Source organism: bacterium (assembly GCA_035380285.1).
Classification (GTDB): Bacteria; Auribacterota; Erginobacteria; order Erginobacterales; family DAOSXE01; genus DAOSXE01.
The window spans coordinates 1-57,671 of sequence record DAOSXE010000016.1 but is presented as its reverse complement, the minus strand read 5'-3'; the positions used below and the strand labels follow the sequence as shown (position 1 = coordinate 57,671).

Below are 57,671 nucleotides of genomic sequence, written 5' to 3'. Positions count from 1 at the left end.
CGTTTCAGGATCGGATATGAAACGGAATCGCCCATTTCGGCCAGGCCGCGGGCGGCCGCGGCGCGTATCGCCGCCGTGGCGGAGGCGGCGGCGGGTTGGAGAACGGCCAAGGCTTCCCCGGGGGCCAATATTCTGGCCAGCGCCCGGGCCGCCTCTTTGCCGGGGGATGTACTCACCGCCCCGCCGGTGGCCGAACGCATGGTCAACAGGGCGTCGTCGTCGAGCATGCTTTTCAGATAGGGAACGGCGGCCAGAGCTTCGCCGCCGGCGTCCCCGAGCGCGAGCGCCGCCCGGCCCCGCTCCAGGGGGACGATGGAGTAAAGTGAGCGCATCCGGGAATATATTGTTTCGGGAAGGTTCTCGCGGTCCAGGGGGGGAGGCAGGCTGGGCTGGGCTCGGAGGAACGGAGCCAGGGCCAGCACGATCAACCCCAGGGAGATTGTCCGGACGGCCGCTTGCAAAGAAATGTTCCTCCGATAGATGTCACCCGATAAACCCGTTGCGGTAACAGCGGGGTAGCCCGACGGTATTTTTTCGCATAGGCGCCGCGATTGCCATGTTTTTCCCGCGTCTACCCGGGGTCCGAATTTGATTCTTTCCGGGAGAGGGGCTATACTGGGAAAAAATCAACCCGGGAGACGGCGATGCGATTAAGCTTTCTTGGTGCTGCCGGAAACGTCACCGGATCCAGGTTTCTCCTGGAAACCGGCTCGAAAAAGATACTGGTGGATTGCGGCCTCCACCAGGAGAGGGACCTTTTGGACCGGGATTGGCTCCCCTTCCCCGTCCCCCCCGCCCGGATCGATGCCGTGGTTCTGACTCACGCCCATCTCGACCACTGCGGCTACCTCCCGCGCCTGGTCCGGGAAGGGTTCAAGGGGAAAATATTCTGCACCGAACCCACCGAGGAAATAGCCCGGGTGGTGCTGATGGATTCGGCCCGGATCCAGGAAGAAGACGTCGCCTTCAAGCAGCGTCGGCACGAGCGGGAAGGCAAGACCGCGCCCCATCCCTACGAACCTCTCTATACCACCGAGGATGCGGAAGCGGTTTCCCCGTTGTTCTCTCCCTCCGTTTACGGTCTCGACGTCGATGTCCTGGAGGGGGTCGTCTGCCGTTTTCACGACGCCGGGCATATCCTCGGGGCGGCCGTGGTCGAACTCAGGATCAGAGAGGAAGGGGATGAGAAGACGGTCGTCTTTTCCGGCGACATCGGCCGCTTCGGAAAGGTCCTGCTCAGGGACCCGACCCTCATCCCCCGTGCCGACGCCGTAGTGGTGGAATCGACCTACGGCGACCGCAACCACGAAACGCCGAACGACGCGGTGGATAAATTCGTGGAGATCGTGGTATCCACCAGGGCCAAGGGAGGGAACATCGTCATCCCCTCCTTCGCCATCGAGCGGGCCCAGGAGATTCTTTACGCCATGGACGTTCTCCTGGGCAACGACCGTATCCCCCATTTGATCACCTTCCTCGACAGCCCCATGGCGATCAAGGTGACCGAGATCTACGACCGGTATCCCCATTATCTCAACCCCGCGGCGCTGCGCCGGGCCCCCGGCGCTCTCTTCGACTTTCCCCTGCTCACCCTCACCCGGACCGCCGCCGAGTCGAAGGCGATCAACCACATCAAGGGGAGCGCCATCATCATAGCCGGCTCGGGGATGTGCACCGGGGGGAGGATCAAGCATCATCTCCAGCACAACATATCCCGGGCGGAATCGACGATTCTCTTCGTCGGCTACCAGGCGGTGGGAACCCTGGGCCGCTACATTCTCGGCCGTCCGGAGTCGGTCCGGATCTTCGGCGCGTCCCACCCGGTCCAGGCCCGGATCGAGCAGATCAGCGGCTTTTCCGCCCATGCGGGTCGGGACGATCTGTTACGCTGGATGGACGGTTTCGGGAATACTCCCCGCCGGGTCTTCGTCGTCCACGGCGAACGGGAATCGTCCCAGGCTTTCGCTTCCGCGCTACGGGAGAGGATGAAAGCCGAGGTCGCCGCTCCCGAGTACGGGGAGACGTTCGAGTTCTGAGCCGGCCCGGCGCCGTCCGTGTCGGGGAGGCGTTCCGCGATCAAGGCCCTGCTCCTCAATCCCGGTATCTTCGATTTCGCCGCCTACGACCTCTGGGCCCGGCCCCTGGGCCTGCTCCGAGTCGGAGCCCAGCTCCGCCGCTGGGGCTGGGAGACGGTCCTGGTCGATTTTCTCGACCGTTTTCACCCGGAGCTGGGCGCTTTCTCCGCCTCCCGCTACGCCCGCTTCGACGCCTACGGCTGCGGGAAGTATCCCCGCGAGGAGATCCCCCCTCCCCCGGTCCTGGCCGGATTCGGCCGGCGGTATTTCCGGTATGGGTTTCCTCCGGCGCTGGCCCGGGAAACGCTGGCCGCGGCCGGCCGCCCGCGTCTTATCCTGATCGGATCGGGGATGACGTACTGGTATCCGGCGGTTCGGGAAGCGGTGGACCTGGCCCGGGACGTCTTTCCCGGCGTACCGGTGGTCCTGGGAGGGATTTACGCCCGCCTTCTCCCCGCTCACGCCGCCGCCGTCTGCCGACCCGACCTGGTCCAGGCCGGGCGCGGCCCCGCTTCCCTGGCCCGGTCCCTGGGTCGCCTGGGTTTTCCCGTCGCGCCCGTTCCCGGGACTCCCCCGCCTCCGGATTACGGTCTCCTCCGCGATCGAACCGCAATACCGCTCCAGCTCTCCCGCGGTTGCCCCTTCCGCTGTTCCTACTGCGCGGGCCCGCTCCTGGAGCCGGATATAGCGGGAGAGGACCCGGTCCGGGCGGCCGATACGGTCGCCCGGGAACGCGATCAGGGAACCACCGACTTCGCTTTCTACGACAACGCCCTCCTCCACTGCGCCGGGACCGCCCTGCGCCCGTTTCTCCGGGAAGTGCTCCGCCGGGGAGGGGGTTGCCGGTTCCATACCCCCAACGGTCTGCACGCCCGTCTCCTCGATCCGGAAACGGCGGAACTGATGCGCGCCGCCGGTTTCGCCACCGTTCGCATCGGCTTGGAGACCGTCGATCCCGGGCGCCAGATGGCGACCGGGGGCAAGGTCGCCAACGCGGATCTGGAACGGGCGGCGCGCCTGCTGCAGGCGGCCGGTTTCGAGCCGGGCCGGATCGGGGTCTATACCCTGCTCGGTTATCCGGGCCAGACCCCGGCCGAGGTGGAAGCGGATATCGGATTTGTCCATTCCCTGGGGCTGAGAACCATCCTCGCCGCCTTCTCGCCCATCCCCGGGACCCGTACCTTCGGCGAACTGCAAGCGGCCGGAGCCGCCCCCGAGGAACCGCTTCTGCAGAACAACACCGTCTTTCCTTCCCTGGGGGGCGTATTCACCGCCGCCGAGGTCCGTCGGCTACGGGAGCTGGCGGCGTCGGCCAACCGCCGGCTGCCCGGCGCCGCCGGGCGGGACCTGCGGCCCTCGCCCGCGGAAAAACGCTCCGAGCGGGCGCCGACGGAGCCGGGCCGGGAAGAACCGCGGACGGAATGGTCCCCCGGCCTTTCCGATTATGGATGATTCCACGCCGGGTTCGCTGTAAGCTTCGGGCGGCACGGGAACAGCAAGGAGGGGCGATGAAGAAATGGACGCCGGTTTTACTGGGCGCCGCGCTGGCGGTTTCGGCCGCAGGCGCGGACGAGCCCTCGGGGAGCCCCGACTCCCTGGAGGGAATTTACCGGGTTCAGGGGGAGAATTACGAGGGGACCGTAGCCATCCGCAGAAAGGGGGAAAGCTACGGGCTGACCTGGACCATCGGGAAAGCCGTGCACCGGGGCGTCGGCATGAAAACGGGCGCTTTTCTGGCTTCGAGCTGGCCCGGAGGCGTGGTGGTGTACGAAATACTGCCGGGTGGGACCCTCTCCGGGCGCTACCCGGGGGCCGACGGCGCGCTCCAGGCGGAAACGCTGACGTTCCAGCGTCCCCTTCCCGTCCTGCCGCCGTCCGGGCCGTGGAACCCCGGGGATTCGGTGCTGGCGGATTGGAGCCAGGACGAGTACTGGTATCCGGCCACGGTCGGGAAGGCGGAAGCCGACAGGTATTACGTGGTCTATGACGACGGCGACGAGGAATGGACCACGGCCGAACGGCTGACCTTCGACGATATCGAGGAGGGCGATACGGTTTTCGGGAACTGGCGCGGCCAGGGGGTCTATTACCCCGGGAAAATCAGTCTTCGCCGGGGCGGGGAGGTCCATATCGTCTACGACGACGGCGACGAGGAAGATACGACCGTATCCGCCGTCAGGGTGGTCCGGCCCCGGCCGGAGTAGCCCCCGGAAGAGGGAAGACCGTGCGCGGCATCGGTTGCCTGAGTTCGGTTCTGCTGGCCGCCGCCCTCTCCGTACGGGCGGGGGAAGAACCGGTGCCGGCGGGAGGGGAGGAAGTCGAGATCGCTTGCCCCAACCCGGCCGGAGGCGAACCCGTGCTCCTGCGGGCGACGGTGCCTGCGGGCTGGAAGCGGAATCCCGGTTTCGGAACCGCGGTCTTTGAGCCGGCGGACGCGGACGACTTCAGCGATCCCCCCCGGATCGAAATCCAGGTCTTATGCGAGGGAGAGTGCGGTCCGGAAACCGTGTCCGCCAACATCGACGGATACATCGAGAGACTCGAAACCGGATGGAAAAAGCTTTCTACGGGCCGGGCCGCGCTCGACCGCCAAGAGGGCACGGTTGAGGTCGTCGCCGACGAACGGGCTCCGGGGGGCCGGCTCCTGGAAGTGAAACTGACCTATCCGGACGGCGTTTCCCGGGCAATGTACCCGCCCCGTTATTGGATATACCGGTTTCGGCACGACACCGGGGATCCTTATTTCATCGTCGCCGTCGGCAAGGTCCCGATCGACGCGGCCGGACGATTTTTAGCCGAGGTCCGCGCTTCCTGCCTGAGCGTGGGCGCACGACAAGGGAGGTGACGTTGATGAGCCGCACTCCGTATCCCCTTTCCCGGGTGTACGGGCTTCTGGAATCGGGGCCGGTGGTCCTGGTGGCCACCGCGGCCGGGGATAGGACCGACGTCATGCCCCTCTCCTGGCACACCATGATCGAATTCGAACCCCCGTTGGTCGGCTTCGTCCTCAGCGACCGCAACCATTCCCACTCCCTTCTGGAAGCCAGCGGGGAGTGCTCTATCAACATTCCCGAGGCGCCCCTGGCCGCCGCGGTGGTGGGCTGCGGAAACTGCTCGGGAGCGAAGGTCGACAAGTTCGCGCGGTTCGGCCTCACCCCCGTCCCCGCCGACAAGGTGAGCGCTCCCCTCATCGAAGAATGCTTCGCCGGCCTGGAGTGCCGGGTGGTCGACCGGCGCCTGGCCGCGGATTACTGCTTCTATATTCTCGAAGTGGTCGGGGCCCGGGTCGACCGCTCCGTGAAAGAACCCCGGACCCTCCACCACCGCGGCCGCGGCCGGTTCATGGTCGCCGGCGAGCCGATCGAAATCGAATCGAGGAAGAAATAAGACATGCCCGGGAATCGGACCCTTCTGAAAATCTATCTACCCACATTGATCGTGTGGGCCGGCTTGGCGGTCGCGTTGTGCTACGTCCTGGTCTTCTGGTGGGCGAGGACAGCGAAAACGCCTTACATCATGTATTGCCTCTTGGGAAGGCCTCTCGGGCTGGAAGGGATGTTCCTGAGAGCGAGCCCCTTCGCTGTGACGCTCATCATCTACGCCTTTTTCTGCAGCCTCTGGTGCCGGCTCCGGCAGGGGGTGCGCATTGCGATGTGGGCGGTGTTGACCGTCGGCGGTTTGACCGCCGCCCGAGAGTCCTTGCTGGTTTTCAGGATGGCCGATTTCATCAAGCGGGCTTCCCAGCCCCCGCAGTACCTCGAGCACATCGTCGCTCCCGACGGGAAGCGCCAGTTTGTCCTCTACACCGACCGGGTCGGAATCGACGACGAGACCTGGTACGTGTTGAAAATCGACTCGGACGTCGATCCCACCACCCTTCGCATTCCCCGGGGGTTCGTCAACGCCGGCACTCCCGAGGAAAAAGAGTGGGCGCAGCGCACCCTTTTCTGGAATTGGACGGAAGCCGGCCACCACCGTCGGGACCCGCACCTGAAACTGGTGAAAGACCGCTACCTGATTTTTGTCCGAGGGGGATTGAACCACGCTCTCTACGATCTCGAAACCGACCGGGTGTTGATCGAGGACGGCAGCCCCTGGCATAGCCTCGTTCATTCTCCCGAGTACCGATCCCTCAACCCCGAGCCCGGGCGCAAGGCTATGGCCGCCTTAATGGACGACTGGGTGCGTAAGAACCTCCACGGGCCCATCGAGGAGATCGTCAAGGGTGAATAAGCGATCGCCGACGGCGAGCGCGAAAGAAATCGCCGCCGAGCTCCGCGCTCTCGCCGACCCCGAGCAGGCGGCGCGGTCCCGGCGGTTTTTCAAGACCGGGCCGGGGGAGTACGGCGAGGGTGACGTCTTCCTCGGCATCCGGGTCCCCGTCATCCGCCGCTGCGCCCGGGCCCGCGCCGGCGCGCCTCTGGGAGAAATCCTGAAGCTGCTGTCTTCGCCCTTTCACGAAATCCGGCATCTGGCTCTGGTGATGCTGGTCGCGGCCTACCGCGCGGCCGAGTCGGCGGTTTCCCGGGGAGAAATCTATCGGGCCTATCTGAAATCGACCGACTTCGTCAACAACTGGGATTTGGTCGACTGCTCCGCCGAACATATCGTCGGGGCCCATTTGTGGGACCGGGACCGGGCCCCTCTGGCGAAGCTGGCGGCCTCGACCGGCCTCTGGGAACGCCGGATAGCGGTCATGGCCACCTTCCATTTCATCAAGCGCCGGGATTATTCCGAAACGCTCGCCCTGGCCCGGAACCTGCTGGACGACGGGGAGGATCTGATTCACAAAGCCGTGGGCTGGATGCTGCGGGAGATCGGGAACCGGGATCCGCGGGCGGAACTCGGGTTCCTGGAAGCGCACCATCGGGAAATGCCGCGGACGATGTTGCGCACCGCGATCGAGAAGTTCCCCGAGCCGCAGCGCCGGGCTTGGCTCCGGAAGCGGCACGACCGCGGTGGAAGACGATGAACCGACGGGGCCGGAACCCGCGTCGCGCCCCCTCGCTGGCGCGGGCGGCCCTCTCCGGCCGGGTCTACCGTATCCGCGAACTGATCCGCGCCCGTCGCGCTTTCTCCCGCAGACTGCGTATTCTTTTCTCCGAGAAGAAGGATTGGGAGAAACCGCTTCGGGCCGGGTTCCGGTTCACGGGGCACGAGGTTTTTTTCGGGGAACTTTCCCGCGCGGCGGTATCGAACTGCGATCTGGTCGTACCCCTCACTATCGCCGACCTGGCGGTCCTGAATTCCATGCGCGACGCGGTGGCCGCCAACCCCCTGCCCATCCCGGCCCAGGACGCGGTCCGGCTCTGCGAGGATAAAAGCCGGCTGAACCGCTTTCTCGCGGCGGCCGGTTTCGCCGGGTCCGTGCCGGCGCTGGAGGCGGTTTCCTCCTTTCCCTATATTCTGAAAAAAAACGTCGACGGATGGGGGGAGAACACCCACGTCGTCCGCAACGCCGGGGACGAAGAGAGATTTTCGGATCTTCTCGCCCGGACCGACTATTTCCGCCAGGAACTGGTGCCCGGGAATCGCGAATACGCCACCCATATCGTCTTCAGGAATGGGAGCGTGGTCTGCGCTCTGGACGTCGAATATGGATTCGAGACCCCGCTGCCGGTCAAAGGCAAGGACCGGCCCGTTTATACCCGGGTCCGCCGGTGCCCCCACCTGGCTCTCTTCGGAGAGGTGCTGGCCGCCATCGGCTTCCAGGGCCTGTGTTGCTTCAACTACAAGGAACGCGCGGGGCGCCCCATGCTCCTGGAGATCAACCCCCGTTTCGGCGCCAGTCTTGCCCCTTTCTTTTTTTCGTTCGTACCCCGTCTGTTTGAGCGCCGGCGCCGCGGCCCGGGCGGCATGGTATAATCGCGTCGCCGGAGAACGGTTTTTCGGGGAGATTCGACGTACCCGTTTGAGGGGAATTCTTCCGCCCGGAAGGATTCGCGTCCCGGGGCGGTGACGGGCGGATGAACGCCCGCCGGGCCGCGTTCGTCAAATATATGGGTGGTTGCTTGCTGCCGGATATGCCGAAAATAAGGAGAACATGGCGGATTGAACCGAAACGCGGGTAACGTCGTCCTGTCCGCGGCGGCCCTGACCGCCTTGGCTCTGCTTTTCGGGGGCGGAGGCTGCGGAAAAGGAGGTTCTTCCCCGGGCGGCGCCGGCGCCGGCCCCTCCCCCGCCGCGCAGATGGAGGAAGATCAACCTTCCGATTATGCCGCCCACGGGATCATCCCCCATCCGGCCCGTTTCTGGGAGAAGAGCGAATGAGCGCCGGTTCCGTGCAATGTCTGCTCTGTCCCCGCGCCTGCCGCCTGGCTCCGGGCCAGCGGGGGGATTGCCGGGTGAGGGAGAACATCGGCGGGGAATTGATGAGCCTGGTCTATGGCAACCCCTGCGCGGTGCACCTCGACCCCGTGGAGAAGAAACCCCTCTTTCATTTTCTGCCCGGGACCTCGATTTTTTCGATCGCCACCGCGGGGTGCAACCTCCACTGCAAGGTTTGTCAGAACTGGGAAATTTCCCAGCGGGGACCCGAGGAAACCCGGAACACCGACCTTCCTCCGGAGCGGGTGGCCTCGGCCGCGAAAGAGAACGGCTGCCGGTCCATCGCCTATACCTACAACGACCCCGTCGTTTTTTACGAATACGCCTACGATTCGTCTGCGGCCGCCCGCCGTCTCGGACTCAAGAACGTTCTCGTCACCGCCGGCTATATCAACGAAGAGCCTCTGCGGCGGATCTGTCCCCTGATCGATGCCGCCAACGTAGACCTCAAGGGAGACGATGCTTTTTACCGGGCTTACTGCTCGGGCACCGCGGCGCCGGTCCAGCGGGCGCTGGAGGTGATGGCGAAACTGGGAGTCTGGCTGGAAATAACCAACCTCATCGTTCCGACTCTGAACGATTCCGACGACCGGATCACCTGGCTGGTCAGGTGGATCGCCGCCAACCTGGGCCCCGACGTCCCCCTGCACTTTTCCCGGTTTCATCCCATGTACAAGCTGAGCAATCTACCGCCCACTCCGGCGGAGACGCTGATCCGGGCCCGCCGGATCGCCCTGGCCGAGGGGCTCCGCTACGTTTACATCGGAAACGTTTCCGGCATCGAGGGACAAGCGACGGTCTGCCCCTCCTGCGGAACCGAAGCCGTGGTGCGAAACGGTTTCCGGGTCCTCAAGAATACCGTCAGAAACGGAACCTGCTCCGCCTGCGGCGCTCCCCTCCCCGGAGTTTGGGAGTGAAAACGCGGATCTGACCGCCGAAACAGGAGAAAGTCGATTCATGGAAAAAATCAGCCGTAGACAATTTCTGAAACGGGGGGCGTTGCTGGGAATCGGCTTCTTTGCTCTCCCCCTGTTCCCCCGGCGGAAATCCGCATCCGCGGCCCGGCCGGTCAAGGCGCGCTTTGCCCGCCGCTTGGCCGGCTGACCGGGGTAGGCGTCGGCAGCGCTCCGTCTCCCGCCCCGGAGGAATCCGCGGTATCGGCCCGGCCGGGGAGAACGGTCTCATCGCGGAAAGAGAGCGGAGGATAGGAAATCTTGGCCAGGGTCCGGGCCGCGTCTTTCCAGACCTGTTCCCAACGCGTATCCCGCGCAGCCCGCCACCGTTGGGCGCTTTCGGCATCGGTGGCGGCCTCGGCGGCGTTGAACGTTCCGGAAACCAGTTCGCCCCCGGCGTCGGCGACGGCATGAAAGGCTTCGCTCGCGGTGCCCACCGTGGCTTCCGTCAGCCCCGCGGCGATTTTTTCGCCGTCCGCGGTGGCGGCCCCGACCACGGTCGTCCCCAAGCCTTTCCCCAGGGAATAGATCATGTTGAAAGCCCCGGCCCCGACCGTCCCCACGGTGTTGATGGTGGTCGCCCCGATCTGATATCCCGCCTTCCCTACTCCCAGGAACACGTTGCCCACCGCTCCTCCGGTTCGGGTGAGAATCCCGAAAAGCACGCTGGAGGTGTCCACGCTCGGGTGCCGGGGGCTCCCCTCGATCCGCAAAGTCAACGGCGGCGCCCCCGATCCGTCGGCCTCGACCGTGACCAGGCAGTCGAGCCGGTGCGGGGTCAGGCCCAGGTCGACCCCGGCGTCGACCACGTCTCCGCCTAGAGCCTTGCGGGTTCCGGCGGGCACCCGGTCTCCCAAGGTGTCCAATTCCAGGGATACGATGCGGAGAACGCCGGAGATCAGGGGTATCTCCCCGTCGATGGGGCCGGCCTTGAGCATGATTCCCAGCAGAGCCTTGGGAAGCTGGCCCTGGCGGATCCCGGCCCTGAGTTCGAGCTCCGCCGGCGGCAGGGCCGGTGCCCCCGGGGAAGGTCTGAGACGGACCGCCGACGCGACGATCTCGATGTCCGAGCCTTCCAAAGCAAGGAAAGGGGCGTCGTTTCGGGTCTTCTCTCCCGGTCGAGCGCTGAGGTAGTCGCGGTAGGCGAACTTCCCCCCGCTTACCGTCAGTCTTCGTATCTCCATCGGGGGCGGCCCGGCCGGGGCGGGCCCTCCTTCCCCTCCGTCTCCTCCCCCGTCGCCGGTTTCGGAGGCGAAAGCCGCGGAAATATTGAAAATCCCCGACCGGCTCATGATCAGCAGCGCCGACGGCTGTCCCACGGCCAACCGTTCGATCTCGATCCCGTCGGCGAAGGAAAACGGCCCGAATTCGGCCTCCAGTCGCTGAAAGGTGAACAGGGGCCCGGTCCCGAAATCGGCCGGCTGGGAAAGCGTCCCTCCGCTCAGCGCCAGGGAGCCGCGGTCGACGAAGACCGGGACCTCGAAGGCGGTATCGATCCGGGCGCCGCTGACATGGAGATCGACGGTTTTAACCGCCCCCGCCGGCATCGGGGCCGCCGCGCGGGCCGAGCCCTGGGCCGGCGGGAGTATGCGGTGAGTGAAGCTTCCGCCGCGGAGGTCCAGTGCGCCCACCGACATGCGGAAACGACCGGCGTCCCCGCCGTCGTCAGCATCCGAGTCGGAGGCGGGGTCGTCTTCGGAGGGGAAAGCCTCGGAGAAATTGAGGCGCCCGGCGGCGTCGGTCACCATCGCCGCCGTCGGGCCGATGAGGGTGCACGTCGTCACCGCCGGGCGGCCGCGCAGGAGAGAGCCCGGGCTGAACCCGAGCTCCAGGCGCTCGAAGGCGAACATCGGTCCTTCTCCGAAACCCCGAGGTTGGGCCATGCGGGCCCGGGCGGCTTCCAGGCGCCCGCCGCTGAAGGAAATTCTCAGCCGTTCCACGCGGGTGTCCAGTCCCAAAAACCGGGTCGCGGTCCAGGAGACGATTTCGGCTCCGTAAAAAAACAGCAGCAGCCTGGCCCCGAGGGCGGCCGCCGCCAGGCCCAGGACCGTCTTGAGAACCCAGTGCCGCCGTTTGTTCGGTTTCTTCCGGTCGGAGCAGCTCATCGCTGGTGTCGCCGCCGCGGGTTCCCTCGGCGGCTTCTTCCGTTAGAGTGAGTACCCCAAAGCCGCGGAAATACCGATATCGTTGTTTTTCTTGTCCTCGGGAGGGGAACTGTCGTAGCGGTCGCTCAGGATCAGTCCCAGATAAAGGTTGCCCGCAACCGTGAATTTAAGGGCCAGTTCGGCGTCGAGAAGATAGTGGGAGAACTCGCTCACCTTGGGCTGATAACTGACGGTTTCGTTGACGGCAAGCAGGGAAGACAAGTCATAGTTTCCGTTCTGGGCCAGCCGCAGATGTACGCCGTGCTGGTCGGGAGATCCGTCGTAGCGGCTGTCGATATAACCCGCCCCCGCCTCCACCCCCGCATAGCCGTGTTCGCTCTGCAGGAGATCGTAGCCGAGCCCGACCCCGTTCTCCAGCCGGCGGGTGAGGTCCTTCATCCGGTCGAACCCGGCTTGGGAACGGGCGTAGGCGTAGCTGAAATCGAAGATGAAGACGTCGGCCTGAAGCCATGCCTGCCCGTTGTCGGTGGTATCGCGGCGGCTCTCCCCCTCTTTTTTTTCGTTCCCGTACGCGTAGCGGGCCCCCAGGGTGAAGCGGCTGATGTCCTCGACCAGGTAGCCGGCGTCCAGGGCGCCGTTGAAATCGCTCTGGTTGGAGTTGCCGTCGGCCAGACCGTATCCCAGGGCCAGCGAGAGGGACCAGGGGTTGACCGGGGCCGGGTTCGCCGATTTCAAACGGCTGAAAGGAGAGTCGGCGGCAAGCAGCTCCGTGGTTTCGAATTCCCCCCCGTCCACATACAGGACGGGAACGGGTTCGGCGAAAAGCACCTTGGAGACTCCGCCGGTATCCAGGGACACCTTTCCTCCCCACGGCGTGGTTATGGTCAGGGTTTCCCCCTGGATCCGGCAGTCGCTGCCGGTGAGGCGGTCGCCGTTTTCGAGCACGACCTCGTCGGCCCCGGCCACCGCGGCCGCAGCCGCAGCCACGGCCGCGCCCAGAATCGCGTAGAGCGTTTTCATGATCCGTCCTTTTCCGTTGTCCGCACGTGCCGCGTCCGGAGCGGGGGGATTCCCCGGTCGAATCCCCGTTTCTTCAAAATCGAGGGCACCCGGAGCGAGTCGATGACGGCAATGCCCTTTTCCCGCAGGAAAGCCAGCGTTTCCCGCTCGGTTTCGACGGAAACGGCGGCCGTGGCGTCTCCGATCACGTAAACGGCGTCCACGAATTCGCGCGCGTCCGCGGCGGAGAAGCGGACGCAATAATCGAGAGCGAGCCCGGCGATGAAGAGGTCCGAGACGCCGTGTTCCTTCAGAAAGGCTCCCAGGCCGGTGGGGTTGCGGTGGTTGTTGTCGTAGAAGGCGGAGTAGGAGTCCACCGTCGGGTCCGTCCCCTTGGAGAACAGCTTGCGGAAGCGGCGCCAATCCAGGGAGTCGAGCAGTTCCGCTCCCGGGCTGCCCTGGACGCAGTGAACCGGCCACATCACCTGGGGGTGTCCCCCCAGTTCCCCGAGTTGGTAGGGTTGAGCTCCGGGGTGTTGGGTGTGGAAGCTGCCGTGGTCGCGGGGGTGCCAATCGCGGGTACCGACCACCAGGGGGAAGAGAGGCATAAGCCGGTTGATGACGGGCACGACCGCCCGGCCGCCCCGGACCGCCAGGGCCCCCCCCTCGACGAAATCGTTCTGGATGTCGACGACCAGGAGAGCCGGTATTTTTGCGCCGGTCTCGCTTTTCCGCTCCCGTGAGATCATGTTCCGATAATAGCAGAATACATGCTCCGGTTCCATTCCGGCTCTTCTGCCCCGGCGATCGGGAAAAATGATGAAAACCCTCCCCGCCCGCAAGTATACTGCGCCTAGAGGAGGACGGGAAAATCCAAGAATGAAACCGCTTGCCGCCGGACTGTTCGCGCTGCTGGCCTTCTCGGCCCGTGCCGCCGCGCCGCCCTCCCCCCTGCCCCCGCCGCCCGCCCGCCTGATCGTCCCCATGAACGGCGCCGTGGTCGCGCCCGACCCGTTGTCCCGTCCTTTCTCCTGGAGCGCGGTTCCCGGGGCCGCGCGGTACCGTCTGGAAATTTCCGCCGACCGCGACTTTGCGGTGGTCGTCGACGACCGCTTGGCGGCGGGGACGGATGGGGTGGGCAGCGAACTGCCGCCCGGAACCTTTTTCTGGAGGGTGAGCTCCCTCACCGCCGAAGGGCTCGAAGGGCCTCCGTGCGGGCCGCGTTTGCTGGTGGTTTCTCCGGAGATCGGCCCATGATCCGTTCGCTGTTCCTGGCGGCGGCCTTGCTTTCGGGAAGCGGCGGGGATCTCCCCTCCCGGGGTATCCTGGTACGGGTGGGCGACACCCCGGACACCCTCGCCGCCGAAGCCCTGGTCCGTCCGGAAGCCTGGAACGAGGTCGAGGAAGAAAACTCGCTCCTCAATCCCGGCACCGTTCTCTGGGTCCCCCTGCCTCTTCTCCGTCCCCGGGGGCAACCGGTCGTGCTCCGCTGCCTGGGTGCGCCGCGGGTGCGTCCCCGGGGTCAGCGGAACTGGGTCCCGGTCCGGGAAGGGTTGCTGTTGGAAGCCGGGGATGTCGTGGAGACGCCGCTCGGATCGTCCCTGGAATTGAAATACCCCGCCGGCAACCGGATCTCGGTGCGACAGCTCAGCCGGTGCGTGTGCCTTTCCCCGGAGGAAAAGGCCGCCGCCGCGATCGGGGTCGCCCGGGGCCGGGTGGTCTGTTCCGCGGGCGCGGGGGAGAACCGGACGGGAGACGCCATGGTTGTCATCGCTCCCGGTTTGGAGGTATTATCTCATAATGCCGAGTTCAGAGTGAAAGCCGGTCCCTCCGGCAGGTCGCAGGTGGAGGTCTTAAGGGGCGAGGTCGAAGCGAGCTGCTCCGGGACCGGACAAACCGTCGGGGCGGGGCAAGGGTTATTTTCCTCAACCGCGACGCCCTCCGCCGGGCGAGGAGGATTCGAATGAACCGCGTATTGGTATTTCTGCTCATCGCGGCGGGGTGGGTTTGCCCGCCCGGCGCCGTCCGCGGCGCCGAAACCGTCACGGAAGCCGACTGGGTCACGCAATTGGCCCGGTTTACGGGGCTCCAGTCCCGCCTGTATTCGCCGGGGACCATTCAGAATTACATCGAGATCATATCCCAACCGGGTTATCTGCGTTTCGAAGCCGAAAAGGCCGATTTTTCCACCGGCGTGAAGAAGGAGGTCACGCTCCGCTACGGCGTCCCCAGCGGGGATGCTTATCTCCAGGCCGGCGCCGGCGGAGGGTTGATCACCTTCCGTTTTGTCCTGCCCGCCCGCCGGACCTATCTTCTGCAGGTCCGTTCCCTGGGGGGGGAACAGGAATGGATGATCGACGAGAGCCGGGTCCGGGTGCCGTCTTCGGAAGGAGAACTCGAGTGGCGCGAAGTGGGCGATTTCGAGCTCTCTCCGGGCCCGCACGACATCACCGTCACCGTGCCCCCGGAGGGGGCGCTCGACGCTTTCGAGCTGATCACCGACGCCGTCCCCAGCCTCGCGCCCCGTTCCGGGTTCCAGCCGGAGCAGGCGCTGCGGTACGGGAAAAAGGCCGAAAGCGTTATCCGGGCCCTCGATCTGCTCGACCAACTCCCCGTCGCTCCCGGGTTTTTCCTGCTCCGGGAGTGCGAACGCTTTCAGAAGGCCGCCGGGTCCTGGACGGTTCAGAGCGGGGACGAACACGGTTCCTATTCCGGGACCGGCTGGGTTGCGGCCGGCGCCGGCGGGGCCGCGCTCGAATACGAGGTGGACCTGCCCGGTCCCGGGCTTTACGGGTTCGAGGCCCGGGTTTTCGGGGGGCTGCGCCAGATCGTCGGTTTCGATTACGGGCGCGATAAAAGTTATTTTCCCGCGCTTTCCACCGACGATTTTTCCTGGACCCCGGTGGGAGCTTTTTTCATGGAGGGAGATCGTCATCACGTTCAGTTCGAGCTTCCTCCCGGCGCCGGCATGGACGGGTTCCGCATCATCCGTCACGCCGCCGCCGCCGAGGATTATCTGGATCTGCTCTTCCGCCTGGGTTTTCAGGAAAGAGGAGTCGGCCGGGAAGACGAGACCCTGGCCAACATAGGGGATTTCCCCGGCATCACCGTCGAAGCCGAGCAGTTGCTGGAGAAATCCCCGGCTTACCGGGAAGGAGACGAGGGCGCTCCCGGGAAGAAGACCAATGGGATAAGGATGACCGCTTCCGGCCCCGCCGCCGAGTGGGGGGGGCGCGCGGTTAAGATTGAAGACGACGATATCTATACGCTCTACCTGCTGGGGAGAGGGGCCGCGCCGATAGGATGCATGGTCAAGGGCCCCGATGGAACGATCCTCGACCAGCGGCCGGTATATCCTCCCCGCGCCGATGCCTACGACTGGACCAGGGCGGTGGACCTTCCCCTGCGGGAAGGAGAGGTGGAAATATGGCTTTCCTTCCCCCCCGGCTCCGGAGTGGACGCCGTCAAGCTCGTGCCCCGGGCTTGGCCGGAAAAGACGCTGGCCGAGCTGGTGGAAGACGAAGTCGACCGCGACGACGCCGACGGCAACCTGGAGCGGATGCGGGCGATGCAGCCCTGGTTCGAATCGTACGGTCCGGGCCCCGATGTCACCCTGGAGCCTCAGGTGGAGGAACAGGAGGACGAGGAATACGAATACGGTCCCGCCAGTCCCGCTCTCCCCGGAGGCTGATCAGCCCCGCCGCCGGACCGAAGCGACGGCCAGACAGCCGGACAAGACCACCAGGGCGCCGCTCAGGCAGGTCAGGGGCAGGCCGAGCAGCGGGATCATGACCACGCTCACCAGGGCGGCGCCGCCTGCGGCGCCGGCCAGATCCGCGCCATAAGCGGTTCCTCCTGCCGCTCCCGGTGCCGTCCCGGTCCAGGTCAAGACCCTGACCGCGGTCGGGAAGGGAAGCCCCCCCACCGCCCCCGCGCCCGCGGCCAGGAGGTAAAACTGCCAGCGGGTCAAGCCGGGGAATCCGACCAGCAGGGCCGCCGACGCCAAGGTGAACAGCCCGGCGGGCGCTAGGACGAGAAGAAAACGCCGGAAAGGATCGCCGGTCGGTCGGTCCAGGCGCAAACCCAGCCACCCTCCCCCGCCCAGGCCGAACATGCCCCCCGCCACCAGAAAACCCAGGTCCCGGTAAAGGGTTCCGTATCGGACCTGAAAACCGATCATCAGCACGATCTGGAGCAGGATGCCGATGAAGCCGACGGTGCAGGCTCCCCACGCTACGAGGGCCCGGGCGGCGGGCCGGCTCCGTCCCAGCCCGGCGGCGCCGGCGGCTCCGATTCCCGCGGCCGGGAGCAGAAACCACCACCAGGCGATGGCCGAAGCGGCGGAGAGGATCCGGCTCCACCAGGTGGCGGCCCCGCCTTTGAAGTAGCCGCTCCAGAGGACGGCGTTGTAGTAATAGCAGATCGGGCGCAGGTCGCGGTTGACCGCCGCGCCGGCGGCGGTGTTGAGCGCGTTCCCGAAGGCCGCGGTCCGAAACGGCGACAGCCGGTCCTCCAGCGTTCCTTCCGCTACGGCGAGGGGATGCAGCCCTTCCGCCCGCGCGCGGGCGGCCAGCAGCTTGTAGTCGAGGGGCGCGCGTTTTCCCCGCGCGCAGATAAAGTTGCAGGGATCCCCGGGAACGAGTTCCACCCCGGCGAAGGCTTTCTCCGCCGTCCGCTGCAGGGCGGCCAGGAAACGGGCCTGTTCGGGGCCGATGTAGTTTTCCGAGGAGGTGACGGAAAACGCGCAGATCCCCCCGGGAGCCAAACGGCGAACGATGGCTCGGTAGAATTCCAGGGTATAGAAGCGGTTGACGGAGGCGTTGACCGGATCGGGAAGCGCCAGGAGGACGAGATCGAAGGCGCCCCCGGCTCTCCCCAGGTAAACCCGGAGATCTTCATGGACGATCCTCACCCGCGGATCGTCGAATATCGCCCCGGTCCCGGGGAAGCCGGCCATAACCCGCGCCGCCTCGGGATCGGGTTCGACCCAGACCGCTTCTTGCACCCGGGGGGACCGCAGAATTTCCCGCAGTTCTCCCGGGCCGCCCCCGGCCAGCAGAACCCGTCGAGGCTTTTCCACGGCCAACAGCGCCGGATAAACCGCCGCTTCCGCCCCGTGGCGGTCGGGCCAGGCGGCGGCCAGGATCCCGTTGAGGAACAGGGATATCTGCCCCTCTTTCTCGACTTCGACCAGTTCCCCGTAGTTGGATCCGCTGATGGAGACCAGGCCGTAGCCGTCCCAACGGGCCGCGACCAGCGCGCGGTCGATTTCGGCGCCGGCCGAGATTCCGACTGCCGCCGGGATAACGGCCGCCGCCGCCGTGGCCGCCCGGAAACGCTTCGATCCGGAGACGACCGCCGCGGCCAGACAGTAGCCCCCCGCCCCCCCAAAAGCGAGTTGAAGAGGGGTAAGGGCCTTTCCCAGAAGCAGTGCGGCCAGAACCGCGCCCGCCGCCGCGCCCAGGGCCTCGCCCAGGTAGAATAATCCCGCGTCCCGGCCGGCGCCCGATGCCCGGCAGGCCAGAGCGAAGACGGCGCCGTTGAAGACGCAGAAGGGGCCGAGCAGCAACAGGTAGAGCGGAAGCAAACCGGAGAATCCGATGACTTCCCCGGGAACCAGCCCCAGGAGCAGGGGCGCGCTTCTGACCGCGATCATGGTCCCGGGAGCGAGCGCCGCGCCCAGAAGAAGAAACCGCGCCAGCCCGGCCGGGGTCGGGCGGAATCGGGAGGCCAGCAGGCTGCCGGCGGCTCCCCAGGCCAGCCAGGAACCCAGGGCCAGTCCCAGGGCCAGTTCGTTGCCGGAGGCCAAAGCCGTCAGGTCCCGCAGGAGCATGACCTGAACCGCGGTGGGGATGAAACCCGCCGCGGCGATTCCGAAGACGATTCCGCGTCGAGGTTTGTCCGCCATATTCACCCCCACCGCCGCCGCCGGCCTCGGCCGGCGGCGCGTTCGGACTTAGAAACCGTACAGCGAGAGGTACCAACGGACCAGGCGCCAACCGTAGAGAAGGCCGAGCCAGCATCCGATGGAAAGAAAGGGACCGAAGGGAAGCCGGTCCTGTCGGCCCCGGCGCCCGAGGGCGATCAGGACCAGGCCGGCGACGGCGGCGGCCACGGCCCCCAGGAAGATGGAGAAAAGCGCCATCTCCCAGCCCAGCCAGATCCCGGCCGCCGCCATCAGCTTGACATCCCCCATCCCCATGGCTTCTTTCCTGAGCAACGCCTTGCCCAGGGTCCCCAGCAGCCAGAGGACTCCACCCCCGGCCGCCGCCCCCAACAGGGACCGGAGGATGACGTCGGGCAAGGGCTCGCTCCCCAGCCAGGCCAGGAAAAGGACGAAGCCCAAGCCGACCAGGCCCAGGGGCAGGGTGATGCGGTCGGGAATGATCTGGTGCCCGATGTCGATGACGCTGAGGGCCAAAAGCGAAGCGGCGAACCACCAGTAGAACGGGAGCACGAGCGGGAGGTACCTCAGGGGAACGCCGTGAAAGAGCAGATAGAGATAGCTCCAGGCGAAGAGCCCCGCGGTCGCCACCTCGACCAGGGGATATCGGAGCGGAATCGGCTCCCCGCAGGATCGGCACCTCCCCTTGAGAATCAGGTAGCTGAGCATGGGAATGTTGTCGAACCAGGCGATCTTCGCCGAGCAGGCCGGGCAGTGGGAGCGGGGAGCGACCACGGATTCGCCGGCCGGAATCCGGTGGATGCAGACGTTGAGGAAGCTCCCCGCCGCCAACCCCGCCAGGAGCACGATCAGGGCGATTACGATCGCCATGCTTAAGCGCTCCGGCGCGGGCCCCGCCGCTTCGGGGCCGCTTTCTTCCGGGAGGCGGCCAGCTTGTTGACGGCGTTGAGGTAGGCGCGGACGCTGGCTTCGATCACGTCGGTGCTCGAGGCCCGTCCGGATACGGTCTCCCGCCCGCTGCGCACGATCATCGATACCTCGCCCACGGCGTCTTTCCCCTGGCTCAGGGCCCGCAGCTCGTAGTCGCTCATCTCCCCCTTGATCCCGGTGATCCGGTCGATGGCCCGGCAGGCCGCGTCGACCGGCCCGTCGCCGCAGGCCGCGTCCTGAAACGTCTCCGCGCCCTTCTTCAGGCGCACGGTGGCGGTGGGCACCGTCCGGTTGCCGCTGGTGACGTTCAGATATTCCAGGGCGAAAATGCGCGGGCCGGTGGTGAGAATATCGTCGATCAACGCCTCCAGGTCCTCGTCGTAGACGTTTTTCTTCTTATCGGCCAACGCCTTGAAGGAAGTGAAGGCGTTCTCCAGCTCGTCTTCGCTCATGCGGTAGCCCAGGGCTTTCATCCGATCGCGAAAGGCGTGCCGCCCCGAATGTTTGCCCAGCACCAGGGTGCTGGTCGGCACCCCGACGTCTTCGGGGGACATGATCTCGTAGGTGGAACGTTCCTTCAACACGCCGTCCTGATGAATCCCCGACTCGTGAGCGAACGCGTTTTCGCCGACGACGGCCTTGTTGCGCTGGACCGCCAGGCCGGTGAGATGGCTCACCAGCCGGCTGGTCTTGTATATCTGCCGGGAACGGATGCCGGTGGTCAGCCCCCAGATGTCCCGCCGTACCTTGAGGGCCATGACCAATTCCTCCAGGGAAGCGTTTCCCGCGCGCTCGCCCAGGCCGTTGATGGTGCATTCGACCTGCCGGGCGCCGTTTTCCAGGGCGGCCAGGGAATTGGCCACGCCCAGCCCCAGGTCGTTGTGGCAGTGGACGCTGATCACGGCCCGTTCGATGCCGGCCACTTTTCCGTAGAGATACGCGATCAGGTCCCCGAACTCCGAGGGGGTGGAATACCCCACGGTGTCGGGGATATTGACGGTGCCGGCCCCGGCGCCGATGACGGCTTCGACGACCTGAGCCAGAAATTCCGGTTCCGTTCGGGAAGCGTCTTCCGGGGAAAACTCGACGTCGGAGCAATAGGCGCGGGCCATCTTGACCGCCGCCGCCCCCTGGCGGATGATCTCGTCTTTGGCTTTACGCAGCTTGAACTCGCGGTGGATTTTGGACGTGGCCAGGAAAACATGGATCCTGGGGTTTTCCGCCTTCTCCAGCGCCTGGGCGGCGCGGTCGATGTCTTTTTTCAGGGACCGGGCCAGAGCGGCCACGGTCGTGCCCTTGATCTCCCCGGCCACCGATTTCACGGCTTCGAAATCGCCTTCCGAGGCGATCGGGAACCCGGCCTCGATCACGTCCACCCCCAGCTTGACCAGTTGCCGGGCGATCCTGAGCTTCTCCCGGATGGTCAGGCTCGCTCCCGGCGACTGTTCGCCGTCGCGCAGGGTGGTATCGAAAATAATGACCCGGTTGTTCTGGCTTCGAGCTGTCATGTCGCTTCTCCTTATCGCGGACGCCGATCCCCGTATAAGACATTATCGTCCGCGGAAGGCGGGCGGCGCCAGGCTTTTCCCCCCCGGGTTCAGTAGGTAAGTTCGAGCCAGCAGAGAAAATCGGCCAGGGTCGGCCAGGACATCTCGTAGTCGGCCGCGTCCACCCTGACCAGCTCGATGGCGTCGCTGAAATCCCTGATGGCGCTTTCGGGGTTGCAGTCGGCGAAGGAAGATCGGTCCCAGCGGATGCATTCTCCTTTTCCGCATTTGGGCGATTTCACGATCACTTTTCCCATGGCGTGCCGGCCGCAGAGCAGGATCAGGTGGTCCTCGTGCCCCCGCACGTGAAAATGGACGTGACCGCCCATGTCCAGCCCGTTGCGGAATATCTTCCGGAACACCGTCCGCGAAAGGTACCGGGGGCTGGTGTTGACGCCCCCGGTCTTGGTGTAGAACCCGGGTTTGCGCAGGCCCATCCGTCCTTTTCCCTTGCGGAAGAGGATTTTGAGGGTGCGCCGCAGCTCCGGGTATCCGAAGGGTTTGCGGATGAAGCCCGTCACCCCCGTCTCCAGCGCCTCGCGGGCTTCGGCGCGGGACAGGTCGTAAGCCGACATGAGAATGGCGGGCAACTGGCCGTGCCGGTCGGTCAAGCGACGGAAGAGTTCCAGGCCGGTGCCGTCGGGGAGATGGCAGTCGATCAGGGCGGCATCGGGGAGGGACTCCGCCGCCAGGCCCAGGGCCTCGGCGGCGGTCGAAGCCGATCGGGCCCGGTAACCCAACAGGCCCAGATAGCGACGCAGGACCTGCCGCAACAGGTCCTCGTCTTCGACGACCAGGATGTTTTTCTGGTCGGAGCGGGGCAAACGCTCCGCGATGATGGGTTCTATTTCAGCCAACTCATCATGCTCCTGAGCTTGGCTCCCACCTCTTCGATCAGATGAGCCGCCTGACGCCGGGCCATGGCCTTGAAGGCCGGACAGCCGGCCTGATTCTCCAGAATCCATTCCCGGGCGAAGTCGCCGTTGCGGATTTCACCCAGGATCCGCTCCATCTCCTTGCGGGTCTCGGCGGTTATGATCCGCGGTCCCCGGGTCAGGTCCCCGTACTCGGCGGTGTTGCTGATGGAGTAGCGCATGCCCGCGATGCCGGCCTTGTTCATGAGATCGGTGATGAGCTTCAGTTCGTGCAGGCATTCGAAGTAGGCGATTTCGGGCTGGTATCCGGCGTCGACCAGGGTTTCGAAGCCGGCCCGGACCAGCTCCGTCAATCCCCCGCACAACACCACCTGCTCTCCGAACAGGTCCGTTTCGGTTTCTTCGGCGAAGGTCGTTTCCAGTATCCCCGCCCTCCCCCCGCCGATCCCGCAGGCGTGTGCCAGAGCCAACTCCCGGGCCTTCCCGCTGGCGTCCTGGTAGACGGCGATCAGGCAGGGGACCCCGCTGCCGCTTTCGAAGGTCTCCCGGACCAGGTGGCCCGGGCCTTTGGGGGCGACCATGTAGACGTCGACGTCGCGGGGCGGCACGATCTGGCTGAAGTGGATATTGAAGCCGTGGGAGAAGGATATCGCCTTCCCTTTTTTCAGCGCGGGCGCGATGCTCTCCCGGTACACCCGGGATTGGACCTCGTCGGGGAGAAGGATATGGATGAGATCGGCTTCCTCGGCGGCCCGGGCCGCGGGGATGGGTTGAAATCCGTGTTCGACGGCCAGGTCGTGGTTGGGAGTGCCGGGAAGTTCCGAGACGATGACCTCCACTCCGCTGTCGCGCAGGTTCAGGGCTTGGGCGTGGCCTTGGCTTCCGTAGCCGATCACGGCCACTTTTTTCCCGGTCAGGACCTCCATCCGGGCGTCGCTGTCGTACAGGACCTGGGTCATCTTCGCTTCCTCCGATTTTCGGTTCCAAAAACTATTAAGTATCTCCGATCGGCCCCCCCGGGGCAAGCGTTATCGGGCGATGGCGATCTGCCCGGTCCGGACCAGCTCGCGGACGCCGTAGGCGGACATGAGGTTGAGAAAAGCCCCGACCTTACCCTCGCTTCCGGTCAGCTCGAAAACGACCGAGTCCCGCGATATATCGGGGATCCGGGCTTTGAAAACTCCGCCGATCTCCAAAATTTCGGCGCGCGTGGCGGCCGTGGTCTTGACCCTGACCAGAACCAGCTCCCTCCCGACGCAATCCTCGCTCGTCATGTCCTTGATTTTGATGACGTCGACCAGTTTGTTGAGCTGCTTTTCGACCTGTTCCATGATCTGGGGATTTCCCAGGTCGTCGACGACGATGGTCATTTGGGAAACGGAGGCGTCCCCGGTTTCCCCGACGGCGAGACTGGCGATATTGAACCCCCTCCCGCTGAAGAGGCCCGCAACCCGGGCCAGGACGCCGAACTTGTTCTCGACCATGACCGAGATGATATGCCTGGTGGATTTACTTTCTTTCATGTCGTTATGCTCCTGGGCCGCGCCCGGTTCAGGCCATTCCGTTGATCATCTGCCGAAGGCTGGCTCCGGCCGGAACCATGGGGAAAACGTTTTCTTCGGGTTCGATCCGAAAATCGATCATGACCGGGCCCGGAGTTTTGATCGCCTTCTTCAGGGCTCCGACGACGTCTTTTTTCTCCGTGACCCGCATCCCGACGGCCCCGAAGGCTTCCGCCAGCTTGACGAAATCGGGGTTGCCGTCGAGGACGGTACCGCAGTAACGCTTTTCGTAGAACAGCTCCTGCCACTGCCGGACCATCCCCAGATACCCGTTATTGAGGATGATGATCTTGATGGGGAGGCAGTTGTGGACGGCGGTGGCCAGTTCCTGGATGTTCATCTGGATGCTCCCGTCCCCGGCGATGTCGAAGACCAGCTTATCCGGATTCCCCAGCTGGGCTCCGATGGCCGCGGGGAAACCGTAACCCATGGTCCCCAGGCCTCCGGAGGAGAGGAACGTCCGGGGATGAAGGTAGCCGTAGAACTGTGCCGCCCACATCTGGTTCTGGCCGACCTCGGTGGAGATGATGGCTTCGCCCCCGGTCAGCTTATCGATCTGCTCGATGATGTACTGAGGGCGGAGACGCCCGTCCTGCTGGTAGCTGAGCGGAAATTCCTTTTTCCAGGCCGCGATCTGCTGCTGCCAGGGCCCTATCGAGGGACGGCGGACGATCTTGTTCAGCTCCTTTAAAACCGATTTGGCGTCCCCGACGACGGGGATATCGACCTTGATGTTCTTGCTGACCGACGTCGGATCGATATCGATATGAGCGACTTCGGCTTCGGTCGCGAACTCGTCGAGTTTCCCGGTGATCCGGTCGTCGAATCTGGCTCCGATGGCGATCAGAAGATCGGCCTCGAGAATGGCGTAGTTGGCGTACTTGGTCCCGTGCATGCCCAGCATCCCCAGGGAGAGCGGGTCGTCGGCCGGGAAAACCCCCATCGCCATCAGGGTGGTGGTGACGGGGATCCCGGTTTTTTTGACCAGGGTCCGCAACTCTTCCGATGCCCCGGAAGCGATGACTCCGCCCCCGGCGTAGATGATCGGCCGGGAGGCGCGGGCGATGGCTTCGGCCAGCTTCTTGATCTGCCGAGGATGCCCTTCGTAGACCGGCTTGTAGCCGCGGACCTCGATGGTCTTGGGATAGCGGTTCTTGGTCTCGGCCTTCTGGATGTCTTTGGGCAGATCGACCAAGATCGGCCCCGGGCGCCCGGAGGAGGCCAGGAAAAACGCTTCCTTGATGATCCCCGGAAGATCGTGGACGTTGGTGACCAGGTAATTGTGCTTGGTGATCGGCCTGGTGATCCCGACGATGTCGGCTTCCTGAAAAGCGTCGTTGCCGATCATGTTCGAAGAGACCTGGCCGGTGAAGGCGACCATCGGGATCGAGTCCATGTAGGCGGTCGCGATGCCGGTGACCAGGTTGGTGGCGCCCGGGCCGGAGGTGGCTATGCAGACACCGGGTTTACCGGTGGAGCGGGCATAGCCGTCGGCGGCGTGCGCCGCTCCCTGCTCGTGGCGGGTGAGGATGAACTTGATCTTCTTGCTTTTCCACAGTTCGTCGAAGATGTCGATAACGGCTCCTCCGGGGTAACCGAAGATAACCTCGACGCCTTCTTTTTCCAGGCAGTCAACCAGGAGTTTCGCCCCTTTCATTATTCGAGCTCCTTCGCTTGCGCTTTCAAACCGTACATGATTGCGATCCGAGTCAATCCCGGGGAACGCCCGTGACGGGCGGTGCGGCGGCGGGAAAAGGTCAGGATCGTCCCAAAACCGCCCCGCGATCGGCCGAACTCACAAGGCCTGCGTAACGGGCAAGAAACCCGGCCAGTTTTTTGGCCGGCGCCCGCCACAGAGATCTCCTTTTGGCGAGTTCTTTCCGGGTCAGATGGACGGTAAGGGCTCGGTTGGGAATATCCAGAGTGATCAGGTCGCCGTTGCGGACCAGGGCGATCGGCCCTCCGGCCGCCGCTTCGGGAGAGACATGGCCGACGCAGGGGCCCTTGGTCCCCCCCGAGAAGCGCCCGTCGGTGATCAGCCCGACCGAAGTTCCCATCCCCATGCCGACGATGGCGGAGGTGAGGGAAAGCATCTCCCGCATTCCCGGGCCGCCCCGGGGACCTTCGTAGCGGATGACGACGACCGACCCGGGCTTGATCGCCCCTTTCATCAAGGCTTTCATCCCGGCTTCCTCGGAATCGAAAACGACCGCTTTTCCGGTGATGGTCATGGCTTCGGGCGCGACCGCGCTCTGCTTGATGACCGCTCCGTCGGGGGCGAGGTTGCCCCGGAGGACGGCGATACCCCCCTCTTTCCGGTGTTCCCGCCCGGCCGGCCGGATGATCTCGGGATCGACGACCCGGGCGCGGGAAGCGATGGCGGCGGTGGCCAGGCCGGAGACGGTGGGGTTGTTCCGGATCCGGCGGCCCAGGGTTTTCATGACCGCGGCGATGCCGCCCGCGCGGTCGAGATCTTCCATCATCCATTCGCCGCCCGGACGCATATCGGCGATATGCGGCGTGCGCCGGCTGATCCGGTCGAAGGTTTCCAGGGGCAGCTCGATCCCCAGCTCGTGGGCGATGGCGGTGATGTGCAAAACCGTGTTGGTGGATCCCCCCAGGGCCATGTCGACCGCGATCCCGTTCTCCAGGGCCGTACGGGTCATGATGGAGCGGGGCCGGATATCCTTGGCTATCAGTTCGACGATTTTCTGGCCGCTCAGATACGCGATCCGCTGCTTGGCCGCGCCCACGGCGGGAGCGGTGGCGCACCCGGGGAGGCTCATGCCCATGGCCTCGGTGACGCAAGCCATGGTGTTGGCGGTATACATCCCCTGGCACGAGCCCGCGCCGGGACAGGCCTGGATTTCATAAGCGGCGACTTCTTTTTCGGTCATCTTTCCGGCCTGGGCCCGGCCGATGGCCTCGAAGGTGGCGCGGACCATGGAAAGGCGTTCGTCGCCCAGGTGCCCGGCCAGCATCGGGCCGGCGGTGACGACGATGGCCGGTATGTTCAGCCTCGCGGCGGCCATGATCATCCCCGGAGTGATCTTATCGCAGTTGGTGAGCAGGACCAGCCCGTCGAGGGCGTGGCCCAGGGTAACCATTTCGATCATGTCCGCGATCAGTTCCCGGGAGGGAAGCGAACAGTACATGCCCGGGTGGCCCATGGCGATACCGTCGCAGATGCCCGGAACCGAGAAGAGAAAAGGCCGGCCGCCGGCCGCGTAGACGCCGTTTTCGATCGCTCGTTCCAGGGGCCGCATGGCGACGTGCCCGGGGATGAGGTCGGTAAAGGAGGAAACCAGCCCGACGAAGGGTTTCTTCAAATCCGACGGATCGACCCCGGTCGCGTACATCAGGGCGCGGTGGGGCGCCCGTTCCAGCCCGCGCTTGACCGCGTCCGATCTCAGGCCTGTCTTTTTTCCGGCGGCAGCCATGGTTTTTCCCCTTCCGGTGTAACCGCATACAATTACCGCAGGCCCGGGCGACTGTCCAGACAAAATTCCCCGCCTGCGAGGGCGCGGGCCATGGAAATTCCTGGCGTCGGCTCGCCGGTACCGGTATCATTTTTGCGCCGCCCCGCGGCCGTGAAGAGGCGAACGGGCCGAACCGAAGCCGGAAAGGAGCATCCGTTTATGGCTGAGACGAAAGTGGGCTGCGCCTGCGCCCCGTCCGAAACCGATCCGGCCCTGCTCTCCCGCCTGGACGAGCTGGTCCGCGACTATCGGGAACGGCCCGGGGGCCTGATCCCGGTTCTCCAGATCGCCCAGGGGATGTTCGGTTACCTGCCCGAAGCGGTCTTGAAGCGGATCAGTCTGGGGATGGACAAGCCCTATTCGGAAGTCGCGGGCGTGGTCAGTTTTTATTCGTTCTTCTCCACCCGCCCCCGGGGCAGGTTCCTGATCAGGGTCTGCCTGGGGACCGCCTGTTACGTGCGGGGGGGAAAACGGGTTCTGGCGGCCCTGAGCAAGGAATTGGGGATCGAAGTGGGGGGCACCACCGAGGACCGGCTCTTTTCCCTGGAAGTGGCGCGGTGTTTCGGCGCGTGCGGCCTGGCGCCGGTCATCACGGTCAACGACGACATTCATCAACGGGTGAAGGAAAGCAAGGTCCGCGAGCTGATCGCTTCCTATCGCCGCCAGGCGGAGGGGAAGGAATGAGCGGGCGCATTGCCGACCGCGGGCAACTGGCGGACCTGCGCGAGCGCCTGCGCCCCGCCCTGCTCCCGCGCCTGGGCGGGGCCGAAGACGACGGCGAGGGCGGTCAGGTCCTGGTCTGTACCGGGGGGGGGTGCCTGGCCTCGGGAGCGGAGGACGTCTGCCGGGCCTTCGAAACGACGCTGAAGGAAACCGGTCTCGACGGCCGCTACCGTGTGGTGCGCACCGGGTGCATGGGGCCCTGCGCCGAAGGCCCCGTGGCCCGGGTGATGCCCGGCGGGGTTTTTTACCGCGGCCTGGGTGCCGATGACGCGGCCGAAATCGTGCGCGAGCATCTGCTGAACGGCCGTCCCGTCCGGCGGCTCCTGCCCCGCGACTCCGGGGAAGGTCGGCCCGGCGGAAAATCCCGGGACGACTATTTCGGCAAGCAGAAGAAAATCGTTCTGCGCAACTGCGGGGTCGTCGACCCCACCGAGATCGACGACTACATAGCCTTGGACGGCTACGAAGCCCTGGCCCGGGTGCTGGAAGAGAATGCGCCCGACGCGGTCATCGACACCGTTCTCGAATCGGGGCTGAGGGGCCGCGGCGGGGGAGGTTTCCCCACCGGGATGAAGTGGCGTCTGACCCGGGGGGCGAAGGGGAGCCCCAAGAACGTCGTCTGCAACGCCGACGAGGGCGACCCCGGGGCCTTCATGGACCGGAGCGTCCTCGAAGGCGATCCTCACAGCGTGATCGAAGGCATGGCCGTGGCCGCTCACGCCATCGGGGCTTCCAACGGCTACGTCTACTGCCGGGCCGAGTATCCCCTGGCCATCGAGCGCTTGGGGGGAGCGATCCGGCAGGCCCGGGAACGGGGGCTCTTGGGCAGGGACATCCTCGGGTCGGGCTTCGATTTCGATATCGAAATCCGCCGCGGCTCGGGGGCCTTCGTCTGCGGCGAGGAAACAGCCTTGATGACGTCGATCGAAGGGAACCGGGGGGAGCCTCGGCCCCGTCCGCCGTTTCCGGCCAACCAAGGGCTCTGGGGCCTCCCCACCCTGCTCAACAACGTCGAGACCTTCGCCAATATCCCCCCCATCGTCCTCAAGGGGGCGGCCTGGTACGCTTCCCTGGGGGCGGGAAAGAGCAAGGGCACCAAGGTCTTCGCCCTGGCCGGCGCCGTCAAGACCGCCGGGCTGGTGGAGGTCCCGATCGGGATTCAACTGGGGGAATTGATTTACGACATCGGCGGAGGCGTCCCCGGGGGAAGGCCGTTCAAGGCGGCCCAGATCGGGGGGCCGTCGGGGGGCTGCATCCCCCGGCGGCACCTGGGCGTCTCCCTGGACTACGAATCCCTCACCGAGCTGGGCGCGATCATGGGCTCGGGCGGCTTGATCGTGATGGACGACGAAACCTGCATGGTCGACGTCGCCCGCTACTTCCTGGAATTCGTGCAGGAGGAATCGTGCGGGAAATGCACGCCCTGCCGGGTCGGGACCAAGCGGTTGCTCGAAATCCTGGAACGGATCTGCGCCGGCAACGGGGAGGAGGAAGACATCGAGCGCCTGGTCGAGCTGGGGAACGAGATCAAGAAAACCGCCCTCTGTGGGCTGGGGAAGACCGCCGCCAACCCGGTGCTTTCCACCCTCCGCCACTTTCGGGACGAGTACGTGGACCATATCCGGTATCGCCGCTGTCCGGCGGGCGTCTGCCCTTCCCTGGTCCGGGCGCCTTGCCAGAGCGCCTGCCCCGCTTCGGTGGACGTTCCCGGTTTCGTGGCGCTGACCGGAGAAAAACGCTACGCCGAAGCCCTGCGCCTGCACCGGGAGCGTAACCCCTTCGCCGCCGCCTGCGCCCGGGTTTGTTTCCACACCTGCGAGGACCATTGCCGTCGGGCGACGCTCGACGGGGCCGTCTCCATCCGGTCCGTCAAACGGTTCATGGTCGACCAGGAAGTCACCGTCCAGGTCCCCGAGGTCCGCAGCAGCGACGCCAACGCCGCCCGCCGGGTGGTGGTGGTCGGGGCGGGGCCGGCCGGGCTCAGCTGCGCTTATTTCCTGGCGCGCCTGGGGTACCGCCCCCGCGTTCTGGAAGCCCAGTTCCGCCCCGGGGGCATGATGGTCCAGGCCATCCCCGCCTACCGCCTTCCCCGGGAAATCCTCGCCCGCGAGATCCGGATGCTGGAGCGGATCGGCGTGCGCATCGAAACCGGAGTCGAGCTGGGGCGGCACGTCACCCTGGAGGGGCTCCGGCGGGAGGGAGCCGAGGCCGTCTTCATAGCCCTGGGCGCCCCCGAAGGCAAACGGCTGAACATTCCCGGCGAGGAGAACCGGGGCGTCACCGAGGCCCTGGGCTTTCTGCGCGAGTACAATATCCGGGGATCGGTCCCGGTCGGGCGGAACGTCGTCGTCTGCGGCGGCGGCAACGCCGCCGTCGACGCCGCCCGGACCGCTCTCCGGTTGGGCGCCGAGAGCGTCACCATCGTCTACCGGCGGACCCGCGAGGAAATGCCCGCCTATGCCGAGGAGATCGAAGAAGCCGAACACGAGGGAATCGTGCTGAGGATGCTCACCGCCCCCGTCGAAATCGTCGGCGACGGCGGGAGCGTGACGGGTCTCAAATGCCGGCGCATGCGGCTGGGGGATTTCGATCCCTCGGGGCGCCGCCGACCCGAGGCCGGAGATGCCGAAGATTTCGTCATCCCCTGCGACCAGGTCATCGCCGCCATCGGCCAGAACCCGTCGCCCCCCGAGGTGCTGGGGAGCGTCTCCCCGGACCGGGACGAACGCGGGTACCTGGCCGTGGAGCCGAGTTCGGGGAGGACGTCGGTCCCCTGGCTTTTCGCCGGCGGCGACGCGGTCAGCGGGCCTTCGTCGGTCATCGAAGCGGTGGCTTCGGGCGAACGCGCCGCGGCGGCCATCGACCGCGCCCTGACCGGGGAGGACCACGCTTTCTGGCGGGACGACAGGGAGGTTCCGGTCCCGGTCTATCCCGACCAGGACCCGACCTCCGATCCCCGGGAAAATCTGCCCCTGATCTCGATCGAGAGACGGAGGAATAATTTCGACGAAGTCGAGCTGCCCTGGGACGAACAAACCGCGGTCAGGCAGGCCAAGCGCTGCCTGCGCTGCGATTACAAGGCATGACATGAGGAAAAACCGGTGAACGACGGCATCCCGATCGGGCGCCCGATCCGGGCGGAGTTGCGGATATGCTGAAATTGGAGATCGATTCGATTCCGGTCGAGGTTCCCGAAGGGACCTCGGTCTTGGAAGCGGCCCGGGCCGCAGGGATCAAAATTCCGACCCTCTGTTACCTGGAAAAGGTCCAGGGCATCGGGGCCTGCCGGGTCTGCCTGGTCGAGATCGAGGGGCACCGGGACCTGATGGCTTCCTGCGTAATGCCCGCGGCCGACGGGATGGTCGTCCGCACCAACAACCAGCGGGTGCGCGACGCCCGCCGGACCGTGGTGGAGCTGCTTCTGTCGGAACACGAGGGCGACTGCCGCACCTGCGAACGCAGCGGGAATTGCGAGCTGGAATCGCTGGCCCGGACCCTGGGGATCCGGGAAGTGCGCTACCTCGGCGAACGCCGCCCCCGTTTCATGGATTCCTCGACCGCGGCGCTGGTAAGGGATTCGGGCAAATGCATCTCCTGTCGGCGCTGCGTCACCGTCTGCAACGAAGTGCAGACCGTGGGGGCGCTCTTTCCCCAGGGACGGGGGTTTTCGACCGTCATCGGGCCCGCCTTCCGGTCCGACCTGGACGAAGTCGCCTGCGTCCAGTGCGGACAGTGCGCGGCGGTCTGCCCGGTGGGGGCGATAACCGGCAAGGAGGAGATCGCCCCCGTATGGGAAGCGCTGGACGACCCCGACCGGTTCGTGGTCGTCCAGACCGCCCCGGCCATCCGCGCCGCCCTGGGCGAGTGTTTCGGGTATCCCCCGGGAACCCGCGTCACCGGCAAGATGGTCACCGGCCTGCGGCGGCTGGGGTTCGACGCGGTCTTCGACACCAATTTTTCGGCCGACCTGACCATCATGGAGGAGGGGAGCGAATTTCTGGAGCGCCTGAGCCGGGCCCTGCGCGACGGCGAGGCCGCCCCCCTCCCCCAGTTCACCAGCTGCTGCCCGGGCTGGATCAAGTTCGCGGAATATTCCTTCCCGGAACTGCTCCCCAACCTCTCTTCCTGCAAGAGCCCGCAGCAGATGCTGGGAGCGGTGGCCAAGACCTACTACGCCGGCCGGGCGGGCATCGACCCCGACAAGATCACGGTGGTTTCGGTGATGCCCTGCACCGCCAAGAAATTCGAGTGCCGCCGTCCCGAGATGCGCGGGTCCGGGTTCCAGGACGTGGATTACGTCCTCACCACCCGCGAGTTGGGCAGGATGATGAACCAGGCCGGGATCGACTTCGCCTCCCTCCCCGAAAGCGCCGCCGACTCTCCGCTGGGGCTTTCCTCCGGGGCGGCCGATATCTTCGCCAACACCGGCGGAGTGATGGAGGCGGCTTTGCGGACCGCCTACGCCCTGGTGACCGGCCGGTCGCTTCCCGGGCGCAACCTCCACGTCGACGCCGTCGAGGGGCTGGAGGGGGTCAAGGAAGCGGTCGTCCCCCTTTCCGGCTGCCTGCCGGAGTGGTCTTTTCTGGAGGGGGTCGAGCTCAAGGTCGCGGTCGCCCACGGCCTGGGCAACGCCCGGCGGCTGGCGGAAGCGGTTCTCGCCGGCCGGGGCGGCTATCATTTCGTGGAGGTCATGGCCTGTCCGGGGGGGTGTATCGGCGGCGGCGGCCAACCCCGGATTACCACCGATCGGGTCCGGGCGGCCCGCATGGCCGCGATTTTCCAGGAAGACGAAGGCAAAGAATTAAGGATGTCGCACCAGAACCCCGAAATCGTCGAAATCTACGAGGAGTACCTGGGGCGCCCGCTGGGAGAGATCTCCCACCGGCTGCTGCACACCCGCTACCGGGAGCGCAGCCGGGTATGAAGGATCGAGAGCCGAGCGCCGGCGGGCGGTAAATACACGTACTTTCATTTCGAAACCGGTGCCAACCGCGAGGAGGTGGCGATGAGCATCAGTATCAGCAAGCTCCTGGAAGCGAAGGGGGATCAGGTTTTTTCCGCCTCTCCCGAAACCCTGGCCCTCGACGCCATGAAACTGATGGCCGCCAAGGGGATCGGGACCATCTTGGTCGTGGAGGACGCCGACCTGGTGGGGATCGTTTCCGAACGTGACTTCATCCGCAAGCTGGTTCTGGAGAACCGCGCCGCCGGGGAATACATGATCAAGGACATCATGACGCCCCACCCCATCACCGTCACCCCGGAACAGACCGTGGAAGCCTGCATGCACCTCATGACCGAAAAAAGGATCCGGCACCTCCCCGTGGTTGCGGACAACAAGGTTGTCGGGATCATCTCCATCGGAGACGTGGTCAAGTACCTGCTCTCCGAGAAAGAAACCCTGATCAAGCATTACGAGCGCTACATCTACGAGGGGTGGTGAGGGGCGGGGAGAGCATGGAGCAGAGAGCATAGGGCATAGAGAAAGACAGAGCCCACCGCAGGACCACGCTAGGGTTCAGGGTTCGGGGTTCAGGAGGGATGCCCCCGACCTCGGCCCCTGGAGATGTTGCACCTGATGACTCTGATTAACTCTGATTGAGGAAAGTATGCAGGGTTCAGGAGAGGAGCATGGAGCAGAGGGCATGGGGCATAGAGGAAGAGCCCACAGCAGGACCACTCTAGGGTTCAGGGTTCGGGGTTCGGGGGAAGAATTCAGAATACAGATTTCAGTAGTCAGTAGCCCCCGACCTCGGCCCCTGGGGATTTTTGCACCTGATTGCTCTGGTTGGGGGAAGAATTCAGAATACAGTATTCAGAATTCAGTAGCCCCCGACCTCGGCACCTCTGGGAGTCCACAGATTTCACAGATTAAGGGAAAGGGAGGAACTGAGATTACGCAGATTGAGAAAGATGGGATAAAATATGAATGACAGAATTTTTTCAGATGCAATACAGTATAAAGTAATTGTAGAAAATCTAGAGAAGAATAACGGACAATTAAGATGCGAAATATGCAAAAAAGAAATTACGACTAAAATAAATTGCCATTTTGATCATATCGTTCCTTATTCAAAAGGTGGAAAATCTGTATTATCGAATTGCCAAATTCTCTGTGCAGAATGTAATTTAAAAAAGAATGACAAGGAAGTCCATGATTTTATTTTAGAGGGAAAAGCTAAAAAATTTCTTCAAGGTGAACCAATAAATAATATAGATGATTTAGTTGAAAAAGATGCTGCGTTAAATGAAAAAGAATTAACAAAAGAAGATTTTGATAAAATCATTAAAATATTTATTTCACAAAGAGGTACTCTAAAAAAAGTAGATTTTTTTAGAGACAGAAATCATCTTCCTTCTTTTTCGTATGTTCTTAAATTTTATGGTGGTTTAACTGAATTAAAAGAAAAATTTGGGTTGGAAGTAGGTTTGCCTAAATGGGATAGAGATTCGATTCGATCTGCATTAGAAAAATATATATCAGAACAAGGAAATTTCTTTCAGAAGGATTTGACCAAACAGAATCGTTTACCATCATTACCTTGTGTTTTGGTACATTATCCTGAGTTAAAAAGTTTTTCAGAGGTTAAAGAATTTTTTGGATTGAAAAGAACTAGGATTAATTGGACTAAAGAACTTGCAATAAACGCTGGAGAAATATTTATCCAAAAAAATGGAAAAATAACGCAAAAGGATTTATGCTCAAAGAATGACTTACCGACTTCTAATGTTATATCTCGTTTATTTAAGTCTTTAGCCGAATATCAAAAAATCATTGGAGCTGAAATAACTTCAAGAAATGAATTCGTTACTATTGAAGATATTTCATGTGCCGTAGATAAATACTTCAAAGGTAAAGATAGAATTATAAAAAGCAGGTCTATTTTCTTTAAATCATTTCCGTATAGTGAAAGTACTATATTAAAAAGATTTGAATATTTTGAAAAGTTTTGTACTCGATATGATATTAATATTTTAAATACTAAGAAAGGTAAATTTACAAAACAGGAAGTTGACCAACTAATAATCGATTTCATAAAATCAGGGAAACCAATGCCTACTTCATCAAAAAATTTAACAAAAAATGGATTGCCTTCTTTAGCCGTCCTTCTTAGATTTTATGAATCTTGGAAAGAGCCTTTCATGTATTATTCTAAAATGTATGAAAAAGTAAAATAAGGGGCATAACAACAAGTTCCACCTGACATTGCTTTTGTCATAAAAACTGCATACGCAATTTTTACGCCAAGCCTACACTTCGTTTCGTCACAGCAAAGCAGGTGAACTAAATGTTAGGCACATATGACACAACTTCCAGCAGGAATCGATAAGACACCGAGGGCTACATGTCGCTCCGAACTCTCATCGAAAGACATCTCCAGACCGCCGCTGGCGCTTACATGCCCAACCATTTCTTGCTGACACTCGATGCGGATACTCCCTTCATCACCGGTCCGGACGACAACCCAGTAGCAGACCCGCGCTTGTTCCATATCTTCTTTCACGAATACTGGCACTACCTTCAAAACGTCACCACTGTGTCCGGATTCAAATCGTTCGCGTTCACGCAGCACCTCTTGCCGCCATTCTCGAAGACGCTTCTTCGCAACGCCGACGGAACAAGCGTGGGAGCGGGTGCCCTCACTCCACAGGAGCGCACCAACATCAGAACTCTGCTCGACCTTCACAATGACCTTGATGGTGAGGACGCCCCAACCGACGCCATCGGGAGAGATTGGGACGTCGACTTTCAAGTAGTCGGGATTAGTCTCTTACATACCACGCGCGCATATGCGACTCAAAAAGTTCCTAATCCCATCGTGACTCTTGACGTAGAGTGCACCTGGCCCAACGGGAGCAGAGCTCCGGAGCGGCTACATCTGGGCGCCCGCTCCATTGAGGAGTCAGTCGCGTTTTTGGCCGAGGAGCAAGTGCGCCAGACGATTGCCACCGCATCATTCGATCCTCCGCCCGTCTTCCCCTATCGGGTAGCTGAAAGAACTCTACAATATATCTTTGGCTATCCGCCGCCGGCGTTCATCACAGCGGCACTTGGAACACTTGCCCTGCTCACCACTCATCCCGGACCGGCCCTTATCGAGCTTGCCCGCAGATTTCACGCGGAGGTGCAGGTAGGAAAAGACTATGATTCGGCCCTTGGAACTGTCCAACGAGTACATCAACCGTCCGTCACTCGTATCATCTCCACAATCCTGGACCATGATCTCCCCAGTCTTGAGCAGATACACCAAGGCCGGGGGTTACTGGAGGGAGCGCTTATACACGTGGGATCTACAATCCGTCGCGCACTCGTTCGCAGACTGACTGATCCACTCTTTGACGTCCGCTCTGTCTTTCCAACCGCGAACCACACCTCAGTTAAGGCGCTTCAACGCGACTTTCCGTCTTGTGACGTGTTACAGGAGCGAGTCCCTGTTTCCGGGGTATTCCCGCGAGACATCATCGTCTCTTTCGATCCGTCTGGTCCGGATGCCCTCGGCAACGCGCCTAGCATCTATACCCGGTCATTGCAGGCGCAGCAGGACTTCGTGTGCGCACATCTCGATAACACTGGTTCATTCTCACCTTCTGGACAGTGCCACTCAAGTTGTCCTTACTATGACGCCTGCCGCCTCCCGCTTCGCAATAGCCATCCCAGCGTGTGCGAGCACATGCCCTGGATAGCTCAATCCCAACCGGGTGATTCATGTTGGTACGCCACGGCTGTCGCGGCCACGCTCGGACGAGTTCAGATTCGCAGACATACGCCAGCTGCGCTATGGAGATTCAGCGATCGAATACGCAAGGAAGCCTATCAGCTCTGGGAGGTCGTCCGTTCGGTGATAACTAGGCGGATTGGTTTCAGGCTGAAAAAAAAAGTCAGAGTAAACGTAGACAACACTGGAGGTGCCTAACATGCCAATGCAGCCGATAGCGAAGATGTCTTCCGCCGCGGCTGATTGCCCCGTTCCGAATTCAGCAGCCCCTTCCGACCCCATATTTTCTCTTCTCCATGAACTTCATGTTCTTCAGGGTAAAACTAAGATTACGCAGATAGGGAAAGGGAGAAATCACTAAATATAACCAGGGTATTTTAAGTGGTATATCAACCAACCGTTAATTTTGGAGCAAGCTTACTCACCTTGAAAAAGGAAAAAAACAGCAAAATATTGACGTTTTCCCCTCTCGCCGGTAAACTTTTGCCATCGGGTACAGGCAATTGTAGATTGTGTAGAATTATAAATTATGCCCTCAATTGCTCGGTAATTGCAATGGAAAAACGAACCTCTATATCTTTGCTTATAGATCAGGAAGCGCCGGAAGAGATATTCCATTCTTTTGTAGATGACCTGTCAGAAATGGATGTCGAAGCTAAAATAGTTCGCCGTGAATCGGAAGGCCCCTTCATGGCTCTGGACTGGCTAATACCTACCGGAATCATTCTGTTTATCGCCAAGCCTTACTTCGAAACCATTCTAAAGAAAATGGCAGAAGACCATTATGTGATGCTTAAGAGTGCGACGAGTAAACTATGGCAGAAGATGTTTGGCGCCAACCCGGAAATAGAAAGATTTGTTGTGGTTCATGGAGGTAAAATTAAAGAATCAATTTTCTCTCGTTCTTTTTCGGTGACAGCGCAAAGCGTTGATGGACACAAAATTACTTTACTTTTTTTGAAAGGAGCTAACCAAGAGGAATTTGATGCAGCAATCGAAATGTTTGAGGCTTTGATGCTTAATCATCATTCAAGTCAAGGTAAAGATTTCCTCTCTGGTTTGTTGGAGGCGCGTAAGCAAATCCCAAAACACTGGCAACAGTTGATCTATTTAAATCCAGAATCCCGTCAGCTTGAGTTAATCGACTATATTCAAAGCTCAAAGCAACAAAGACTGATTGGCGAAGAAATACGTTCAAAATAGGCATAACAATACGCTCCAAGGGACGTCGGCGCTATCGCGCCGACGCCCCTGAGCGTAAGCGTTGAGCCGACGCTTTGCGTCGGCTCAACGGCGAGCTGCTTCGCCAGCGTTCGGCCGATTATATTGGCCCATGGAAAGTTGTTTTATGATGACGAGTCTCGGGGCTCAATTCGAGTTCGGAGGCTGTCGCCCATTTGCACGGCGTGGTTACCTGTGATGCGGATCGCTGAAATCCTTTGTGGAGTGTGACATGTACCTATCTCATCTGAATGTGCAGAATTTCCGACTCTTTGGAGAAGGAGATGCAGCACTCGATATCGAACTCAAGAATGGCGTTACAGCCTTGGTGGGTCGCAACGACAGCGGCAAGTCCGCCGTCATCGATGCGATCAGATATGCGCTCCTGACGCGCGACCAGACATACATCCGAGTTCAGCCAGAGGATTTCCACATCGATGGTGCTGGTAGCCAATCGGACGAGATTTCCATCTGCTGTAAGCTCAGCGGGCTCGATGACGTCGAGAAGGCTGCTTTCGTAGAGTACCTGTCTTACGCGGGTGAGGACGTAGCCATATTCGTCACTTGGACAGCCAGGAGACTCAGCGCTACGCCTGGCGATCGTAGGTGGCTCGATGTATCGGTCCACAGTGGGGTAGATGGTGCCGGACCCTCGTTCGAACAATCGGTTCGCGAGATGTTATCAACAGCTTACCTGCGTCCGTTGCGCGATGCCGAACGGGAGCTGTCGCCGGGCCGAGGCTCCCGGCTATCACAGATCCTGGCCAACGTTCCCGAGATTCGCGAAGGCGACCCGCTTGACACCGACATTCTCCCGCCCGACGACGACGCTGTGAAACGTCTGAGCTTGTTGGGCCTTTCCGACTACTTCCGCTACAACGTGCAGAGACACGGTGGCGTCAGTGGAGCCGAAACGGCGATCAATACGCAGTACCTGTCCTCAATGTTTCTTATAGGAGATAGGCTTCGAGGCAAGATCAACATCAGCGAGGGTGGAAGCGAAGAGCTTCGCCTCCGCCAGATTCTTGAACGCCTGGAGCTCGGTCTCTTCGAAGAGATCACTGAAGCAGCCCGAGGCCACTATGGCCTCGGTTCAAACAACCTGCTCTACATGGCGTGCGAGCTGTTGCTCCTGGGCCGCGAACCAACGGGCTTGCCGTTGCTACTTATCGAAGAGCCGGAGGCGCACCTTCACCCCCAACGGCAGCTTCGACTAATGGAGTTCCTGACGAAAGCAGCCATTGGTGACGTAAACGGAGCATCAAGATCTGTCCAAGTCCTTCTGTCGACGCACAGCCCGAATCTGGCATCAAAGATACCCTTGCAGAACCTTGCTCTCCTGGAAGGATGCCGTGCTTTCTCTCTTGCTCCGGGTCAGACACATCTCGAGCAGGGCGACTATCGCTTCCTTGAGCGCTTCTTGGATGTCACCAAGGCAAACCTGTTCTTTGCTCATGGGGTCATGATCGTCGAAGGAATCGCTGAGGCGATCCTCATACCTGTCCTCGCTCGGCTAATCGGAAAAGACCTTACTGAGCATGGCGTCTCGATTGTCGATGTTGGTGGAAAAGGGCTCAGACGATTCAGCCGGATTTTCCAGCGGTCTGATGAGTCTGGCCAGGTGGTGTCGGTCCCTGTTGCCTGCGTAGCGGACATGGATGTGATGCCCAACTGCGCACCGGACATCCTAGGCCTGGTTACCGGTGACGAAGACGAAAAATGGGAAAGCTCCAAGCGCCGATGGAAAGCGCTCCGTGACTTTGGCAGCGAGGAGAAGACACAGGAACAAGAATTGGAGGAATGGCGCGCACGTCTGCGTTCAGGAGACGGGCAATCCGTGAGGACATTCGTCGCAGACCACTGGACGTTGGAATACGACATCGCTTTCTCCGGTCTTGCCGAAGAGGTATTCATTGCTGCTTCCCTCGCCAAGAATGACGATCCCATCAACGCCGATGAAAAGACCCGTGAAGACGTGAAGGCGGATGCTCGAGTGGCGTTTCGGGAGATAGAGGCGGCGGCCAACGGAGATCGTGAAGTGCTTTGCAGCGGAGTTTACAAGTTGTTCTACTCTGGATCGGCCTCAAAGGCCGTCGCTGCGCAGTACCTCGCACAGATGCTTATAGAGGCGGCTGGCGAGGCTGACTTCGATGCAGGCGCATTTGGCGTAAAAATCCCGAGCTATATAGTTGAGTCGATTAATTACGTTTGCCGCGAAGCGCCGGTTCCCGCACCTTCTCCGCCTTCCACGGAGGAGAGCAATGGCTGAATTGCTCCTACCAGAATTGCTGGACAGCGACATCGAGTGGATCTGCGCAACGATGGGATTGCGGAATTTCGATGCACCTCGCGTGGACTTCTTGAAAGCACTCTCGACGCTTGACGTATCAGCTTGTCCGGGCAGCGGCAAAACAACCTTGGTTGTTGCGAAGTTGGCAATGTTGGTGCGGAAGTGGCCGTATCGTACCAGGGGCATCTGCGTACTCTCCCACACTAACGCTGCACGTGAGGAGATCCAGCGGCGGCTGGGGGGCACGATCATCGGGCAGCGCCTGTTTGACTATCCCCACTTCATTGACACGATACATGGATTCGTGAACCGTTTCTTGGCCCTACCTTGGCTAAACTCCAATGGGTATCCGTCTCCAACCGTTGACAATGACGTGACGACAGCGTATCGGCGCAGTGTCATCGGTCGAGAGTACTGGACAATACAGAACTACCTGGAAAAGAAAGGAAGTGGCTTTGATAGTCTGCGCATATGTAATCGTGACTTGAACTTCGACCTCGGTGGCCGATCGTTCCCTGCAAAGGCTGCATCCAACAGCTACAAGCTTGCTACTCTTGCCATAGAGACGGCTGCTGGTGTCGGGTACTTCTGCTATGACGAGATGTTTGTCTGGGCTCGGGCCCTGCTGGAGGATGTCCCCGAAGTAGCCTCCTGGCTCAGGCAGCGCTTCCCACTCGTCATCATCGACGAGATGCAAGACACCTTCGAGCTCCAGTGCTCCATGATCAACGAGGTTTTCCCACGCACGTCGACAGACATAGTGGTCCAACGGGTCGGCGATCCAAACCAGGCTATCTTCGACGATTTCAATGCTCAACAAAGCACAGAAGATCCGTTTCCTGATCATGATCGCTGCCTTAGTATCCCCAACAGTTTTCGTTTTGGGGCGGATATCGCATTCCTGGCCTCACCATTTGCCCTCATGGCTGTTAGCGCGGATGGGCTCCACGGTGTGGGACCTCGTGTTATCACGGGAGCACCCGCGACATGTCCGCACGCTGTCTTCATTTTCCCTGATGACAGCACCAAAGGCGTTCTCGATGCCTATGGGAAACACGTTCTGAATACATTCAATGACGACTCGCTGGCAGAAGGGACGGTCGCTGCAGTTGGCGCGGTTCATAAAGATGCACCAGATATTGGCTGCGACCACAAACACTTTCCAAAGACGGTACCGCATTACTGGGAAGGGTATTCCGCTGAGATATCACGGAAAGAGCTGCATCCCAAGCACCTCATCCAATACATCCGGATTGCACAGGCTACAGCGCGAGCCAGCCAAGACCTTGCCCCAGGTGTCGAGAAGATAGCATCTGGCTTAACGCGACTCGCCAGTCTCATTGGCAACGTGGCTAGCCTCAGACGAAGACCACGGAGCCATCGTGCGGTTGTTGAAGCGCTAGCTACAGAAACTGACGCGATCGCTTCCTATCGAGGATTGATCCGTGCGTTCCTGATCGAGGGGGCTTCGTTATCATCTGAGGCTTGGCAGAAGCACCAAGCACGGTTTCTCGCCGTTGCTAGCGCTCTGTGCGAGGGGGACACCACACCCGACAAGGCTACAAACTTCCTTTCCTGGGAACAGGTAGATCCTTCGCTGTCGCCTGGTGGTTCTTCATCCTCGAAGGATGTTGACCCGAATATGTATCGGGTTGAGGATGGCGAGCGGTATGTCGACATCATGCTTGGCTCGATTCACTCGGTAAAGGGACAGACTCATCTGGCAACGATGCTGCTCAACACCTACTGGAACGGGCACTCGTCGAAGCGAATACTGCCGTGGCTCCTCGGACAGCGATCGAACGGCGACGACATCAATGTCCAGGACAGCAAGCGGCTGCTCCAGACCTACGTGGCGATAACTCGGCCGAGCCACCTTGTCTGTCTGGCCATCCAGCGGTCTGCATTTGGTGACAGTCGGGTATTCTCCGAGAGTCTAGTTACCTTGAAAGTTCGAGGCTGGAATGTGGCAGAATTAGTAAATGGTGTTACTCAATGGCTCGAATAGCGAGAAGCCACTCAACAGCTGAAAGTGATCTGACAGATTTGGGAGAAGGAGGTTCCTTGAATCACACAGCAATAGCTGGGGAGTACATTACAAACTGGCTCAAATGGTCCAGACGAATAAATACGACAATACCGGATAACCATCACATCTGCTCCAGAAAAACACAGAAAGAGGCCGAACAAAATAATGCACCAGACAATCCGCTTCGCGTCTTGCTGGTGATTTAAGCGTTAGGACTCACGCTGAGTTGAGGTTTCAGAGAGGACCATGCAGACCGATTGGCGGGACAGATACCCGTACCTTGAATACATCAGGCACGTCGATGTCCGAACGCTCATCGAAGCTAACCGAGTCTGTGATACCGGCGCTGATTCCAGCGGCGCAGTCCCCGAGAACTGCATCTTATGCGACAGACCTGCGTCGCCAGACAATGCTGTGAGACTCAACCACGGCAAGTGGGTGTGTGGAACTTGCTTCGTGGAACTGCAGCGCACGCGATATCCAGAGAAGTACCAAAGGCTCTACGAGGAGCATCTCATCGCCGCCGAGGCGTGGAAACGGGCTGCAGGCGACCTAGCGAAGGAGCTCGCTGCGACCTATTCTACTGCTGGCCTTCGCGCGAGAGTCGTGACGACACGGGTCTGGTGTTGGATTGTCATCGTGCTGGGTGTCATCACGAGCTTCGGTGCGCCGATCGTGGGTCTGCCCTTGGCCCTGATCTCCGGAATCGTACTGGCAGTATCGACCTCCTCGCTGAATGGGGAGATTGCACGCCGTAAGGGCGAGGCTGTAAAGGCCAAGGAGCAGTGGCTTGCCAAGAATCCTCCTCCATCCGAGTCGGAACTGAGGGACTTCCATGATCCGCAGGCTGAGCTTACAGATCGCGACAGGAGATTGCAGGACATCTTCGACTACTGGCCAGGCTATCCACCCTACTGGCAGTACGTGCGACGGATTGTCCTGGCACGAGACGAACGCTGTCAGATAACCGGCTGTCCAAGCCGAACTGAGATTCACGTACATCATCGAGTCCCTCTGGCGAAAGGCGGTTCCCACAGACCTGAGAATCTGGTTGCCCTCTGTGCTTTCCATCACGGGCTTCAGCCTGATGTCGGTCATGAGAGAGTCTGGGCCGAGATCACCACTAGGTACTTCACAGTCGTGTGCGCCCATCTCCGGGCCGGAGTGCCAGTGCGGGCTCACGTGCGGAGGCTTGGTTTGGTCACCCAGCAGGAGCTACTTGAGATACTGCGCTTCCACGGTGTCTGTTGTCCCGACTGTGGCTCTGAGTTACTTGGCCTCTCCGTGGACTACTACTCGAACAAGGTCTCGGTAACCTGCAGTGAGTGTGGTCTTCAGAAGATGCTTCCTCAGAAGCTGACTGAAGAAACAGGGCCGCAGTTGTGCGAAGAGTGGACCCCGAAGCAGAACATCATGAGTGCAAGCGTGGACTGGGAGCTGATGAACGGCAAGCGCCGCCGTGTGGGAGTTCGCAAAGGGAGCAGGCGCAATCAGACTCGCGCGAGATCGCGTTCGCCTAAGTGCCCGCTATGCGGGAGTCTCCTCACGGTCCGCGATGGACGCTACGGCAAGTTTTGGGGGTGCACGTCGTTCCCCAGGTGCAGATACACAAGGGATCACGAGAGCAACCCGAGGCATCGCAGCCGCGTGAGCCCTAACTAGCATATGCAGCCGACGATACGGCGCTGTCACTCGCGCTGCAGATGTCTTCGGCGGCAGCGCTCGCGCCAGCCCCGGCCGCGGTTGATACGCGGGTGTTCGGGCCACAAGATCGACATTGACACCAGCAGGGCGGGTAGTACCCTAGTAGTATGAAAGTCAAGACATCCATCACACTGTCGGGCGAGGTGCTCGGTCTCATCGATCGTCACCACGCGGAATTTCGGAGCAGATCGGAATTCCTCGAACGTGCTGCGCGCGCGTTCCTCGCCGATCTCGCCAGAACCGAAGCGGAACGCCGCGACCTGGAAATCATCAACCAGCACGCCGATGAGCTCAACGCCGAGGCAGAAGACGTACTGGCCTACCAGGTATCCCCGTGAGGCGCGGCGAACTCTATCGAGTCAAGCGCCCCTCATCCCGCGACCCCCGGAAATTCCGGGTGTTTGCCGTCGTCAGCAGACAAGTGCTGATCGACTCGCGGTTCGCAACGGTCATCTGTGCCCCCGTCTACACAGCATACGAGGGATTAACAACACAGGTACTGATCGGTCCGGACGAAGGGATGAAGCACGACTGCGGCATCCATTGCGACGAGCTTGTCAGTATTCCGAAATCCATGCTCACTGACTTCGTCAGCACGCTTCATCGAGAGAAGATGCTCATGCTGGACGAGGCACTGAAAGCTGCACTCGAGCTGCATGGCGATTGAAATGACCAAGACCCGAACAAAGCGCTGCTTACCTACAACTTGACCGCGGACGGTCGAGTTGAGGGAGAGCGCAAGCGCTCGGCCGCGCCGGAGACGCGGGGCTGCGGTTGTCGCCACCCCGTTGTGCATAGCATAGAAAGAAGATGAAAATACGGCCCTTTTTGATTGGCCTCGCCGCACTGCTGACCGCAAGCAGTCCTGCATGCCGTAGTGCTGGGGACCAGGTCGTGACACATTTTCATGAGGAATGGGCGCGATCGAAACCAGAACAACGCGGAGAACTTCTCGCCTCTCTGTCCAATCATGACCGCGACGTCATCGGAGGGCACATTCGCAGCATGACTAAATCCGAGATCATCGCCTTCCTCGGATCTCCACAGGACAACATGGCGGACAGCATGAGGTATGACGTGGGCCATTTCGGAAATCCAGATGGTTACCCGATCATTTGGCGGATCGGGTTTGATCCCGAAGGAAAGGTGAGCAGGCTTGAATTTGATGACTGACGAAGGGCACAACAAGGTTGCTCCACTGGGCGAAAAAGACATTAAGAGATTATGAAGCAAAATAAAATCCAAACAGCCGCTCAAGCCGGCCGAAAACGCCTTGCGGAAAAATTAATAAAAACTCCTGGTAAGGCAATCCCGCTGACCCACCCTGCCCTTTCTTCGCGCATCCGGAACCTCGAAGAGGTTGGGTTGAGCAGATGATTTTTTATGTTAGCCGTATGAGAGTGATCGTCGTTTCCATTATTGTCCTCCTCAGTGGCTGTAGCGGTCATAGCGACTCTGGTTTTCAGCGGCAACGGTTCGTGGCAGATGCCGAAAGCCGGAAGGTTATCAAACTCTCGGATTATACGGATTTTCCGTGGGAGCATTTTTATGTTTTCGCACCGTACACCCCGGAAGCCCGGGTTCGAAAGGAAGTGGGCCGCTCCGTAGCATTTCGCCACGCGGACTCAGAAGGGTATTGTTTGCTGGTATTTGTCCGCGCGGGCGAAGTGGAACGCTCATTTGAGGAAGGCCGGTACCCGGTAGATTTTTGCGACATTTCGCGAAGTGGCGGTTACACCAGAGACGAGGCTGTTTTCAAGAGTGTCAGGGACGGTAAACGCTACAGTCTGAAACCGGCCGACCAGGGCGTTTCGGCGAATGGCGCTTCGCGCCCTCGCTGAGCTCGGTGGGTTCGGCCAATAATTTCCCGTTGACAAAGCCGCTCGAACGTCATACATTGTATAACATGAAAACGGCCATGATATCGATTCGCCTTGATGACGACCTGCAAGAGTTGCTCGACGAAGCCAGCCGTAGGGCACACAAATCCCGGAGCGAGGTCGCGCGCGAAGCGTTGCGCAGACAACTGCGCTTGAACCAATTGAATTCGCTTCGGCGACGCATCATGCCTTATGCCGAAGCACAAGGCTATTTGACCGATGATGATGTCTTCGCTGACGTGTCGTGAGGATATTTCTCGATACCAACGTCCTGGCAAGTGCGTTAGCAACTCGTGGACTTTGCGCTGATATCCTGCGTCAGGTTATCGCGTCACACACGATCGTCGTATCCGAACCCCTCCTGATCGAGCTTCGGCGCGTATTGACGAAGAAATTTAAGGTCCCAGCCTCCTTGTCGAAAGACATAACGGATTTTTTTAGCCCGGACGTGATCGAATGGGATGCGTCTGAGGTGCTTGACGTTTCCATAAAGGATCGCGATGACGTCGTTATTCTCAGCTCGGCGTATCACGGCGGCGCCGAGTTATTCGTAACAGGCGATAAAGAAATACTTGGCCTATCGCAGATCAAGGGCATGAAGATCGTTTCACCTCGAGAATTCTGGAATACGAAACGTCGAGAGAAGAAGGCCTAACAAGGTTCAGCCGCAGTCCCGTTGTGCCGGAGAAGATTGAAACTCCTGTTGCCATAGTGCACACAACGTGATATATACGCATCATGCCACTGTTTGACTGGGATGATGAGAAGAACGAATGGCTGAAGCAGGAACGTGGCGTCACGTTCGAAGACATCGTCTATCACCTGACGCATGGCGGGTTGCTCGATACGATCGAGCATCCCAACCAGAAGCAGTACCCCGGCCAGAGGATCTTCATCGTCAATGTCGAGGGGTATGTCTGCGTCGTGCCGTTTGTTGAAGATGACGAGGTCATCTTCATGAAGACGATCGTTCCCAGTCGAAAGATGACGAAGCTGTATCTTGGAGGTGCTGCATCATGAAACTGACAAAGGAAGAAAAAGACATTCTTGAGTCCGTCGAACGCGGGGAATGGAAGCAGATACCGGATTTCAAGAAGGAGGCGGTTCGCTACCGCGAGGCCGCTCGTGCCACCTTGCGGAAGGACAAGCGGGTGAACATCCGGATGACCGAACGCGACTTGGTGCACTTCCGAAAGGCGGCGGTGCACGAGGGCCTGCCGTATCAAACCCTTATCTCCAGCGTCCTGCACAAGTACATCAACGGACGCCTCGTGGAAAAGACAAGCTGAGGGCACAACAAGGTTGCTCCACACTATCGATGCTTCGCGCGTCGCCTCAACGGGGCTGCGGCTGTCACCGCCGTTGGTTAAAGAATGGATGACAGGATCTGCTCCAATCGAATCGTGGTGGCGACCCGATCAACTTGAGGTCGCGACTGATACCACCAGAATAGGGAATTTTTGCACCTGATTACTCTGGTTGGGGGAAGAATTCAGAATACAGAATTCAGAATTCAGCAAGAAACTTCCTCACCACGGCCCCTTATTTTCCTACCTTCATGAACTTCATGTCCTTCATGTCCTTCATGGTAAAATTCCATTTCTGAACCCTGAACCCTCTCTTTCCCCCCTCTGTGTCCCCTGTGGTTAATCCCTACCCGAACCCTGAACCCTGAACCCTGAACCCTCTCTCCTCCCTACCCCACCTTAAGGGTTGGCGTTTGGCCGGAATGAAATTATCATGAACGCATACGGGTGAATGAATCGAAACAGGATCTTTTGACACGCGGGAGCGATACCGCTCCAGCGAGGGAACAGCCATGACCGAGAATAAAAAAGAAATCAGGAAAAAGGACCGGGAATTGGAGGAGATGGCGCTGGACGACCTGCGGCGGGAGCTGAAAACCTCCGAGGAGGGGCTGACCGACGCCGAGGCCCAGGCCCGCGTCGCCGTGTACGGCTACAACGAGATGGAGGAAAAACACCAGAGCGTCTGGCTCAAGTTTTTCTCCTTCTTCTGGGGCCCGATCCCCTGGATGATCGAGGTGGCGGCGATCCTTTCGGCCGTGGTCCGGCACTGGGAAGAGCTCTACATCATCGTCTTTCTCCTGGTCTTCAACGCCGTCATCGGGTTCTGGCAGGAACGCAAGGCCGACAACGCCCTCGACGCACTCAAGAACGCACTGGCGCTCAAGGCCCAGGTCCGCCGGGGCGGAGCCTGGAAAGAGGTCCCGGCGCGGGAACTGGTCCCCGGCGATTACGTCCGCATCGTCCAGGGGGATATCATCCCCGCCGACGCCAAGCTGGACGAAGGCAAATACCTGAGCGTCGACGAGTCGGCCCTGACCGGCGAATCGCTCCCGGTGAACAAGCAGAGCGGCGCGCCGGTCTTCTCCGGGTCGGTCGCCCGCCAGGGGGAGATGACCGCGTTCGTCATCGGGACCGGCATGAACACCCGCTTCGGCCGCATCGGCCGCCTGGTGGAGAAAGCCGGCGCCGTCTCCCACCTGCAGAAGGCGGTGCTGCATATCGCGGATTTCCTTATCTACATCAGCCTGGGCCTGGCCGCGCTGCTGGTCATCTTCCAGCTGGCCCGGGGCGACCACCTGATCACGGTTTTCCAGTTCGTCCTCATTCTGGTGGTGGCCTCGATCCCGGTGGCGCTCCCCGCGGTCATCTCCGTGACCATGGCCCTGGGGGCGCTCACCCTGTCCAAGGACAAAGCCATCGTCTCCCGGCTGCAGTCGATCGAGGAGATCGCCGGGGTGGATACCCTCTGCAGCGATAAGACCGGGACCTTGACCCAGAACAAACTTACCCTGGGCGAAATCCAGACCGTGGGGGGAACGGCCGAACAGGCGGTGGTGCTGGCCGCCGCCCTGGCCTCCGAGATCGAAAACCCCGACCCCATCGACCAGGCCGTGATCAAGGGCCTGGCGGATCGGAACGCGCTCGGCGGTTACCGGCAGGCGGACTTCGTCCCCTTCGACCCCGTCCACAAGCGCACCGAGGCCAAAATCGAAAAGGACGGGAAGACCTTCCGCGTCACCAAGGGGGCGCCCCAGGTGATCCTCGGGCTGAGCCGGCCGGACCCGGAGACGGAGAAGGAGGTGCGCCGGATCGTCGACGAATTCGCCGCCAAAGGGTACCGCACCCTCGGCGTCGCCCGCGCCGAAGGAGACGACGGCGCCTGGACCCTCTTGGGGATTCTCCCTCTCTCCGACCCTCCCCGGGAGGATTCCGCCGAGGTGATCAGCCGGGCGGAGGAACAGGGACTGGACGTCAAGATGGTGACGGGGGACAACCTCGCCATCGCCCGGGAGATCGGCGGCAAGCTGGGCCTGGGAACCAGGATCCTGGCGGCGGACAAGACCTTCAGCGAGGACGAGGACGTCGAGAACCTGGGGGCGAAAACCGTCGATGCCATCGAGCAGGCCAACGGCTTCGCCCAGGTCTACCCCGAGCACAAATACGGAATCGTGAAGTCGCTGCAGAAGCGGGGCCATATCGTGGCCATGACCGGCGACGGGGTCAACGACGCTCCGGCGCTGAAGCAGGCCGAAGTGGGCATCGCGGTTTCCGGCGCCACCAACGCCGCCCGGTCGGCCGCCGCCCTGGTCTTGACCCTGCCGGGGCTTTCCGTGATCGTGCGCGCGATCGAGGAGTCGCGGCGCATCTTCGAGCGCATGAACAGCTACACCATCTACCGGATCACGGAGACCATCCGGATCCTGTTCTTCGTCACCCTGACGATGATCGCCTTCAACTTCTATCCCCTGAATGCGGTTCTGATCATTCTCCTGGCGGTGCTGAACGACCTGCCCATCATGTTCATCGCCTACGACAACACCTGGCTCGATCCCAAGCCGGTGCGCTGGAACCTCCGACGCGTCCTCACCCTCTCTTCCACGCTCGGACTGATCGGGGTCGCCGAAACCTTCGGGCTGCTGCTGATCGCCATGAAGATATTCGGACTGTCGGGCCCCGTCCTCCAATCCCTGATCTATCTCAAGCTGGCGGTGGCGGGGCATCTGACGCTTTTCGTGGCCCGAACCCGGCAGCCCTTCTTCTCCAAGCCCTATCCCGCCCCGATCCTTCTGGGGGCGATTCTGGGCACTCAGGCCCTCGCCGCCCTGATCGTCGGGTTCGGGATCTTCGTGGCCAAGATCCCCTGGCTGTACGTGGGCTACGTCTGGGGCTACTGCCTGGTCTGGCTCTTCATCGAGGACTGGGCCAAGCTCCAGGTCTACCACCACCTCAACCTGACGGGGAAACACCACCGGACCTTCCTCGACCGGCTTCAGCGCAAGCTTTCCGGCAGCTCCGTCTGACGCCGCCTCCGGCGGAAGAGGATTCGGGGGAGGAAGCATAGAGCATAGGGCATGGAGCATAGGATAAGACTCCTAGCCAGCCCTCAGACCTCAGGAGGGATGTGCTTCGATAGCGCTATTCGAAAATTTCCACTCAATCAGAGTTAATCAGAGCAATCAGGTGCAGAAAGGGTTCAGGGTTCAGAAATGGAATTCTACCATGAAGGACATGAAGTTCATGAAGGGGAGAGGGTTAGCCACAAGAGGCACAAGAAGCCCAAGAGGATTTTAGAGGATTGAAGACGGACTGAAGATGCTGTCCTCTATGCTCCATGCCCTATGCTTCTCACAGGTGCAGAAATCTTCAGGGGGTTAGGTCGGGGGCTACTGAATACTGAATTCTGACTCCTGAATTCTTCTTCTTTCAGAGTTAATCAGAGTAATCAGGTGCAGAAAGGGTTCAGGGTTCGGGGTTCAGGTCAGAACCCACCACCTCGGCCCCAGAAACAGTCCACGAACCTGCCTGCGGCAGGTAGGTTTCACAGATAGGGAGAAAATGCTCTGCTCTATGCCTTTATACTTTGCTTCTTACCACAGGGCGCAGAGAATTTCAGAGGATTGAAGACGGGATGAAAATTCCTTGGCAGAGACAAGAGAAGCGCTCTCCCTTTTCCCAATCTGCGTAATCTTGATCTTTAGTCTGCGAAATCTGTGGTTTTTACCATGAAGTTCATGAAGGAAGGGAAATACGGGGTCGGAAAGGACTCCTGAATCTCCAGGGGCTGAGGTGGGGGCATCCCTCCTGAACCCCGAACCCCGAACCCTGAACCCTAGAGTGGTCCTGCGGTGGGCTCTTCCTCTATGCCCTCTGCCCTCTGCTCTTTGCTTCTTCCCCGTCGAGATAGACCCGGGAAACCCGTTTCCCCAGCTGGGAGAGGACCTCGTAGGAGATCGTGCCGATCCGTTCCGCGCACTCGGTGGCGGTGATCTCCTCCTCCCCCTGCCGCCCGATGAGTACGGCCTCGTCGCCGACGGCGGCGCCGGGGATGTGCCCGACGTCGACCATGAGCTGGTCCATGGTCACGTTGCCCACGATCGGGGCCCGTTCCCCGCGGATCAGGACCTGGCCCCGGTTGGAATGGGCCCGGCTGAAGCCGTCGGCGTAGCCGATGGGGAGGGTGGCGATCCGGGTTTCCTTGCCGGCCACGTAACTGCGCCCGTAACTGATGGTGCGGCCGGGCTGGACGGTCTTCAGAAACGCCACCTGGGTCTTGAGGGTGAGCGCGGGCTTGAGGTCGATCGACCGGGTCAGGTGGGGAGCGGGCGGGATCCCGTACACCATCAGCCCCGGCCTGACCAGGTCGAGGTCGGCTTCGGGGATACTGAGGAGGGCCCCGCTGTTGGCGATATGGCGAAGCGGGGCCCTGATTCCCGCGGCCTCGACTTTTTCCAGGACCCGGCGGAACCGGGCGTACTGTTCCCGGGTGAAGGCGGTATCTTCTTCGTCGGCGCAGGCGAAATGCGAGCAGATTCCCTCGATGACCACCCCGTCGATGCCGGCGAACTGGCGGATGAATTCGGGGGCGGTTTCGTGCCATACCCCGATCCGGCCCATCCCGGTGTCGACCATGACGTGGGCCCGGGCGATGGTGCCCGTTTCCTTGGCGGCCGCGGCCAGGTCCCGGGCGATCTCCAGGGAACAGACCACGGGGGTGAGGCGGTTGCGGATGATGAACTCGGTGTGGCCGGCCATCCCGGAACTGAGGATGAGAATGGGGACTTCCGGGAAATAGCCGCGCAACTCCAGTGCCTCCTTGACGTGGGAGACTCCCAGCCATTCCGCCCCGGCCTTGATCGCGGTCCGCGCGACCGGGAAAACCCCGTGTCCGTACGCGTCCGCCTTCACGCCCACCAGGATTTTCACCCCGGCCCCGCAGCGTTCCCTGACGGCGCGGATGTTACCTGCGATCGCGCCCAGGTCGATCTCCGCCCAGGTCTTGAACAGGTTGGCCGGGAGCGTCCTCATCCGGTTTTTCTCCGATAGGCCCCGGTTTCGAGGTAGACGGGGAGCGCGGTCCCCGGCGCCGGGAGAATCCCGGCTTCGGCCAGGGCCAGGGCACGCCCGGCCACGGCCAGGGGAGAGGGGCGGCAGGGCCGCGGAGCGAAACCGGGCAGCTCCCGCCGCAACCGTTCCGCGTCCGGGCTGATCGCCAGGGAACCGCGGACGTAGTCCCCGATCTCCCCGGCGGATACGATTTCAGGGCCGCGCACGGTTTCCACCCACGCTGCTTCCCTTCGGAAGCGGGCGGCATAGAGCCTGCCCCGGCGGGCGTCGGAAACGACCGAAATCTCTTCGGCCTCGCCGAACCCGGCGGCGGCGGCGGGGAAACTTCCGACGCCGTAGAGCGGTATGCCCAGCCCCCGGGCCAACCCTCCGGCCAGGGCGAGGCCGACCCGCAGACCGGTAAACGAACCCGGACCCGTTCCCACCCCGATCAGGCCCACGTCTTCCTTTCTCCACCCGGCCCGATTCAGGAGTTCCTCGAGCAGGCGGACAAGAGAAGCCGAATGCCGGTTCCCGGGAAGGCCCTCGCCTTCCCGCGGCGGTTGTCCCCCGCCGACTAGGGCCAGGCGCCCGGTCCCGTGAGAAGTCTCAATCCCGAGGGCTTTCATGAATCTTTATCCGCCGCCGGCATCCGTCCAGATACTCCAGTTCCACGGCGACCGCGCCCGGGGGGATCAGTTCCGGGGCCCGATCGGCCCATTCGATCACCGTCACCCCTTCCCCGAAAAGATATTCGTCCAGCCCCAGCCCCCGGAAATCCGCCCCCTTCCCCAGGCGGTAAAAATCCAGGTGGTACAGGGGCAGACGTCCGGCATATTCGCGGGCGAGAACGAAGGTCGGCGATGGGAGGTAACGTTCCCGGACCCCCAGCCCGCGGGCGATTCCGGAGGCGAGGCAGGTCTTCCCGGCGCCCAGCTCTCCGGTCAGGGCCACGACGCTCCCCGGGCCCAGCCTCCGGGCCAGATCCTCCCCCAGCCGGGCCGTCTCTTCCGGGCCGGCGGTGATTTCGGTTCTCATCGCGGCTCCCCCCGCCGGAAATGATCGTACCCCCGCGGAGTCCGGCTCCGGGGCCTCCCCTGAAACGTGAAACAAAGGCCGTCCTCTTCCGGCAGGATCTCCCCGACGACGGTCACGGGGCACCCCGTCCGGCGGGGGAAAACCTCCAGCAGCTCCGGCACCCGTTCGGGCGGCAGGGAAAAAAGAAGCTCGAACTCCTCCCCGCTGCCGGCTGCCGCCGCGGCCGCTGCCTCGTCGGTCCCGTCGCCCCCCTCCACCGGCAGGGACTCCAACCGGACCGCCGCCCCCGTACCCGACGCCCGGCAGAGTTTTTCCAGGTCGGCGCCCAGCCCGTCGCTGATATCGATCATGGCTCCCACCGGGAATGCGCCGGTAAGGAACCGGGCTTCGAGCAGGCGCGGGGTGAAATCGAGGTGCTTCCCCGCGGCGGCGTTCCCCAAGGTCCCGGTCACGCAGATAGCCTGACCGGGAGCGGCCCCGGAGCGCCGGGCCAGGTGATCGGGTTCCACTTCGCCCAGGACCGTGACTCCCAGGCAGACGCCCTCGCGCGAGGAGTAGGTGTCCCCCCCGACGATCCCCACCCCGTGCGTCCGGGCCAGGGCGCTCATTCCCCGGTACAGCCCGACCGCGAATTCCACGGGCAGGTCCGGGGGAATCCCCAACCCCACCGCGGCCCAGCGCGGGACTCCGCCCATGGCGGCGATATCGGAAAGATTGACGGCCAGGGCCTTGCGGCCGATCCGTTCCGCCCCCTGTTCCCGCAGGAAATGCACGCCCTCGCAGACGCAGTCGGTGGCCAGGAGAAGGTAGCCGGCTTCGCCTCCCTCCCGGGTCAGCACGGCGGCGTCGTCGCCGATGCCCGCGACCGTTCCCTCGCCGGGAGGAACGATCGTGGAGAACAGATCGATCAGGCCGAATTCGCCGATTCCGGCGGCAGTTTCCGGCTGTTTTTCCGATTTTCTTGTCGGGCGATCGTGCATTCGCTAGACTATAATTCAGGCATGTAAGGGTCACAACCGAATTCGGACCGGGAGGGTCAAAACCATGGCCGATCAGTTCACCGAGGTCACGCGCACCGGTTACGGGAGCAACATCGTCGCCTCATTCAAGGGGATGGCGTTCGGGGTGCTGCTCTTTCTCGCCTCTTTCGTCGTCCTCTGGATCAGCGAGGGAAGGACCAACTGGGGAAGCGTCGCCCGGGAGAGCGTCCCCACCGATGCCGGGTCTCCTCCCTCCGCCGGCGAAGGAACGTTTATCTCCATCAGCGGGCCCCTCACTACCGAGGCCCTGACCGGCGACCCCGAATTTCTCCGCCCCGGGCCGTATGTTTCCCTGCAGCGGGTGGTGGAGATGTACGCCTGGAAAGAGGAAAGCCAAAGTCGGACCGAAAAGAAGATCGGCGGCGGCAGCGAGACCACCACCACCTACACCTACTCCAGGGAATGGACCGAGAACCCGGCCGATTCCTCCGATTTCAAGCATCCGGAAGGGCACTTCAACCCCGCGCCCGCGGTCGAATCCCGTTCTTTTCTCGCCCCCTCGGCCAAGATCGGAGCCTACGACATCGTTCCCGGCGAGATCGTTCTCCCCGGCGGGTCTTCCCTCTCCCTCGGTGACGAGCTCCTTGTTCCCCGTCCCGAAACCGCCGCGGTGGCCTGGACCGTCTCGGAAGAGTCGGCGACGCCCCCGGTTTCGCCGTCGCCGGCGGCCGTTCCTTCCCCCTCCCCCGCGCTTTCCGGGCAGGGCCCCCGTTTCGACGGCCGATACGTCTACCTTGGAACCGGCTCCGGGAGCGCGCCCCGGGTGGGAGACCTGCGCGTCAGCTTTCTCGCCCTCCCCTCCGGCACCGGCGTCACCGCCTTCGGGGCGGTCCGGGGCACGGGGATCGGTCCCTGGTACCGGAACGGCGAAGAACGGTTCTTCCGGGCCCTGGCCGGAGATCGGGTCCAGGCCCTCTCCCAACTCACCACCGAGTACCGGGTCACCACCTGGATCCTGCGCGCGGTCGGCTTCCTCTGCATGTGGATCGGGCTCTGCATGGTGGTGGCGCCCATCTCCGCCATCCTCGACGTCCTCCCCTTCCTGGGCGGGCTGACCCGGGGGGTACTCAGCCTGGTCCTGCTGCTGGTCTCCCTGGTCCTTTCCTTCCTGGTGGTCATCGTCGCCAAGATTTTCCACAACCCCGTCGCCTTGGTCGTGCTGCTGCTGGCCGCCGGGGCAGGCGCGGTCATCCTCATCCGCCGTGCCCGACGCCGCGCCGCTCCCGCGCCCGCCCCGGGAGGATGAGGATGCCTTTCGCCTTTCACCCGCTGGAACTGCCGGGCCTGGTTCTGGTGGAACCCCGGACCTTCGGAGACCGGCGCGGATACTTCCGGGAGACCTTCGAGCGCCGGGCCTTCTCCGAGGCAGGACTGCCCGCGGACTTCGTCCAGGACAACTGTTCCTTCTCGCGCCGGGGAGTGCTGCGCGGTCTTCACTATCAGCTCGCGCCCCGGGCCCAGGGGAAGCTGGTAATGGCGCTCTCCGGCGAAATCTTCGACGTCGGCGTCGACATCCGGCCGGGCTCCCCGACGTACGGCCGCTGGCGGGGGGTTGTCCTCTCCGAGGAGAACGGCCGTCTGCTCTATCTGCCCCCGGGTTTCGCCCACGGGTTCTGCGTTCTTTCCGAAACCGCTCTGGTTTTTTATAAGGTCACGGCCGACTACGCCCCCGAGCTCGATCGGGGGATCGCCTGGAACGACCCCGTCCTCGGCATCGAGTGGCCGGTCGAGCGGCCCGTCCTCTCCGAGAAAGACCGATCCCTTCCTCTCCTGGACGAGGCGGAAAACAACTATTCCGGGATTTAAAAGCTTGACGACTAGCCCCGGTTGTCGACTTGACCCGACGGGGATAGTCGGGCAGATTATAACAACGACGAAGTTCGAGATCGACGTATATACGGGAGGTGTCCGGGAATGAAACGTTTCTTGAGTTTTCTGGGTGCGCTGGGGTTCGTGCTGACGGCGGGAACGGCGGGCGCGGCGGAGTGGGTGATGGTGACGGACTTGGCATATTCTTTGGGCCCGGCTCATATTGCTCCCCTCGATGCAACCCATTTCTGGGCGACAGTCGAAGACACTGTGTATCCACCGTTCGGGAGAATCTACTTTTTCGACGGCGCCGATTGGACGCTGCAGACCGCGCTGTTCGGCGCGCAGACCGGAGACTTCAAGGCGCTCTGCGCCGCCGCCGCGGACGATGTCTGGGCGGTGGGTGAAACTTTTGAGGGCGGTCCGGTGCGGCACGGGATGATCTTCCACTACGACGGCTTTTCCTGGGAACTCCAGACCGAGGTCGTCAGCAGCGTCAACTATTCCCAGTTGGAATCCGTCTCGGCCGTCGACACCGAGGAAGTCTGGGTGGGGGGGACCGGCGTCATCCTCCACACCACCGACGGCGGCGCCACCTGGAGCGTCAGCACCGATACCGGCAGCAACCAATTCTGGACGGCTGTGGCTGCGCTGGATTCCACCCGCATCTGGGCCGGCGGCGCCAGCAATCCCTGCGAGATTCTCCTGGGGGACGGAACCGGCTGGACGGTCCAGACCGACATCGCCCTCGGCTCCAGCCGTTACCTGCGCGGCCTCGACGCCATTTCCGAAACCGACGTCTGGGCGGTTACCGACCTGGGCTACATCTTTTACTACGACGGGGCTTCCTGGAGCGTTTCCACCCGCGTCACCGAGGCCGAGACCGTCAACTCGGGGCCGGTCGCGGGCATGAACGGGAACGCTGTCTGGGCGGGGCCCAATGACAACGTCGGCGGCATCTACTTTTTCGACGGTTTATCCTGGTCCCGGCAGACGAGGTTGGGTGGATCGTATAACCCCGAAGACCTCGCTATTGCCGGGCGGACCGTCTGGGCGGGTACTGAGCGTTGCCGCATCTATTCCTACACCGTCCCCTCCGCCACTCCATCGCCGGTTCCCTCCCCCACCCCTTCGCCCTTCTACGTGGTCCAGGACTGGACTCTCTCCACTCAGATCGCCGCAGACGTGATCAGCGTGATTTCGGCCGGGGGCGATGACGACGTCTGGGTCCCCTCGACGTATTCCTATTCGTCCAGCGTCGGCAATATCTATCATTTCGACGGGGCTTCCTGGAGCCTCTCCACCTCGGCCTTTACCGCCGAAACCGGGCAGTTCCGGGGAGTTTTCGCGCTCGACGCCGACCACGCCTGGGTGTGCGGCGAAACCCGCTCCCCGTCCGCGCAGGGAAGGGTCTACGGCTGGGACGGCGGCGACTGGAACCTCCAGACGCAGACTTTCGGAGTGTCCTACATCTACGATGCCTACGCCGCCGACTCCGCCAACATCTGGGCCTGCGGCTCCACGGGGATAATCCTGCGCTCCACCGACGGCGGCTCTACCTGGACCAGGGAAACCAACCTGGGCAGCTATTACGTCGTCAGCATCTCCGGAGTCGACGTCGACAACGTCTGGGCGGTCGCCCGTTGGACCACCCAAAGCTCGCGGATCTATTACTCCAACGCCGGCACCTGGACCCTGGACACCATCGTCGCCTACGAGGAGTCCGGCCGCTACCTCCGCGACGTCTGCGCCAACACCCAGACCGACGTCTGGGCGGCGGGAGACGGAGGGCTTATCCTCCACCGCGGCGAGAGCGGGGAGTGGGAACTCTCCGAGGACGTGGGCGAGACGACGATCCAGGCCCTGATTTCGGCCCACGACGCCCACAACGTCTGGGCCGGCTTCGGGGGTGAAGACGCCGGCATCTACTACTACGACGGGACCCGCTGGGCCCGGGTCCAAGGGGCCGACAGCACCTGTTACGGCCTCGACGCCCGCGCTCCTTCGACCGTCTGGGCGGTGACCTCTTCCTACCGGGTCTGGAAGTTCGACCGGCCCTCCCCCACGCCGTTCGGGTACAAGACGCCGACGCCGACGCCTTCGGCGACGC

General features: G+C 62.1%; 51 protein-coding genes (1 of these 51 running past the window's edge). 34 read left to right on the top strand and 17 right to left on the bottom strand.

The window, feature by feature from the left end:
* Positions 1-461: the 5' portion of a HEAT repeat domain-containing protein gene (locus tag PLZ73_07685; GenBank protein HOO77755.1), read on the bottom strand. Its footprint begins 2,365 nt before the window's first position; the window shows 461 of its 2,826 coding nt (coding positions 1-461); it begins with the start codon at positions 459-461; the stop codon falls past the left edge of the window.
* 183 nt (positions 462-644) lie between these two features.
* Here PLZ73_07685 and PLZ73_07680 point away from each other — a divergent pair, with 183 nt between their 5' ends.
* The 10 genes from PLZ73_07680 to amrS all read left to right on the top strand — a co-directional run bounded on the left by PLZ73_07680 (position 645) and on the right by amrS (position 9,319).
* Positions 645-2,036, top strand: coding sequence for an MBL fold metallo-hydrolase (locus PLZ73_07680; GenBank protein ID HOO77754.1), 1,392 nt, complete (start codon positions 645-647; stop codon positions 2,034-2,036).
* A gap of 18 nt (positions 2,037-2,054) precedes the next feature.
* Entirely contained in the window at positions 2,055-3,527 is a 1,473-nt protein-coding gene (locus PLZ73_07675; GenBank protein HOO77753.1) for a B12-binding domain-containing radical SAM protein, read from the top strand.
* Positions 3,528-3,583: 56 nt separating this feature from the next.
* On the top strand, positions 3,584-4,279 hold the full coding sequence (locus tag PLZ73_07670) for a tudor domain-containing protein (GenBank protein HOO77752.1): 696 nt from the start codon (positions 3,584-3,586) through the stop codon (positions 4,277-4,279).
* A gap of 20 nt (positions 4,280-4,299) precedes the next feature.
* The gene (locus PLZ73_07665) at positions 4,300-4,920 is read left to right on the top strand and encodes a hypothetical protein (protein ID HOO77751.1); all 621 of its coding nucleotides are present in this window, start codon (positions 4,300-4,302) and stop codon (positions 4,918-4,920) included.
* A 5-nt stretch (positions 4,921-4,925) separates the two neighbouring features.
* Entirely contained in the window at positions 4,926-5,462 is a 537-nt protein-coding gene (locus PLZ73_07660; protein HOO77750.1) for a flavin reductase family protein, read from the top strand.
* Between the two features lie 3 nt (positions 5,463-5,465).
* Positions 5,466-6,308: a hypothetical protein gene (locus PLZ73_07655; protein HOO77749.1), complete on the top strand. Its 843-nt coding sequence runs from the start codon at positions 5,466-5,468 to the stop codon at positions 6,306-6,308.
* Positions 6,301-7,047 carry a DNA alkylation repair protein gene (locus tag PLZ73_07650; GenBank protein ID HOO77748.1) on the top strand — a complete coding sequence of 249 codons (747 nt, stop codon included), beginning with the start codon at positions 6,301-6,303 and terminating at the stop codon, positions 7,045-7,047. The genes PLZ73_07655 and PLZ73_07650 overlap by 8 nt, the downstream gene beginning before the upstream one ends.
* The gene (locus tag PLZ73_07645; protein ID HOO77747.1) at positions 7,044-7,940 is read left to right on the top strand and encodes a hypothetical protein; all 897 of its coding nucleotides are present in this window, start codon (positions 7,044-7,046) and stop codon (positions 7,938-7,940) included. The genes PLZ73_07650 and PLZ73_07645 overlap by 4 nt, the downstream gene beginning before the upstream one ends.
* Before the next feature lie 186 nt (positions 7,941-8,126).
* Positions 8,127-8,345: a hypothetical protein gene (locus tag PLZ73_07640; GenBank protein ID HOO77746.1), complete on the top strand. Its 219-nt coding sequence runs from the start codon at positions 8,127-8,129 to the stop codon at positions 8,343-8,345.
* Positions 8,342-9,319 carry an AmmeMemoRadiSam system radical SAM enzyme gene (amrS, locus tag PLZ73_07635; protein HOO77745.1) on the top strand — a complete coding sequence of 326 codons (978 nt, stop codon included), beginning with the start codon at positions 8,342-8,344 and terminating at the stop codon, positions 9,317-9,319. Before PLZ73_07640 ends, amrS begins: the two co-directional genes overlap by 4 nt.
* A 152-nt stretch (positions 9,320-9,471) precedes the next feature.
* Here amrS and PLZ73_07630 read toward each other — a convergent pair whose 3' ends face one another.
* The 3 genes from PLZ73_07630 to pncA are packed head-to-tail and all read right to left on the bottom strand — an operon-like array spanning position 9,472 to position 13,169.
* Positions 9,472-11,460 (bottom strand): hypothetical protein, encoded by a 1,989-nt coding sequence (locus tag PLZ73_07630; GenBank protein HOO77744.1) that lies wholly within the window; start codon positions 11,458-11,460, stop codon positions 9,472-9,474.
* A 42-nt stretch (positions 11,461-11,502) separates the two neighbouring features.
* Complete coding sequence (locus PLZ73_07625) at positions 11,503-12,480, bottom strand: DUF481 domain-containing protein (protein ID HOO77743.1); 978 nt, start codon at positions 12,478-12,480, stop codon at positions 11,503-11,505.
* Complete coding sequence (pncA, locus tag PLZ73_07620; protein HOO77742.1) at positions 12,477-13,169, bottom strand: bifunctional nicotinamidase/pyrazinamidase; 693 nt, start codon at positions 13,167-13,169, stop codon at positions 12,477-12,479. The genes PLZ73_07625 and pncA overlap by 4 nt, the downstream gene beginning before the upstream one ends.
* A gap of 169 nt (positions 13,170-13,338) precedes the next feature.
* Between pncA and PLZ73_07615 the strand changes: the two genes are divergently transcribed.
* Genes PLZ73_07615 through PLZ73_07605 form a run of 3 tightly spaced genes read left to right on the top strand, consistent with a single transcriptional unit; the run spans position 13,339 to position 16,150 of the window.
* A complete protein-coding gene (locus PLZ73_07615; GenBank protein ID HOO77741.1) occupies positions 13,339-13,716 on the top strand; it encodes a hypothetical protein in 378 nt (125 codons plus the stop codon).
* Positions 13,713-14,426: a FecR domain-containing protein gene (locus PLZ73_07610; GenBank protein ID HOO77740.1), complete on the top strand. Its 714-nt coding sequence runs from the start codon at positions 13,713-13,715 to the stop codon at positions 14,424-14,426. Before PLZ73_07615 ends, PLZ73_07610 begins: the two co-directional genes overlap by 4 nt.
* Positions 14,423-16,150: a hypothetical protein gene (locus PLZ73_07605; GenBank protein HOO77739.1), complete on the top strand. Its 1,728-nt coding sequence runs from the start codon at positions 14,423-14,425 to the stop codon at positions 16,148-16,150. The genes PLZ73_07610 and PLZ73_07605 overlap by 4 nt, the downstream gene beginning before the upstream one ends.
* On the opposite strand, the gene PLZ73_07600 is transcribed toward PLZ73_07605, so the two are convergent.
* The 8 genes from PLZ73_07600 to ilvD form a co-directional block, all read right to left on the bottom strand.
* Positions 16,151-18,367 carry a hypothetical protein gene (locus PLZ73_07600; GenBank protein ID HOO77738.1) on the bottom strand — a complete coding sequence of 739 codons (2,217 nt, stop codon included), beginning with the start codon at positions 18,365-18,367 and terminating at the stop codon, positions 16,151-16,153. It abuts the gene before it with no gap.
* 48 nt (positions 18,368-18,415) lie between these two features.
* Positions 18,416-19,234: a prepilin peptidase gene (locus PLZ73_07595; protein HOO77737.1), complete on the bottom strand. Its 819-nt coding sequence runs from the start codon at positions 19,232-19,234 to the stop codon at positions 18,416-18,418.
* Between the two features lie 2 nt (positions 19,235-19,236).
* Entirely contained in the window at positions 19,237-20,802 is a 1,566-nt protein-coding gene (locus PLZ73_07590; GenBank protein HOO77736.1) for a 2-isopropylmalate synthase, read from the bottom strand.
* An 89-nt stretch (positions 20,803-20,891) separates the two neighbouring features.
* A complete protein-coding gene (locus PLZ73_07585; GenBank protein HOO77735.1) occupies positions 20,892-21,698 on the bottom strand; it encodes a response regulator in 807 nt (268 codons plus the stop codon).
* A complete protein-coding gene (gene ilvC, locus PLZ73_07580) occupies positions 21,686-22,675 on the bottom strand; it encodes a ketol-acid reductoisomerase (GenBank protein ID HOO77734.1) in 990 nt (329 codons plus the stop codon). Before ilvC ends, PLZ73_07585 begins: the two co-directional genes overlap by 13 nt.
* Before the next feature lie 69 nt (positions 22,676-22,744).
* Positions 22,745-23,239: an acetolactate synthase small subunit gene (ilvN, locus tag PLZ73_07575; GenBank protein HOO77733.1), complete on the bottom strand. Its 495-nt coding sequence runs from the start codon at positions 23,237-23,239 to the stop codon at positions 22,745-22,747.
* A 28-nt stretch (positions 23,240-23,267) separates the two neighbouring features.
* Positions 23,268-24,935 carry a biosynthetic-type acetolactate synthase large subunit gene (gene ilvB, locus PLZ73_07570; GenBank protein HOO77732.1) on the bottom strand — a complete coding sequence of 556 codons (1,668 nt, stop codon included), beginning with the start codon at positions 24,933-24,935 and terminating at the stop codon, positions 23,268-23,270.
* Between the two features lie 100 nt (positions 24,936-25,035).
* Positions 25,036-26,691: a dihydroxy-acid dehydratase gene (ilvD, locus tag PLZ73_07565; protein HOO77731.1), complete on the bottom strand. Its 1,656-nt coding sequence runs from the start codon at positions 26,689-26,691 to the stop codon at positions 25,036-25,038.
* Between the two features lie 225 nt (positions 26,692-26,916).
* Between ilvD and PLZ73_07560 the strand changes: the two genes are divergently transcribed.
* The 5 genes from PLZ73_07560 to PLZ73_07540 all read left to right on the top strand — a co-directional run bounded on the left by PLZ73_07560 (position 26,917) and on the right by PLZ73_07540 (position 34,659).
* Positions 26,917-27,441, top strand: a complete 525-nt coding sequence (locus tag PLZ73_07560) for an NAD(P)H-dependent oxidoreductase subunit E (GenBank protein HOO77730.1) — start codon at positions 26,917-26,919, stop codon at positions 27,439-27,441.
* Positions 27,438-30,566, top strand: coding sequence for an NADH-ubiquinone oxidoreductase-F iron-sulfur binding region domain-containing protein (locus PLZ73_07555; protein ID HOO77729.1), 3,129 nt, complete (start codon positions 27,438-27,440; stop codon positions 30,564-30,566). Before PLZ73_07560 ends, PLZ73_07555 begins: the two co-directional genes overlap by 4 nt.
* A 65-nt stretch (positions 30,567-30,631) precedes the next feature.
* A complete protein-coding gene (locus tag PLZ73_07550) occupies positions 30,632-32,404 on the top strand; it encodes an NADH-dependent [FeFe] hydrogenase, group A6 (GenBank protein HOO77728.1) in 1,773 nt (590 codons plus the stop codon).
* An 81-nt stretch (positions 32,405-32,485) separates the two neighbouring features.
* On the top strand, positions 32,486-32,923 hold the full coding sequence (locus tag PLZ73_07545) for a CBS domain-containing protein (GenBank protein HOO77727.1): 438 nt from the start codon (positions 32,486-32,488) through the stop codon (positions 32,921-32,923).
* A 482-nt stretch (positions 32,924-33,405) separates the two neighbouring features.
* Entirely contained in the window at positions 33,406-34,659 is a 1,254-nt protein-coding gene (locus tag PLZ73_07540) for an HNH endonuclease signature motif containing protein (protein ID HOO77726.1), read from the top strand.
* Positions 34,660-34,772: 113 nt separating this feature from the next.
* Here the strand turns inward: PLZ73_07540 and PLZ73_07535 are convergent, their stop codons facing one another.
* Positions 34,773-35,234 (bottom strand): hypothetical protein, encoded by a 462-nt coding sequence (locus PLZ73_07535; GenBank protein HOO77725.1) that lies wholly within the window; start codon positions 35,232-35,234, stop codon positions 34,773-34,775.
* Between the two features lie 1,518 nt (positions 35,235-36,752).
* On the opposite strand from PLZ73_07535, the gene PLZ73_07530 reads away from it, so the two are divergent.
* The 13 genes from PLZ73_07530 to PLZ73_07470 all read left to right on the top strand — a co-directional run bounded on the left by PLZ73_07530 (position 36,753) and on the right by PLZ73_07470 (position 49,651).
* On the top strand, positions 36,753-37,400 hold the full coding sequence (locus tag PLZ73_07530) for a hypothetical protein (GenBank protein ID HOO77724.1): 648 nt from the start codon (positions 36,753-36,755) through the stop codon (positions 37,398-37,400).
* A gap of 250 nt (positions 37,401-37,650) precedes the next feature.
* Positions 37,651-39,687 (top strand): AAA family ATPase, encoded by a 2,037-nt coding sequence (locus PLZ73_07525; GenBank protein HOO77723.1) that lies wholly within the window; start codon positions 37,651-37,653, stop codon positions 39,685-39,687.
* The gene (locus PLZ73_07520) at positions 39,680-41,716 is read left to right on the top strand and encodes a UvrD-helicase domain-containing protein (protein ID HOO77722.1); all 2,037 of its coding nucleotides are present in this window, start codon (positions 39,680-39,682) and stop codon (positions 41,714-41,716) included. Before PLZ73_07525 ends, PLZ73_07520 begins: the two co-directional genes overlap by 8 nt.
* 267 nt (positions 41,717-41,983) lie before the next feature.
* Positions 41,984-43,399, top strand: coding sequence for a topoisomerase DNA-binding C4 zinc finger domain-containing protein (locus tag PLZ73_07515; protein ID HOO77721.1), 1,416 nt, complete (start codon positions 41,984-41,986; stop codon positions 43,397-43,399).
* Positions 43,400-43,548: 149 nt separating this feature from the next.
* Positions 43,549-43,779 (top strand): hypothetical protein, encoded by a 231-nt coding sequence (locus tag PLZ73_07510; protein ID HOO77720.1) that lies wholly within the window; start codon positions 43,549-43,551, stop codon positions 43,777-43,779.
* A complete protein-coding gene (locus PLZ73_07505; protein ID HOO77719.1) occupies positions 43,776-44,108 on the top strand; it encodes a type II toxin-antitoxin system PemK/MazF family toxin in 333 nt (110 codons plus the stop codon). The genes PLZ73_07510 and PLZ73_07505 overlap by 4 nt, the downstream gene beginning before the upstream one ends.
* A gap of 143 nt (positions 44,109-44,251) precedes the next feature.
* Positions 44,252-44,614, top strand: coding sequence for a hypothetical protein (locus PLZ73_07500; GenBank protein HOO77718.1), 363 nt, complete (start codon positions 44,252-44,254; stop codon positions 44,612-44,614).
* Between the two features lie 221 nt (positions 44,615-44,835).
* Positions 44,836-45,282 (top strand): hypothetical protein, encoded by a 447-nt coding sequence (locus PLZ73_07495; protein ID HOO77717.1) that lies wholly within the window; start codon positions 44,836-44,838, stop codon positions 45,280-45,282.
* 65 nt (positions 45,283-45,347) lie between these two features.
* Entirely contained in the window at positions 45,348-45,569 is a 222-nt protein-coding gene (locus PLZ73_07490) for a ribbon-helix-helix protein, CopG family (GenBank protein ID HOO77716.1), read from the top strand.
* A complete protein-coding gene (locus PLZ73_07485) occupies positions 45,566-45,976 on the top strand; it encodes a putative toxin-antitoxin system toxin component, PIN family (GenBank protein HOO77715.1) in 411 nt (136 codons plus the stop codon). The genes PLZ73_07490 and PLZ73_07485 overlap by 4 nt, the downstream gene beginning before the upstream one ends.
* 83 nt (positions 45,977-46,059) lie before the next feature.
* A complete protein-coding gene (locus PLZ73_07480; protein ID HOO77714.1) occupies positions 46,060-46,341 on the top strand; it encodes a BrnT family toxin in 282 nt (93 codons plus the stop codon).
* Positions 46,338-46,610, top strand: coding sequence for an antitoxin (locus PLZ73_07475; protein HOO77713.1), 273 nt, complete (start codon positions 46,338-46,340; stop codon positions 46,608-46,610). The genes PLZ73_07480 and PLZ73_07475 overlap by 4 nt, the downstream gene beginning before the upstream one ends.
* Positions 46,611-47,140: 530 nt before the next feature.
* Positions 47,141-49,651 carry a plasma-membrane proton-efflux P-type ATPase gene (locus PLZ73_07470; protein ID HOO77712.1) on the top strand — a complete coding sequence of 837 codons (2,511 nt, stop codon included), beginning with the start codon at positions 47,141-47,143 and terminating at the stop codon, positions 49,649-49,651.
* An 838-nt stretch (positions 49,652-50,489) separates the two neighbouring features.
* On the opposite strand, the gene alr is transcribed toward PLZ73_07470, so the two are convergent.
* From alr to PLZ73_07450, 4 genes are read right to left on the bottom strand one after another with little or no spacing between them, the layout of a single operon-like run.
* A complete protein-coding gene (alr, locus tag PLZ73_07465) occupies positions 50,490-51,656 on the bottom strand; it encodes an alanine racemase (GenBank protein ID HOO77711.1) in 1,167 nt (388 codons plus the stop codon).
* Entirely contained in the window at positions 51,653-52,303 is a 651-nt protein-coding gene (tsaB, locus tag PLZ73_07460; GenBank protein HOO77710.1) for a tRNA (adenosine(37)-N6)-threonylcarbamoyltransferase complex dimerization subunit type 1 TsaB, read from the bottom strand. Before tsaB ends, alr begins: the two co-directional genes overlap by 4 nt.
* Complete coding sequence (tsaE, locus tag PLZ73_07455; GenBank protein HOO77709.1) at positions 52,284-52,712, bottom strand: tRNA (adenosine(37)-N6)-threonylcarbamoyltransferase complex ATPase subunit type 1 TsaE; 429 nt, start codon at positions 52,710-52,712, stop codon at positions 52,284-52,286. Before tsaE ends, tsaB begins: the two co-directional genes overlap by 20 nt.
* Entirely contained in the window at positions 52,709-53,692 is a 984-nt protein-coding gene (locus PLZ73_07450; protein ID HOO77708.1) for a thiamine-phosphate kinase, read from the bottom strand. The genes tsaE and PLZ73_07450 overlap by 4 nt, the downstream gene beginning before the upstream one ends.
* Before the next feature lie 64 nt (positions 53,693-53,756).
* On the opposite strand from PLZ73_07450, the gene PLZ73_07445 reads away from it, so the two are divergent.
* The 3 genes from PLZ73_07445 to PLZ73_07435 all read left to right on the top strand — a co-directional run.
* Positions 53,757-54,998 (top strand): TMEM43 family protein, encoded by a 1,242-nt coding sequence (locus tag PLZ73_07445; GenBank protein HOO77707.1) that lies wholly within the window; start codon positions 53,757-53,759, stop codon positions 54,996-54,998.
* Positions 54,999-55,000: 2 nt separating this feature from the next.
* Positions 55,001-55,558: a dTDP-4-dehydrorhamnose 3,5-epimerase gene (gene rfbC, locus PLZ73_07440; GenBank protein HOO77706.1), complete on the top strand. Its 558-nt coding sequence runs from the start codon at positions 55,001-55,003 to the stop codon at positions 55,556-55,558.
* 108 nt (positions 55,559-55,666) lie between these two features.
* A partial coding sequence (locus PLZ73_07435; GenBank protein HOO77705.1) for a hypothetical protein occupies positions 55,667-57,671 on the top strand: 2,005 nt, incomplete at its 3' end.

Bases quoted from the DNA above. Each gene is read 5' to 3' on its own strand.
- PLZ73_07680 (HOO77754.1), top strand. From the start codon at position 645: ATGCGATTAAGCTTTCTTGGTGCTGCCGGAAACGTCACCGGATCCAGG.
- PLZ73_07670 (HOO77752.1), top strand. From the start codon at position 3,584: ATGAAGAAATGGACGCCGGTTTTACTGGGCGCCGCGCTGGCGGTTTCG.
- PLZ73_07660 (HOO77750.1), top strand. From the start codon at position 4,926: ATGAGCCGCACTCCGTATCCCCTTTCCCGGGTGTACGGGCTTCTGGAA.
- PLZ73_07655 (HOO77749.1), top strand. From the start codon at position 5,466: ATGCCCGGGAATCGGACCCTTCTGAAAATCTATCTACCCACATTGATC.
- PLZ73_07645 (HOO77747.1), top strand. From the start codon at position 7,044: ATGAACCGACGGGGCCGGAACCCGCGTCGCGCCCCCTCGCTGGCGCGG.
- amrS (HOO77745.1), top strand. From the start codon at position 8,342: ATGAGCGCCGGTTCCGTGCAATGTCTGCTCTGTCCCCGCGCCTGCCGC.
- PLZ73_07630 (HOO77744.1), bottom strand. From the start codon at position 11,460: ATGAGCTGCTCCGACCGGAAGAAACCGAACAAACGGCGGCACTGGGTT.
- PLZ73_07625 (HOO77743.1), bottom strand. From the start codon at position 12,480: ATGAAAACGCTCTACGCGATTCTGGGCGCGGCCGTGGCTGCGGCTGCG.
- PLZ73_07615 (HOO77741.1), top strand. From the start codon at position 13,339: ATGAAACCGCTTGCCGCCGGACTGTTCGCGCTGCTGGCCTTCTCGGCC.
- PLZ73_07610 (HOO77740.1), top strand. From the start codon at position 13,713: ATGATCCGTTCGCTGTTCCTGGCGGCGGCCTTGCTTTCGGGAAGCGGC.
- PLZ73_07605 (HOO77739.1), top strand. From the start codon at position 14,423: ATGAACCGCGTATTGGTATTTCTGCTCATCGCGGCGGGGTGGGTTTGC.
- PLZ73_07600 (HOO77738.1), bottom strand. From the start codon at position 18,367: ATGGCGGACAAACCTCGACGCGGAATCGTCTTCGGAATCGCCGCGGCG.
- PLZ73_07595 (HOO77737.1), bottom strand. From the start codon at position 19,234: ATGGCGATCGTAATCGCCCTGATCGTGCTCCTGGCGGGGTTGGCGGCG.
- PLZ73_07590 (HOO77736.1), bottom strand. From the start codon at position 20,802: ATGACAGCTCGAAGCCAGAACAACCGGGTCATTATTTTCGATACCACC.
- ilvC (HOO77734.1), bottom strand. From the start codon at position 22,675: ATGACCCAGGTCCTGTACGACAGCGACGCCCGGATGGAGGTCCTGACC.
- ilvN (HOO77733.1), bottom strand. From the start codon at position 23,239: ATGAAAGAAAGTAAATCCACCAGGCATATCATCTCGGTCATGGTCGAG.
- ilvB (HOO77732.1), bottom strand. From the start codon at position 24,935: ATGAAAGGGGCGAAACTCCTGGTTGACTGCCTGGAAAAAGAAGGCGTC.
- PLZ73_07560 (HOO77730.1), top strand. From the start codon at position 26,917: ATGGCTGAGACGAAAGTGGGCTGCGCCTGCGCCCCGTCCGAAACCGAT.
- PLZ73_07555 (HOO77729.1), top strand. From the start codon at position 27,438: ATGAGCGGGCGCATTGCCGACCGCGGGCAACTGGCGGACCTGCGCGAG.
- PLZ73_07550 (HOO77728.1), top strand. From the start codon at position 30,632: ATGCTGAAATTGGAGATCGATTCGATTCCGGTCGAGGTTCCCGAAGGG.
- PLZ73_07545 (HOO77727.1), top strand. From the start codon at position 32,486: ATGAGCATCAGTATCAGCAAGCTCCTGGAAGCGAAGGGGGATCAGGTT.
- PLZ73_07540 (HOO77726.1), top strand. From the start codon at position 33,406: ATGAATGACAGAATTTTTTCAGATGCAATACAGTATAAAGTAATTGTA.
- PLZ73_07530 (HOO77724.1), top strand. From the start codon at position 36,753: ATGGAAAAACGAACCTCTATATCTTTGCTTATAGATCAGGAAGCGCCG.
- PLZ73_07525 (HOO77723.1), top strand. From the start codon at position 37,651: ATGTACCTATCTCATCTGAATGTGCAGAATTTCCGACTCTTTGGAGAA.
- PLZ73_07520 (HOO77722.1), top strand. From the start codon at position 39,680: ATGGCTGAATTGCTCCTACCAGAATTGCTGGACAGCGACATCGAGTGG.
- PLZ73_07515 (HOO77721.1), top strand. From the start codon at position 41,984: ATGCAGACCGATTGGCGGGACAGATACCCGTACCTTGAATACATCAGG.
- PLZ73_07510 (HOO77720.1), top strand. From the start codon at position 43,549: ATGAAAGTCAAGACATCCATCACACTGTCGGGCGAGGTGCTCGGTCTC.
- PLZ73_07500 (HOO77718.1), top strand. From the start codon at position 44,252: ATGAAAATACGGCCCTTTTTGATTGGCCTCGCCGCACTGCTGACCGCA.
- PLZ73_07495 (HOO77717.1), top strand. From the start codon at position 44,836: ATGAGAGTGATCGTCGTTTCCATTATTGTCCTCCTCAGTGGCTGTAGC.
- PLZ73_07490 (HOO77716.1), top strand. From the start codon at position 45,348: ATGAAAACGGCCATGATATCGATTCGCCTTGATGACGACCTGCAAGAG.
- PLZ73_07480 (HOO77714.1), top strand. From the start codon at position 46,060: ATGCCACTGTTTGACTGGGATGATGAGAAGAACGAATGGCTGAAGCAG.
- PLZ73_07475 (HOO77713.1), top strand. From the start codon at position 46,338: ATGAAACTGACAAAGGAAGAAAAAGACATTCTTGAGTCCGTCGAACGC.
- PLZ73_07470 (HOO77712.1), top strand. From the start codon at position 47,141: ATGACCGAGAATAAAAAAGAAATCAGGAAAAAGGACCGGGAATTGGAG.
- alr (HOO77711.1), bottom strand. From the start codon at position 51,656: ATGAGGACGCTCCCGGCCAACCTGTTCAAGACCTGGGCGGAGATCGAC.
- tsaB (HOO77710.1), bottom strand. From the start codon at position 52,303: ATGAAAGCCCTCGGGATTGAGACTTCTCACGGGACCGGGCGCCTGGCC.
- tsaE (HOO77709.1), bottom strand. From the start codon at position 52,712: ATGAGAACCGAAATCACCGCCGGCCCGGAAGAGACGGCCCGGCTGGGG.
- PLZ73_07450 (HOO77708.1), bottom strand. From the start codon at position 53,692: ATGCACGATCGCCCGACAAGAAAATCGGAAAAACAGCCGGAAACTGCC.
- PLZ73_07445 (HOO77707.1), top strand. From the start codon at position 53,757: ATGGCCGATCAGTTCACCGAGGTCACGCGCACCGGTTACGGGAGCAAC.
- rfbC (HOO77706.1), top strand. From the start codon at position 55,001: ATGCCTTTCGCCTTTCACCCGCTGGAACTGCCGGGCCTGGTTCTGGTG.